Annotated in this window: 46 protein-coding genes and 1 rRNA gene (1 of these 47 running past the window's edge); 13 read left to right on the top strand and 34 right to left on the bottom strand. The window is 50.5% G+C overall.

Going from position 1 to position 57671, the window contains the following annotated elements:
* Both GJ688_RS13480 and GJ688_RS13475 read right to left on the bottom strand, forming a co-directional pair.
* Positions 1 to 917 carry the 5' portion of an electron transfer flavoprotein subunit alpha/FixB family protein gene (locus tag GJ688_RS13480; RefSeq protein ID WP_155477076.1) on the bottom strand. The gene continues 274 nt to the left of window position 1, outside the view, so 917 of the gene's 1191 nt are visible here — the first part of the coding sequence; the start codon lies at positions 915 to 917; its stop codon lies off the left edge, out of view.
* 19 nt (positions 918 to 936) lie between these two features.
* The gene (locus GJ688_RS13475) at positions 937 to 1722 is read right to left on the bottom strand and encodes an electron transfer flavoprotein subunit beta/FixA family protein (RefSeq protein ID WP_155477075.1); all 786 of its coding nucleotides are present in this window, start codon (positions 1720 to 1722) and stop codon (positions 937 to 939) included.
* A gap of 377 nt (positions 1723 to 2099) precedes the next feature.
* Here GJ688_RS13475 and GJ688_RS13470 point away from each other — a divergent pair, with 377 nt between their 5' ends.
* Positions 2100 to 4835 (top strand): leucine-rich repeat protein, encoded by a 2736-nt coding sequence (locus GJ688_RS13470; protein WP_155477074.1) that lies wholly within the window; start codon positions 2100 to 2102, stop codon positions 4833 to 4835.
* 367 nt (positions 4836 to 5202) lie between these two features.
* On the opposite strand, the gene GJ688_RS13465 is transcribed toward GJ688_RS13470, so the two are convergent.
* From GJ688_RS13465 to GJ688_RS13430, 8 genes are all read right to left on the bottom strand, one after another.
* Positions 5203 to 5709, bottom strand: coding sequence for a methylated-DNA--[protein]-cysteine S-methyltransferase (locus GJ688_RS13465; RefSeq protein ID WP_155477073.1), 507 nt, complete (start codon positions 5707 to 5709; stop codon positions 5203 to 5205).
* A gap of 65 nt (positions 5710 to 5774) precedes the next feature.
* The gene (locus tag GJ688_RS13460) at positions 5775 to 6545 is read right to left on the bottom strand and encodes a histidinol phosphate phosphatase (protein ID WP_155477072.1); all 771 of its coding nucleotides are present in this window, start codon (positions 6543 to 6545) and stop codon (positions 5775 to 5777) included.
* A 211-nt stretch (positions 6546 to 6756) separates the two neighbouring features.
* Entirely contained in the window at positions 6757 to 7023 is a 267-nt protein-coding gene (locus GJ688_RS13455) for an HPr family phosphocarrier protein (RefSeq protein WP_155477071.1), read from the bottom strand.
* A 19-nt stretch (positions 7024 to 7042) separates the two neighbouring features.
* A complete protein-coding gene (gene dhaM / locus GJ688_RS13450; RefSeq protein WP_170291979.1) occupies positions 7043 to 7438 on the bottom strand; it encodes a dihydroxyacetone kinase phosphoryl donor subunit DhaM in 396 nt (131 codons plus the stop codon).
* A 3-nt stretch (positions 7439 to 7441) separates the two neighbouring features.
* Positions 7442 to 8083, bottom strand: coding sequence for a dihydroxyacetone kinase subunit DhaL (gene dhaL, locus GJ688_RS13445; RefSeq protein WP_170291978.1), 642 nt, complete (start codon positions 8081 to 8083; stop codon positions 7442 to 7444).
* Between the two features lie 130 nt (positions 8084 to 8213).
* Entirely contained in the window at positions 8214 to 9212 is a 999-nt protein-coding gene (dhaK, locus tag GJ688_RS13440) for a dihydroxyacetone kinase subunit DhaK (protein ID WP_170291977.1), read from the bottom strand.
* 225 nt (positions 9213 to 9437) lie between these two features.
* Positions 9438 to 11534, bottom strand: coding sequence for a sigma 54-interacting transcriptional regulator (locus GJ688_RS13435; RefSeq protein WP_155477070.1), 2097 nt, complete (start codon positions 11532 to 11534; stop codon positions 9438 to 9440).
* Positions 11535 to 11634: 100 nt separating this feature from the next.
* A complete protein-coding gene (locus GJ688_RS13430; protein ID WP_407928957.1) occupies positions 11635 to 13059 on the bottom strand; it encodes an RsmB/NOP family class I SAM-dependent RNA methyltransferase in 1425 nt (474 codons plus the stop codon).
* Positions 13060 to 13164: 105 nt separating this feature from the next.
* Here GJ688_RS13430 and GJ688_RS13425 point away from each other — a divergent pair, with 105 nt between their 5' ends.
* Positions 13165 to 14568 carry a hypothetical protein gene (locus tag GJ688_RS13425; protein ID WP_170291976.1) on the top strand — a complete coding sequence of 468 codons (1404 nt, stop codon included), beginning with the start codon at positions 13165 to 13167 and terminating at the stop codon, positions 14566 to 14568.
* A gap of 124 nt (positions 14569 to 14692) precedes the next feature.
* Here GJ688_RS13425 and GJ688_RS13420 read toward each other — a convergent pair whose 3' ends face one another.
* From GJ688_RS13420 to GJ688_RS13390, 7 genes are all read right to left on the bottom strand, one after another.
* Entirely contained in the window at positions 14693 to 15658 is a 966-nt protein-coding gene (locus GJ688_RS13420; RefSeq protein WP_155477068.1) for a polysaccharide deacetylase family protein, read from the bottom strand.
* A gap of 3 nt (positions 15659 to 15661) precedes the next feature.
* On the bottom strand, positions 15662 to 16048 hold the full coding sequence (locus tag GJ688_RS13415) for a DUF2304 domain-containing protein (protein ID WP_155477067.1): 387 nt from the start codon (positions 16046 to 16048) through the stop codon (positions 15662 to 15664).
* 3 nt (positions 16049 to 16051) lie between these two features.
* Complete coding sequence (locus GJ688_RS13410) at positions 16052 to 16768, bottom strand: glycosyltransferase family 2 protein (protein WP_155477066.1); 717 nt, start codon at positions 16766 to 16768, stop codon at positions 16052 to 16054.
* 302 nt (positions 16769 to 17070) lie between these two features.
* Entirely contained in the window at positions 17071 to 18891 is a 1821-nt protein-coding gene (locus GJ688_RS13405) for an NADH-dependent [FeFe] hydrogenase, group A6 (protein WP_207708815.1), read from the bottom strand.
* Between the two features lie 56 nt (positions 18892 to 18947).
* Positions 18948 to 21470 carry an NADH-quinone oxidoreductase subunit NuoF gene (nuoF, locus tag GJ688_RS13400; RefSeq protein ID WP_207708814.1) on the bottom strand — a complete coding sequence of 841 codons (2523 nt, stop codon included), beginning with the start codon at positions 21468 to 21470 and terminating at the stop codon, positions 18948 to 18950.
* Between the two features lie 345 nt (positions 21471 to 21815).
* Positions 21816 to 22991 (bottom strand): DUF2087 domain-containing protein, encoded by a 1176-nt coding sequence (locus GJ688_RS13395; protein WP_155477064.1) that lies wholly within the window; start codon positions 22989 to 22991, stop codon positions 21816 to 21818.
* Between the two features lie 303 nt (positions 22992 to 23294).
* The gene (locus GJ688_RS13390; protein WP_155477063.1) at positions 23295 to 24458 is read right to left on the bottom strand and encodes an iron-containing alcohol dehydrogenase; all 1164 of its coding nucleotides are present in this window, start codon (positions 24456 to 24458) and stop codon (positions 23295 to 23297) included.
* 115 nt (positions 24459 to 24573) lie between these two features.
* Here GJ688_RS13390 and GJ688_RS13385 point away from each other — a divergent pair, with 115 nt between their 5' ends.
* On the top strand, positions 24574 to 24891 hold the full coding sequence (locus tag GJ688_RS13385; RefSeq protein WP_155477062.1) for a nitrous oxide-stimulated promoter family protein: 318 nt from the start codon (positions 24574 to 24576) through the stop codon (positions 24889 to 24891).
* On the opposite strand, the gene GJ688_RS13380 is transcribed toward GJ688_RS13385, so the two are convergent.
* Positions 24888 to 27821, bottom strand: a complete 2934-nt coding sequence (locus GJ688_RS13380; protein ID WP_155477061.1) for a diguanylate cyclase domain-containing protein — start codon at positions 27819 to 27821, stop codon at positions 24888 to 24890. The two genes, GJ688_RS13385 and GJ688_RS13380, sit on opposite strands and share 4 nt — an antisense overlap.
* Positions 27822 to 28133: 312 nt before the next feature.
* On the opposite strand from GJ688_RS13380, the gene GJ688_RS13375 reads away from it, so the two are divergent.
* The 6 genes from GJ688_RS13375 to GJ688_RS13350 all read left to right on the top strand — a co-directional run bounded on the left by GJ688_RS13375 (position 28134) and on the right by GJ688_RS13350 (position 35187).
* A complete protein-coding gene (locus GJ688_RS13375) occupies positions 28134 to 28865 on the top strand; it encodes a response regulator transcription factor (protein ID WP_207708813.1) in 732 nt (243 codons plus the stop codon).
* Positions 28862 to 30820, top strand: a complete 1959-nt coding sequence (locus GJ688_RS13370) for a sensor histidine kinase (protein ID WP_155477060.1) — start codon at positions 28862 to 28864, stop codon at positions 30818 to 30820. The genes GJ688_RS13375 and GJ688_RS13370 overlap by 4 nt, the downstream gene beginning before the upstream one ends.
* Positions 30820 to 31560 (top strand): hypothetical protein, encoded by a 741-nt coding sequence (locus GJ688_RS13365; RefSeq protein WP_155477059.1) that lies wholly within the window; start codon positions 30820 to 30822, stop codon positions 31558 to 31560. The genes GJ688_RS13370 and GJ688_RS13365 overlap by 1 nt, the downstream gene beginning before the upstream one ends.
* Before the next feature lie 273 nt (positions 31561 to 31833).
* Positions 31834 to 33189, top strand: a complete 1356-nt coding sequence (locus GJ688_RS13360; RefSeq protein WP_328597371.1) for an MATE family efflux transporter — start codon at positions 31834 to 31836, stop codon at positions 33187 to 33189.
* A gap of 81 nt (positions 33190 to 33270) precedes the next feature.
* Entirely contained in the window at positions 33271 to 33714 is a 444-nt protein-coding gene (locus GJ688_RS13355; protein ID WP_155477057.1) for a MarR family winged helix-turn-helix transcriptional regulator, read from the top strand.
* A 102-nt stretch (positions 33715 to 33816) separates the two neighbouring features.
* The gene (locus GJ688_RS13350) at positions 33817 to 35187 is read left to right on the top strand and encodes an MATE family efflux transporter (protein WP_155477056.1); all 1371 of its coding nucleotides are present in this window, start codon (positions 33817 to 33819) and stop codon (positions 35185 to 35187) included.
* Between the two features lie 161 nt (positions 35188 to 35348).
* On the opposite strand, the gene GJ688_RS13345 is transcribed toward GJ688_RS13350, so the two are convergent.
* The 4 genes from GJ688_RS13345 to GJ688_RS13330 all read right to left on the bottom strand — a co-directional run bounded on the left by GJ688_RS13345 (position 35349) and on the right by GJ688_RS13330 (position 41148).
* Positions 35349 to 37325 carry a methyl-accepting chemotaxis protein gene (locus GJ688_RS13345; protein ID WP_155477055.1) on the bottom strand — a complete coding sequence of 659 codons (1977 nt, stop codon included), beginning with the start codon at positions 37323 to 37325 and terminating at the stop codon, positions 35349 to 35351.
* A 329-nt stretch (positions 37326 to 37654) separates the two neighbouring features.
* Positions 37655 to 39313, bottom strand: a complete 1659-nt coding sequence (locus GJ688_RS13340; protein ID WP_155477054.1) for a glutamine--tRNA ligase/YqeY domain fusion protein — start codon at positions 39311 to 39313, stop codon at positions 37655 to 37657.
* Positions 39314 to 39741: 428 nt separating this feature from the next.
* Entirely contained in the window at positions 39742 to 40689 is a 948-nt protein-coding gene (msrB, locus tag GJ688_RS13335) for a peptide-methionine (R)-S-oxide reductase MsrB (RefSeq protein WP_268892077.1), read from the bottom strand.
* Positions 40690 to 40962: 273 nt separating this feature from the next.
* Positions 40963 to 41148 (bottom strand): H-type small acid-soluble spore protein, encoded by a 186-nt coding sequence (locus GJ688_RS13330; RefSeq protein ID WP_170291974.1) that lies wholly within the window; start codon positions 41146 to 41148, stop codon positions 40963 to 40965.
* 243 nt (positions 41149 to 41391) lie between these two features.
* On the opposite strand from GJ688_RS13330, the gene pdxK reads away from it, so the two are divergent.
* Entirely contained in the window at positions 41392 to 42198 is an 807-nt protein-coding gene (gene pdxK / locus GJ688_RS13325) for a pyridoxine/pyridoxal/pyridoxamine kinase (RefSeq protein ID WP_155477052.1), read from the top strand.
* A 111-nt stretch (positions 42199 to 42309) separates the two neighbouring features.
* Here the strand turns inward: pdxK and GJ688_RS13320 are convergent, their stop codons facing one another.
* From GJ688_RS13320 to GJ688_RS13310, 3 genes are all read right to left on the bottom strand, one after another.
* Positions 42310 to 43422, bottom strand: coding sequence for a glycosyl hydrolase family 18 protein (locus tag GJ688_RS13320; protein WP_155477051.1), 1113 nt, complete (start codon positions 43420 to 43422; stop codon positions 42310 to 42312).
* Positions 43308 to 44018 (bottom strand): S-layer homology domain-containing protein, encoded by a 711-nt coding sequence (locus GJ688_RS13315; protein WP_170291973.1) that lies wholly within the window; start codon positions 44016 to 44018, stop codon positions 43308 to 43310. The genes GJ688_RS13320 and GJ688_RS13315 overlap by 115 nt, the downstream gene beginning before the upstream one ends.
* A 110-nt stretch (positions 44019 to 44128) precedes the next feature.
* On the bottom strand, positions 44129 to 45568 hold the full coding sequence (locus GJ688_RS13310) for a hypothetical protein (protein ID WP_155477049.1): 1440 nt from the start codon (positions 45566 to 45568) through the stop codon (positions 44129 to 44131).
* A 126-nt stretch (positions 45569 to 45694) separates the two neighbouring features.
* Here GJ688_RS13310 and GJ688_RS13305 point away from each other — a divergent pair, with 126 nt between their 5' ends.
* Positions 45695 to 46171 (top strand): staygreen family protein, encoded by a 477-nt coding sequence (locus tag GJ688_RS13305; protein WP_170291972.1) that lies wholly within the window; start codon positions 45695 to 45697, stop codon positions 46169 to 46171.
* Positions 46172 to 46285: 114 nt separating this feature from the next.
* Here GJ688_RS13305 and GJ688_RS13300 read toward each other — a convergent pair whose 3' ends face one another.
* From GJ688_RS13300 to GJ688_RS13260, 8 genes are all read right to left on the bottom strand, one after another.
* Positions 46286 to 47467: an MFS transporter gene (locus GJ688_RS13300; RefSeq protein ID WP_155477047.1), complete on the bottom strand. Its 1182-nt coding sequence runs from the start codon at positions 47465 to 47467 to the stop codon at positions 46286 to 46288.
* A gap of 371 nt (positions 47468 to 47838) precedes the next feature.
* Complete coding sequence (locus tag GJ688_RS13295) at positions 47839 to 49365, bottom strand: adenosine deaminase family protein (protein WP_155477046.1); 1527 nt, start codon at positions 49363 to 49365, stop codon at positions 47839 to 47841.
* Between the two features lie 328 nt (positions 49366 to 49693).
* A complete protein-coding gene (locus tag GJ688_RS13290) occupies positions 49694 to 50455 on the bottom strand; it encodes an ABC transporter ATP-binding protein (protein ID WP_170291971.1) in 762 nt (253 codons plus the stop codon).
* A 72-nt stretch (positions 50456 to 50527) separates the two neighbouring features.
* On the bottom strand, positions 50528 to 51568 hold the full coding sequence (locus GJ688_RS13285) for a branched-chain amino acid ABC transporter permease (RefSeq protein ID WP_207708812.1): 1041 nt from the start codon (positions 51566 to 51568) through the stop codon (positions 50528 to 50530).
* 3 nt (positions 51569 to 51571) lie between these two features.
* Positions 51572 to 52444, bottom strand: coding sequence for a branched-chain amino acid ABC transporter permease (locus GJ688_RS13280; protein WP_155477043.1), 873 nt, complete (start codon positions 52442 to 52444; stop codon positions 51572 to 51574).
* 336 nt (positions 52445 to 52780) lie between these two features.
* Complete coding sequence (locus GJ688_RS13275; protein ID WP_155477042.1) at positions 52781 to 53962, bottom strand: ABC transporter substrate-binding protein; 1182 nt, start codon at positions 53960 to 53962, stop codon at positions 52781 to 52783.
* 136 nt (positions 53963 to 54098) lie between these two features.
* Positions 54099 to 54602 (bottom strand): L-2-amino-thiazoline-4-carboxylic acid hydrolase, encoded by a 504-nt coding sequence (locus tag GJ688_RS13270; RefSeq protein ID WP_155477041.1) that lies wholly within the window; start codon positions 54600 to 54602, stop codon positions 54099 to 54101.
* Positions 54603 to 55405: 803 nt separating this feature from the next.
* Positions 55406 to 55525: a phage holin family protein gene (locus tag GJ688_RS13260; protein ID WP_155477039.1), complete on the bottom strand. Its 120-nt coding sequence runs from the start codon at positions 55523 to 55525 to the stop codon at positions 55406 to 55408.
* A gap of 344 nt (positions 55526 to 55869) precedes the next feature.
* On the opposite strand from GJ688_RS13260, the gene GJ688_RS13255 reads away from it, so the two are divergent.
* Positions 55870 to 56550, top strand: a complete 681-nt coding sequence (locus tag GJ688_RS13255) for a hypothetical protein (protein ID WP_155477038.1) — start codon at positions 55870 to 55872, stop codon at positions 56548 to 56550.
* Between the two features lie 214 nt (positions 56551 to 56764).
* Positions 56765 to 57136, top strand: a complete 372-nt coding sequence (locus tag GJ688_RS13250) for a hypothetical protein (RefSeq protein ID WP_170291970.1) — start codon at positions 56765 to 56767, stop codon at positions 57134 to 57136.
* Between the two features lie 353 nt (positions 57137 to 57489).
* Here the strand turns inward: GJ688_RS13250 and GJ688_RS13245 are convergent.
* Positions 57490 to 57671, bottom strand: a 23S ribosomal RNA gene (locus tag GJ688_RS13245); the annotation flags it as partial.

The following is a 57671-nucleotide window of genomic DNA, read 5'->3' as shown; positions in this document are numbered from 1 at the left end:
GCACCCCCGAGCACCCGAGCTAGTTGTTCGATGACCTGGAAGTTTTCCGGCTTGCCCATGCCGCGGCCGCCCGAGACGATGATCTCCGCTTCTTCCAAGTTACAGGCCGCCGTGCAGGCGTTGACCACGTTCATGAGGGTGGTTCGCAAGTCAGCCAGCCTCACTTTGCTCGGCACTCTTATGATTTCACCAGTCCGGCTGTAATCTATGGCGGGCCGCTTAAAAACGTTCGGCCGTACGGTACCCATTTGGGGGCGGTGATTCGGGCATAAGATGGTCGCCATGATGTTGCCGCCAAAGGCAGGCCGTGTCCAAGCGACCAAACCCGTCTCTGCATCGACACCCAGTTCGGTACAGTCTGCCGTCAGTCCTGTTTCGACGCGGCAGGCGACGCGGGGACCAAGGTCTCGGCCGTTGATGGTCGCTCCAAGCAAGAGCACATTCGGTCGGTATGTGTTCACCAGATCGGTCAATGCCTTCGTATAGGCGTCAGAATCGTAATGGCTGTATTCCGATCCTTCGACGACGTAGACCTTATCCGCACCAGATGCGACGGCCTCCCGGATCAGTGCCTCCACTCGGTCGCCGATGACGACGGCAGCCAGTTCCTGCCCCATGGCATCGGCTAATTTACGGCCTTCCCCGAGCAGTTCAAAGGATACGCTGCGACTTTGGCCCTGGTCTTGTTCGATAAAGACCCAGAGTCCGCGATAATCCATGTTTTCATCGGTCTTTTTCGGTGATTCCTCTTCCCTGACGATGGCTTCGAAGGGACAAGCGCTGACACAGGCGCCACAATGGGTACAGCTCTCGGTGAAGCGAGCTTTGCTATCATCTATCACGATCGCGCCAAAGGGGCACTGGCTTTCGCAGGCCCCGCAGCCGGTGCATTTTTCGTCGATCAGGCGAATGGCCATATGGAAAGGTCCCCCTTGTTCAGATGATTTTCGATTCCATCAGTTTTTCGACCAGCTTAGCTGCCGCTTGCTGCGGGCTGTCGGCATGGATCATTTGCCCTTGAACTCGTTGTTTGGGGGCGAAAATGTGGCGTACCTGTGTGGGCGATCCCTTTAATCCCAGTTTCTGTTCATCTACGTCCAGATCGGCCATCGTATATATGGGGATTTCGGTCCGTTTCGCCCGCATGATTCCTTTCATATTCGGCAAACGCGGTTTATAGGCGGCTTTGGTAACGGTAACGACGAGGGGCAGCGCGGCGTTGATGACAGCATAACTCTCTTCTTGTTCCCGTTCGACGGTGACCTGCTCCCCCTCTAGGTCGATCTTCGCCACATGGCTGATCAGGGGGATCTCCAATTGCTCCGCCAATTCGGGGCCCACCTGGGCCGTGTCCCCATCGATGGCTTGTTTGCCACAAAGGATCAGATCAAAGCGCCCCAGTTTACGGATGCCGGCGGCCAGTGTATAGCTGGTGGCCAAGGTGTCGGCGCCGCCGAAGGACCGGTCACTGAGCAATACGGCCCGATCCGCACCCATGGCGATACATTCTTTTAATGCTTCTTGGGCTTGAGGCGGTCCCATGGAGATGACCGTCACCTGGCCGCCATGTTTAGCTTTGAGTTGCAGCGCCGCTTCCAAGGCGTATTTGTCATAAGGGTTGACGATGCTCGGGACGCCTTGGCGGATGAGGGTGTTCGTTGCTGGATCGATTTTCACTTCTGTCGTATCGGGGACCTGTTTGATACAGACGATGATCTCCATTCAGGTTGACCTCCCAACGAACCGGACGATCCCTTACGGGCAGGTCCGATGATTCTTTGCTATCATTCATTCAATCCATATGATGAAAAGTCCTCCTAACGTGTCATACATTCTCAAATAGATGCTGGGTTTGCTCTACTTTCCAAATTACTTTTTATTCTTTTCCTTTGTAAGCGCTTAATCTACCAGTGCATGGTCAGTTAGCCGAAACCACGAGAGAGCGAACCCCTGGTACGACAAGAATAAGTCATACCGGGGGTTCTTTTTGTAAATGCATTCTAAGATTAAATGTTTACAATGCACTACAAGAAAGGAAAAGGGTAATTTCTATAGAAATTGCCTATAGTAATAGAAGGCACGTTAAGGATGTGTAGCTGGTGTATAAACTTACAAGGTGGTCTGTTAGATTAGCACGTTTTGTATTCCTGATGATTCTTACCTTGCTTATCTTTCAGTCAGGTTCAAATATCTCATATGCGGATACATACGGTGACTACACCTTCAGACTTGATAATAATGCAGCCGTAATTACGGGTTATTCTGGTTTGGGTGGTTCTATTTCGATCCCAGATACGATGGATGGTCATAGGGTATCTGAAATTGATAACAATGCATTTCAGGGTTGTGACGGACTAACGAGCGTAGCTATCCCTGCCAGCGTAACCAGAATTGGTTATAGTGCTTTTTTAGACTGCACCGATTTAACGAGTGTGTCCATTCCAAGTGATAGTAGATTAACCAGTATTGATAGCGGTGCATTTATGAACACCAGCCTAACGAGTATAACCATTCCTGACAGCGTAATAAGCATTGGCGGTGGTGCCTTTGGAGGATGTAGCGACCTGCAATCTATATATGTAAGTAGCATGAATCCAGCTTATTCGAATGTTGACGGAATCCTGTACGACAAATTAGGGACTACTTTGATTTGGTATCCTCCCAATAAAACGGGTCCGCACATTATACCTAACGGAGTTACGAGAATTGGCTTCAGTGCTTTCTGGGGTTGTAACGGACTGACGAGTATAATCATTCCTGATGGCGTAACCAGTATTGGAGACTTTGCTTTTTGGGGTTGTAGCAGACTTGCTAGTGTGTATATTCCAGATAGTGTTACTAATATTGAAAGCCACACGTTTCAGGGTTGCAGTAGCCTTACAGTTATAAACATTCCTGATGGTGTAACCAGCATTATTGACTATACATTTATGGATTGTACTGGTTTAAGGAGTGTAACCATTCCCGCCAGTGTCACTCATCTTGGAAACAATGTTTTTAATGGTTGTAGTAGCCTATCGACGGTCAAGTTTCTAGGAGATCCACCTGTTTTCTCAATAGATACATTTCAAGGTTGCAGTTCGAACCTACAAATCTACTTTCCAGACGGTGTTACCGGATACGAAACCTTAACCTTGGTTTATACAACAATGCCCGTTACTTATTACTCAGTTAATTATGATGGCAACGGTAATACGGGCGGTAGCGTTCCCTCAGATAGCAACGGCTATATGCAGGGAGAAAGCGCCACCGTCCTGAGGAATACCAGACATCTAGTAAAGGCTGGTTTTACCTTAGACGGGTGGAACACCGCAGCGGATGGTAGAGGGACCGATTACGCCCCTAATGCTACGTTGACCATAGGTACGGCCAGCATTACGTTGTATGCTAAGTGGACGGCTACAGTAACTTTCGACAGCCAAGGTGGTACTTCGGTACCGAGTATTACCAACGTCATAAGTGGGAGTATGATTTCGGCGCCAACGCAACCGACACGAACAGGCCATACCTTTAGCGGTTGGTATAAGGAACCTGGTTGCACGAACCCATGGAATTTCACAAGCGATACCGTGATGGAGAATATTACCCTCTATGCGAAATGGGAACCAAATCCACCCAGCGGCGGATGGTCATGGTATCCTGGACAACTGCAGTTCAGTCAGCCTTCGTACTTAATTGTTGAGGATGCTGGTACGGCCACGATTACAGTTGAGCGCATTAATGGTAGTGACGGAACGGTCTCTGTACACTATGCTACCAACGATGGGACTGCAAAAGATGGTGAGGACTATACCGCAACAACCGGTGAGATTGCATTTGGTTATGGGGAAACGAGCAAAACCTTCACTATCCCTGTCATCGATGATGCTGAGTACAGGGGAGACCGAACGGCAATCCTAACATTAAGTAGTCCCACGGGCGGGGCAACGCTGGGCACGGTAACTACGGCGAATCTAACAATCTCAGATAACGAGTTGCCCCATGCTGGTAAACTTCAATTCAATACTGGAACGTATACGGTAAAAGAAAATGATGCAGGTATAAATATCATCGTTTCTCGCACCGACGGGAGCGATGGAACGGTCACCATACATTACGCAACCAGTGATGAAACCGCCAAAGCGGGAACGGACTATGTTACTATTTCAGGAGAACTTACTTTCTTCCAGGGAGAGATCGCCAAAACCATTCCGATTTCCCTTTTAGATGACAGTAGCTACACAGGAGACAGAGTTGCTGTAGTTTCATTAAGCAATCCCACGGGGGGAGCTACTTTAGGAGAAATGAGTCAGGCGAGGGTTTCGATTGTAGATAACGATTCCCCGATTAATGTTAAATCGGTTCAAATTAACAAAAGTAAGCTCTCGGCAAGGAGCGGCGGAAATTCAGTAAAGCTGGTCGCCAAGATAACCCCCGAAAATGCCTCAAACAAAAAGGTTCTGTGGAAAAGCAACAAACCTTCCGTTGCTGAAGTTGACGAAAACGGTGTAGTAACCCCTATCTCTCCCGGTACCGCAATTATCACGGTTACCACCCAGGATGGAAAGAAAAAGGCTCAATGCAAAGTAACGGTAACAGGCATTGCAGTTAAGTATGTGAAATTAAATAAAAATCGACTAAACTTATCCGTAAAAGATGCTCCAGTTACCCTTAGCGCCTCTATAAAGCCAAGATATGCTTCGAACCATAAAGTGAGTTGGTCAAGTAATAAACCATCTGTGGCGACTGTGGATCAAAATGGTGTAGTCACCCCAATAGGTTCGGGGTCAGCTACTATCATTGTAACCACTTTAGATGGCAGAAAAGTTGCACGATGTACTGTGAGAGTGAAATAATTTCGGTTTACATAGGACCACCAAACAGAACAATGAAGCGCATTACGAACCGCAGCAGTGGGCCGATGTGACATTGGTGAAAGAGGGCCTAGGTCGTCGTAAAATCCGGATTCAATGTCGAAAAACAAAATAACCAGTATGATTCGAACCCCTGGTACGACACGGATAAGTCATAACGGGGGGGTTTCTTTGTAAATGTACCCTAAGATTGAGCGCTTACTTTCCTTTGATAAAACAGGCTTTCGGACTCTAAAACGTTCATGACCCTTCGGGGACAAGCGATGATGCCAAAAGGCTTTCGATAAAAAAAGGTTTTCAATAAGAAAATACCCCTTCCGAATAATGGAAGGGGTATTCGCTAAGTACCTCACCGAGGACATTCTGCTGGGGATGTGAGCACCTTCTGTTCATGGGCCAGCAGCCACTCTTTTCGCCAGAGCCCGCCGGCATAGCCAGTCAGTTTGCCGTTGCTGCCGATGACACGGTGGCAGGGGACGATGATGCTGATAGGGTTTTGGCTGTTGGCTCCCCCGACGGCTCGGACCGCCTTGGAATTGCCCACAGCTTCGGCGATATCCTTATAGGATGCGGTCTGTCCGAAGGGAATATCCGGTAATTTACGCCAGACTTGTTTCTGAAACTGGGTGCCTTGGGGGTTGAGTTTTACGTTAAAATCTCTCCGGGTTCCCCGGAAATACTCATCCAGTTGCTGCCGACAAGCGATTAGGCAATCAGGAACCGTCGCTTCCTTTGCATTTTCGGTCGCTGTAGCTCCCTCTTCCAAAAACAGCACCGATAAGATCCCTTCATCAGTCCCTTGAATTTCCAACAGGCCGATGGCCGTAGGATAGCACACCCGATGTATCTCCGTCATCGGTTCTTCCTCCAATTCCACCACATCGATATCAACAGGTTCCCGCTCAGTGTAGAATCGGAACGTTACTTCATCAACTGTGGCTTGCGTTTATCAAACCAAACTGGTCGTAATCGGCACCGTTCAGCTAGTTCGATAGCTTTATCGAGGCGACGGCCGATGTCAACGGGATTGTGAGCGTCTGATCCAATCGTAACCCACTGGCCGCCCAGTTCCTGAAAGCGGCGATAGATCGGGAAGAGTGACTCGACAGCCCTAGGGTTATCGAGTCGGCGGGAGTTGATTTCGATGGCCTGCCCCCGCTCGGCAAGCAGCGTCAGGATGGGGTCGATGCGATCCCGGAATTCGGCATAGTCTATTTCCGGATCCTCTACGGCTGCATAACGGCAGATGTAGTCGATATGACCTAACGTATCGACAAAGTCGAACTGTTGGACACAGCCATACATGGTATCGAAGTACCGGTCATAAGCCTCTTTTTTGCACCGACCCTGGTAAAAGGCCTCTGGATATATCTCCTTCTTGTCGACCACATGGACGGAGCCAATGATGAAATCAAAGGGATAGTGAACTGCCATTTCCCGGTTCTTATCAGCCAGTTCATAGCGCATACCCATCTCGACGCCGAGTCGCAGACGGGGACTTCGGTAGCAGTCGTATTCCTGGAAGTAATCGTCAAGATTGAATTTGAAAAACTCCGGTTGGGGGTATTCCAAGTCCATATGTTCCGTAATGATAATGCCGATATCCAATCTCTCTGCTTTCGCTATAGCCTCTTCGATGTGCATCTGCGAATCCGTAGAAAAACGAGTATGGACGTGAGAGTCAAAAATCATGAGAAACCTCCTATTTTTACGGTGAGAAAAGGGTGCTGAATGCTCGAACCACTTGCTGCTTATATCTTCAACAGGCGAAAAAGCACCTATTCTCTTTCTTTATTGTACTGAAAAGCACCGGCTCGCGGGAAGGGAATCTTCCGCAAGCCGGTGCTTTTTTACGCAAACAGGTTTATTTCCGTAATCTCCGATTGGGATGTACAGGCAGCAGCTATTCTTCGCCGAATTTGCTTTCGACGAGCGACGCCAAGGCGGCCACACATTCTACTTCGTCCTCACCGTCGGCGGTCACCGTAAAGGCGGTCCCCGATCGAAGGCCCATGGTCATGACTCCCAAGATACTCTTCGCATCTACTTGCTTGCCGCCTGCGCTGATCTTCACTTTACTCTTAAATTTCGATGCTGTTTGAACGAACTGGGAGGCTGGACGGGCATGAAGGCCCGTCGGATTCGTAAGTACCAGTTGGATTTCGGTCATGTTTAAACACCTCCCAAGTTTACAGGCACTTACGCATTTCCCGGGCGCCTTCGGCGGTGGCCAGCACCTGTTCCAAGGGACTGCCTACGGAAGCCTCGACGACGGCGCCGATAGTTCCTTCTAAAATCGGTGCATCGGCGATCCGGACACGGGCACGAAGGTTTTCGTCAAGAATCTCCAAGGCGGTGTCGGTGCTGAGGACAGCACTGCCTAGATCAACCATGACAATAACGCCTGCGTCGGTCATAGCGTCCACGATAGCTTCACTCACACGCATAGCATCGGTGCCGATAGAGCCGTCGGCCATCCCTCCAGCAGCGATGATCTTTTGTTCCGGCTTAGCCATCTGCAGTGCTAGTTCACGGATGCCTTCCGCCACTTTTGCGCTGTGGGAAACAACTACAATTCCAACCACGACCTACGCCCCTAACTGCTGGCTGCGGCAGAATTCCGTCAGTGCGGCCAGCATGAGATAAGATGAGGTAGCTCCAGGATCTTGATGGCCTAAACTGCGCTCACCGAGGTAACTGGCTCGTCCCTTGGTGGCGATGATCGTCTTGGTGTACTCGATGCCCTCTTTGGCGGCCTCACAGGCCGCATCTAGGCTTTCGACGAGGCTCTTTTCAGCTTTTACCGCTTCGACAAAGGCTTCATAGGCCGGCTCCATCGCATCGAGCATCGTCTTTTCGCCCCGGCTGGCTTTCCCCCGGTCCTTGATTCCCTGAAGCGCAGCCGACCAGATCTGGGTGATCCCGTCTGGATCAAGGGTCGCTTTGCCCTGGGCCGCTGCCGCGGCCCGCATAAAAGCCGTACCGTAAAGGGGGCCGGAAGCTCCGCCGACTGTCGAGATGAGAGTCATGCCTGTCAGCTTCAACAATCCGCTGATGTCGGTCCCTGGAGCCGCCGCACGAATTTTTACCCGCACGGCTTCAAAACCCCGGGCCATATTGATACCATGGTCGGCATCCCCGATGGCCGCATCGAGCGAGGTCAATAATTCCTTGTTCTGCACAATCGTATCGGCGACGGCTTCCAGAGCCGCAACGGTAAATGAACTCACGAAGCCACCTCCTTCAAAAAGGCCTTATTTTCACACTTTTTTATGTCCAAAGCCATGTAATCAGATGGATAAATATTGGATAACCAATTTCAAGCGACGATCAGCACACGGCGTTGCTTATCCGGTGATTCTACACTTGAACGAATGCCGGCGTATCGGCGGCGGCAAAGAGCAGCTCCTTCGTTTCCCCATCCAGTTTTAGCAGGGAAATGGAGAATCCGGCCATCTCTAAGGACGTCATGTAGTTGCCGACCAAGGTCTTGGCAATCTTCATGCCGGCGTCACCGAGGATCTGGTGGACTTTACGGTTGACCACATAGAGTTCCATTAAAGGAGTTGCACCCAGACCGTTGACCAGAACAGCTACTTCGTCGCCGGCAGCGAGCTGGAGGTCGGCGAGAATTTTTTCCATCAGGTGGGCTGTCGTTTCATCGGCCGAACGCAGTTCTTCCCGGTGTGTGCCTGGTTCACCATGGATCCCGAGGCCGATTTCGACTTCATTTTCGGCCAGGGTAAACCCGGGCTTGCCGGCCGCCGGAACGGTGCACGGGGTCAGGGCCATCCCCATGGAGCGAACATTGGCGATGACTTTTTCGGCCACTTGTTGGACCGCTTCTAAGTCGGCACCGGTTTCCGCTTTGGCACCGGCGATTTTGTGCACAAAAACCGTACCGGCAATGCCGCGCCGTCCTGTCGTCCAGGTGCTGTTTTCGACGGCAACATCGTCATTGACGATAACTTTGGCCACTTTGATACCGTCGGCTTCGGCCATCTCTGCGGCCATATCGAAGTTCATCACGTCACCGGTGTAGTTTTTGATGACGAGCAATACCCCTTTGCCGCCGTCAACCGCTTTGATCGCTTCGTAGACCTGATCCGGGGTCGGCGAAGTAAAGACAGCACCAGCGACAGCACCGTCAAGCATGCCTTTACCGACAAAACCGCCATGGGAGGGTTCATGACCGCTGCCGCCGCCGCTGACTAAAGCTACTTTGCCAGCTACAGGCGCATTGGCACGAACGATTACATCGAATCCTTCGACACGGCGGACATACTGGGGATGGGCGAGAGCGATACCTTGCAGCATTTCTTCGACGACTTGCTCCGGTGCGTTAATGACCTTTTTCACAAACAATCGCCTCCGTCAATCTTGTTCGTTTTCTAATTTCTGTGCTTCATCCATGTTTCATGCACTTTTTGGGAGGTATCTTTTACCTCCGTGATTATGTAATTTTTCGAACTTACTCATGTAGAGATGCAAAAACCGTGCCAAGGATTTTACGGCATCAGACAAGGCTTCCTTTGGGAAAAAGTATCAACATCGCTGTAGTCACTTGATAGATTTCCCCAAGTTCTAACCATTCTCCCAAGCAATCGTTTTTTCTATCCCATACTTGCGCGCTTTCGCCGCGATCGTTTTATGGGTCAGTCCGAGCGCTTTTCCGGCAGCGTTGAAGGAGCCATGTTTTTTCAACGCCAAAGCGATGATCTCTTTTTCGTATTCCTCCCAGGTGAGCAGAGCCGGTAATGAATCGTCTACAACGTTTTTTATCGGCTCACTCTCCCTCTTGGAAACTACCGACGGTTCGCCGAGCAAGGAGGGCATCGACGATTTGCCAGCTTCGCGGAGATAAACGGGGAGATCGCTTAAGCCAATCTGTCCATGATCGGTCAAGGTGACCACCCGTTCGATGATGTTTTCCAACTCTCTCACGTTGCCCGGCCAAGGATACTCCATCAACATCGCTAAGGCTTCCCGGCTGATCCCTTCGATCTTCTTGTCCAAGTTCCGGGCTATCTTCCCGATAAAGTGCTCCACCAAGAGGGGAATGTCTTCTTGCCGCTCTCGCAACGGCGGCAGATGAATAGGTATCACGTTCAGCCGGTAGTATAAGTCTTCCCGAAACCGGCCTTCGGCGACCATTTGCTCGAGGTCCTGGTTTGTGGCCGCAATGATTTTGACATCGATGCGTCGGGTCTCCTCTCCGCCCACAGGTGTGATCTCTTTTTGCTGCAGCGCCCGGAGCAGTTTGACCTGCATGTTTTTATCCATTTCTCCGATTTCGTCGAGAAAGATCACGCCATTACGAGCCAGCTCAAACTTGCCCAGCTTTCGCTTGATGGCTCCGGTGAAGGCCCCTTTTTCATGGCCGAAGAGTTCGCTTTCGAGCAGGTTCTCTGGGATGGCGGCGCAGTTTACGCGAATGAAGGGTCCCCTTGCACGAGGTCCTGCGGCGTGAATGCCTTCGGCCACCAGTTCCTTGCCGGTGCCGCTCTCTCCCCGGATGATGACCGTCGACGGCCCTTCCGCCGCTTTGGCTGCAATCGCCAGGGCATCGAGCACTTTGCCGCTTTTTCCAATGTAGTGTTCGAACGCCTTGCCCGGTTTTTTGGTCCGCTGCAATTCCTGTTCCAGGTATTCGGCGCGGGCAGCGAGGCGGGTCAGTTTTTCCATCAAGATCTGCACTTCGGAGATATCTTTGACGATCGATACGACACCGGTGACCTCTCCATCGACGATGATCGGATAGGCATCGGCGATGACGGTGACAGCAGACTTGCGCCGGATTTCTCCGGAAACGGGTTTGCCCGTCGACAGTGCCCGGCTTCTCGCCCCGTCGGGAGATGTTTCTCTCACGTTCTGGCCGATGATCAGATCTTTTCCTTTGTTGAGCATGCGTTCGTAGGCCGGGTTCACATAGGTGACGTACCCCTCTCGGTTGACTACAGAGATGCCGTCCTGTACCGATTCTAGCAGGAGTTGAAGGCGCTCTTTGAGCTCTTTCACTTCCTGCAGTTCTCCCGTCACTTTGTCCAAGACGGAGATGTCCTCGAAAATCGCTACGGCGCCCTTCACCTTCCCGTCCACGATGATAGGGGAACGATTGGTGATGATGATCGAAGCGCCGAGGACTTGACGGCATCCTAGTTCCGCTTCCTGCGTCTCTGTGACGACATGCATCCGCGAACCGGGAATGACTTGGTCCGCCTTTCTGCCGATGACCTCCGCCGCCGATAAATCCATGATTCGTTCGGCGGCAGGATTAAAGATGGTGATGATGTCATTTTCGTCGGTGACGATGAGCCCATTGGCCACGCTACTGAAGACATGTTCCGCCGTCAAAGCGTTATCCTGCAGGAGCCGATCGACCTGGTTGAGCATCCGTCCATTCGACATGGGAAAATCGCTTTCCAGAAGTTGTACCAGTTCCCAGACAGCGGGTCGAATTTGGTCGCCTTGGGCCGATACCGAGACGATTTCCCCTTTTTTGACGGTAGCCGTCACGATCTGCATCAGGTTGGTCGCCGGGATTCGCTCCCGGTCCCGGCAGCGCAGAAATAATGATACTTGGTATCTGGATTGAAGCTCACTCGATTTTTGGACGATCATGGCCGCTACCCGCGTGTGCAGACCCTTGTCATGCCGGATGAGGACCTTTTGTTCGTACATCCGATCAATCCGCCTTTTTTCGTTCTCTGCAAAATAAACCTTTTACTGTCGAAGCGGTACTGCCAGGGGAATAGACATCATTAACTATCGACGTCATTTTTCATGTCCAGCGGAGCCCTTTCGGGTAATGATTTTTCAACTGTCCTTCGGCGACTTTTCCCCACCCGATGGGATAACCGCTTACCGTGACGATCGTCCATCCCCCATCCCGGTTGGGCACAGACAGGCTTTCTCCTCGCAAGTACCGGTATACCTCGTCACTGTCCGGCGATAGATCGACGCTCTTTTTCCATTCCCCCGGAGAAAGAGCAAGGGCCAGTGCATGGGCCGGTTCAAAACGTCCTTTTTTAATCGTTCCTAAATGCAAACCTGTTCGGGTGACTTTCAACCGTTCCAAAGAGGGAAGTTCTTCGGAGACCGCATAGAGTTGATCGCCAAAAAGCAGATAAGGGCCTTGCGGGACTGTATTCAGGCTTTCTTGACAAAACCTTTCGTACCAGCGGTACACATCGGCGGGCAGGGATGGAAGGCTGGCAGACAGGTTTTGCTCCTTACGCCCTCGATCGGGGCCTTTTTTTGCCTTAGCGCTCTCTCTGCTCGCTCGGTTTACCGATGGCCCTATCGCACTATCAAGGGAGTTTCTTTTTCGCAGCCGGGCGATAAAGTGCCCTTCCCCTCGGAGTTTGTGAGGCCAGAGCCGGACCGTGTGAGGAAGCGTAGCCGCTTGAAAAAATTCGGCGCAAAGTACCGGTTCCAGGGTAAACTCCGGGTACATCTCCAAGAACGTTTCGATCTGTTTTTCGTTTTCCTCCGCTGAAAAGGTACAGGTCGAGTAGACCATGACCCCGCCCGGTTTGAGCATTTTCACGGCTTCCGGGAGGATCTCTTGTTGCAGCGCGGCACAGTGAGCTACTTTTTCTTCCGACCAGTCCTCGATCGCTTCGGGCAGCTTTCGGAACATTCCTTCGCCAGAACAGGGCGCATCGACGACGATGCGGTCGAAATATTCCGGGAACCAGCGGGAGAGTTTGTCCGGCGGTTCGTTCGTCACGAGGATATTGCGGGCACCCCAGCGTTCTAAGTTTTCCGATAGGGCCTTGTTGCGCTTCGGGTGGATTTCGTTCGCCACAAGCAGCCCCTCGTGGCGAAGATATCCAGCAATCTGGGTGGCCTTTCCACCGGGAGCGGCACATAAATCCAAAATGCGTTCTCCCGGTTCCGGTTGAAGTGCTTCTACCACCGCCATGGCGCTCGGTTCTTGGATATAGTACAACCCGGCGGCGTGGAAGGGATGTTTTCCCGGGCGCTGTCCTTCCTCGTAATAATAGCCAAAGTCACACCAGGGAACAGGCGTGGGGGTGACGGGGATGGAAGGGAGAATCTCCGGATTTACCCCTTTTAGCGGATTCAGTCGAAGTCCCTGTGCCGGATTCTCCTGATAGCTCTGCATAAAACGATTAAATTCATCTTCCGGCAATATTTGCTTTATTCTAGATTGAAACTCTTCCGGAACGTTTATCATCATACACCTTACTTCTGCTTTTATTTGCTTGCATTGACTTCAACGTGAGACTTTAGTACGCTCTTTATGTGTTTCCGCAATAGCCGGAGCGTACTTAAGGAGAAGGACATGATTAAGGGAAATAGGCTTATGAGCCGGCGCTCCTTTCTTGCCGCTGGCGTCGGCGCTGCCGCCGTCGGTGCCTTGGCTTTGTGGGAAAGCAAGCGTCACCATCTATTTTATCAAAAACCGGTAAATCAGTGGACGCCCCGTTCTTTACCGGAAGCACCGGATATCGAGCTGCGCAGGCATCCTTATCCTTATCGGGCGAGTATGAGCATCACCTCGGACATCGATGGCTCATCGCCCAAAGAGTTCGGCATGATCCACCAGTTTTTAAATACCGACCGGGAAACCGAAACCGGAAAAGGCCTCGGCCTGGATGTGGGCAACTCCTGTTGGATGGTCGTCGATTCGGACTGGCCCGGTACCATCGACCGCGAGGGCAAGACCATACGCCAGCAGATGAGTTACTGGAGCAGTATCGCTATGAAGGAAGAGTATGCGGCGCTGTTGATCCGTAAATATACCCGTTGCGGTTGGATCGACTCGGTCCACAGCTACGGTGATTTTAACCGGAACGACCCCGGCCCGACTTCTTTCACCCGCGCTATCGCCGAACGAAGCATCACTGAATGGAAACGCCGGGGATTACAGTATACCGTCTGGATCGATCACGGAAACAGTTCCAACGTGCAGAATCTGGGGCACAAAGGGTCTCCACGGACTTATCAAGGCGGTGATGATCCTTCATCTCCCTATTACCATACAGACTTGTTGATTCCCTACGGGATCCGTTTTGTCTGGCATTCCGCTAGTTCTGCCGATGAGGTTGATTTTAGCCGTTCCGATCTCATTTATCCGATTGTGCTCGGTGACGGTCAAAAGGTCTGGGGTTTTCATCGTTACTCTTGTGCGAAACATTGGTTTCCCAAAAACCCCGATTTTCTCTGGAGCCCCTACCTGCTGCAGCGGCAAGTAACCGAAGATAATCTGTCTCGGTTGATCGAACATGGCGGTTTTTGTTCCCTTGCGCAGCATTTAGGCGGCCCTATCGATCTGTATCTCGCTTTTCCTGAAGAAGCACTGGGGCCATTGCGCCGGATTTCGGAACTGTTCCATCAAGGGACTTTGTTGGTCGCACGAACCTCCCGGTTACTGCGTTACAATCAGGTCAACAACTTTTTGCGGTTTCAAGTCCAGGCCGATAGCGAAGGTCAGTCTATTATTCTAGGTACCGTTGATGATCCCCATTTGGGCAGCTTCAAACCATCCTTCGACGATTTACGCGGGACGACCTTCTATTGCAACGATCCTTCAACGGTTCGACTCTTTTATGGCGATCGGCAGATTCCTGACCAGTTCATCACTCGAAATCCTGCCGATCATACAGGACGGCCGAGCATCTCCCTGCGCTGGTATGAACCGGATTACTCCGATTACTATGAGTACGGACAAGGATTGGCCTATTAGGATCGTCGAGGTAATCGGACGATCGACGACGATAAAGGGACATAAGTGTGTTATCCATCCATGGTCTTTTCTAGCGAATTATGAGAGATGTAGAAAATGGCTAGGCGTACGCCTAGCCATTTTCTTATTGTGCTTGTTTTGATTTTAACCGTTGAATAAACCCGTTCAGACCGTCACTCTGTGCGACCGGGATCCGGGCGATCGCTTTAAGGTTGTTCTTATGTTTGATTTTACTCATGCATAGACCCATGCCGTAGCCTAATTCATCCATCGTCTGCATGACTTTTTCATCATATTCTCCGTAAGGGTAAGCCAGTGCATAGACATCCCAGCCATAACGTTGCTCGATAAAGGTTTTCGCTTGCCGCAAGTCTTCTTTTACGCGGCTGTTGGCTTCTTCTGTCGTCTCCAGTTGGCCGTTCGCCTTCTTTATTTTTGTGATCAGTACTGAAATTCCGTTCACCTTATCGTGAGAATCAAAGGTGTGCGATTGTACATCACAAAGTCCGCTAGCGACCATCTCATCCATCTGCGGCCAGGAAAGGTAGTCTGACTTATCGGGAGCGTAGGGTTTGTTGGACTTCTCAAATTGTAACCAATTCACCACTGGGAAAATGGTAAAGGGATAGTTATGTTTCTTTAAGACGGGATAGGCCAGTTGATAACTCGATTCATACCCGTCATCGAGCGTGATGACAACCGGTTTTTGAGGCAACGGCGTTCCGTTTTTATAATGATCCCAAACTTGACGCAGCGCCACCACGTGATAGCCTTCCTGTTGCAAATAGTCCATCTGCTCCGAAAAATCGTCCACATAGACAGCGACTGCCTGCTTGGGCCAGTAGCCTCGCGGGGCAAAATGGTGATACATGAGCATATAGATGGGTTCTCCCTTTTTTAGAAAAGGCCCTTGGTCCTGCGGCTGTTTTGACTCTGTCTGTGTCGATGCTTGGGGTACCGTGGATTCGGTAGATGATGGCGACGGCGGTGCCGTTTTCGAACATCCCACGATCAGTAAGAACAGAAAAAGAAACAGTCCAGTATAAAGAAAGTATTGTCGGTATCGATACCCGCCCGACTTTGTAAGCATTATTTACGCCCCTTTTCGCGGATTCGGTTGAGTGTCTGCCATGCGTTCCTCCAACTCCCGGATGCGTTGGTTGAGCAACGCCACTTCTTGCACGACCCGGGTGTGCTTGGAGTCTAATTTGGAAATGATCACAGAAAAATGCAGGATCAAAGAAAAGCAAAAGATCAGGCCGAAAAAGAACAATGCCGCCGGTGCATAGTAGATGCCCAGGGCTTGGGCAATCCATTCTAGGAGTTCATGTTTCAACGACAGCAGCAGCATGAGAGCGGCCACCAAGAGCCAGAGGATGGAGTACTGCTCTTTTAAGGAATAGCGGCGCACCATTTCCAGGACAAAGCCGAGGAAAATGACGCTGATAACGGTGGCATAGTTGTAAACAGTCAACTCCATCGGTTAGGCCCCCTTGAGCTTTGGCCGTACCACATTGATCAAGATCGCCAAGAGCACTTTGATCATATAGTAAATCGATTTGAGCGGTGTAATCGAAGAGGTGCCCGCTTGTCGAGCATCCATGCCTACGGAGACCTCGGCGATGCGAAAACCGGCTCGTTTCAGCAAAACGAGTGCTTCCACTTCCGGGTAGTCCGTCGGATAGTTACGCCCATAGAAAGCGATGATCTCCCGATCGACGGCGCGGTAGCCGGAGGTTGTATCGGTGAACTTTTGACCCGTAATCAAGCTGACGACCAACGAAAAAATGACCATGCCCAGACGGCGCATGATCGTGGAACGATAGGCTGTTTTTTCTACGTACCGGGATCCGACGGTCATGTTGACATCCCCACGAATCAGCGGGGCGAGGAGTCTAGGCAGATCATCGGGATTATGCTGTCCGTCGGCGTCAACTTGGACGGCGATGTCATAACCGCGGCGATGAGCGAAGATATAACCGGTCTGCATGGCGCCACCGATACCTAAGTTGTGGGGCAAGTCGATCACGGTGACGCCGTTGACGCTCCGGGCTGCCAGGGAAGTGTTATCCTTAGATCCGTCGTTGATGACGACAATATCGTATTGTTCCGGCAAAGCCTGGATTTTGCGTAAGACTGTAGGTATGCTGTTTTGTTCGTTATAGGCCGGTATGATGATGAGCACTTTTTTCTTTTCCATCGGGCCTCCTCATACTCCTGCGGCCTTGGACAGGTTGCAGCCATTATCTGTATAAGCGCAGGACAAGGATAGCATAGTGGCCGGTAATTTTCAATGTGTGGACTCTCTTGCTCACCTTCTCAGGAATTAGGCGGACGTGCACTAACTCATGAAAAGGAAAAGATCCTAACCTTCACCTGCAGTTAGGATCTTTTCCGTTAAATAAAGGGTTCAACCAAAAGCTCACTTTACTGGTTCAAGCAGAGCTCACCCTTTAGAATCCGTTACGGTTATATATAGATGGTTCCATGAAACAAGTTCCTTTACCGCTTGAAATCATCCTTTACACGATCTTGGTATCCCTCGGTATGCAGGAGCCGGTGGGCCAGTTCACTGCCCGGATGACCAAGAATCTCCCGGTAAAGCAGTTGGACGACGGGGTTCTCGTGGCTGTAGCGCAAATTTTTGTGGCTGTCGATGTCATAGAGAGCGTCGGCACGGTCATGACGATAATCGAGGGAGACTTTCTTATGATCGCGGCCGCCGAGGATCGGTTGACCGCCGCCGCCGACACAGCCGCCGGGACAAGCCATCACTTCGACAAAATCGATCCTCTCCCCGGCCTGAATCGCCTCAAGGACGCGACGGGCGTTTCCTGTCCCGTGGGCGACAGCCACACGGATGTCATATTCGCCGAGATTGACATGGAGCAGTTTTAAGCCTTTTTCCCCGCGAACCTCCCGGAACTCGATCGGCGCCGGTTTTTCCTTGTCGCTCTGCCCAGTTCCATTGCCTAAAAGGACCCAGCTCGTCGTCCGTAATGTGGCTTCCATGACACCGCCCGTGGCCCCAAAGATCGTTCCCGCACCGGTTACTTCCCTGAAGGCCGAATCAAAAGGTTCATCGGGCAGCTCAGAAAACTCGATGCCAGCCTCTCGAATCATGCGCACCAGTTCCCGGGTGGTTAAGACATAATCCACATCGGAACGTCCATCATGACCATGCTCAGGGCGGGCAGCTTCATACTTTTTCGCCGTACAGGGCATGACAGCAACGGAAACGACCTTCTCCTTGGGAAGGTTTCGTTCTTGATGGTATGTGTACCGCGTCAAAGCACCGAACATAGACATGGGCGATTTGCAGGTCGAGAGGTTCGGGATGAACTGGGGATAGTGATGTTCGACCAGCTTGATCCAGGCTGGGCAGCAGGACGTGAAGAAAGGCAACTGACCGGCTTGAAAACGGTGCAAAAACTCATAAGCCTCTTCGACGATCGTCAGGTCCGCCGCAAAATCTGTCGCCAAGACCTGGTTGAATCCGAGGCGGCGCAGCGCCGCTACCATCTTGCCGGTCACTTTTGTACCCACAGGCAGCCCGAAGGCTTCTCCTAATGTGACCTGGATGGAAGGAGCTGTCTGGACAACCACATGAACTCCCGGGTCGGCGAGGGCTTTCCAAACATCGTCGATGCATTCTTTTTCCGTGAGGGCACCGACGGGACAAGAGAGGACACATTGACCGCACATGATGCAGTCCACATCGCCCATATCCCGGGAAAAGGCCGGGGCGATGATCGTATCAAAGCCGCGATTTTGGGCGGCGATGACACAGTTTTCCTGAACCTTGGCGCAGATGTTTTCGCAGCGACGGCAATGGATGCACTTGTTGGGATCATGGCGAATGGAAGGGTTATTCTCCTGTATAAGGAGTTGGTGGGCTTCTCCATGTACCTCAACGCGACGGATCCCTAGATTATCGGCGATGTTTTGCAACTCACAGTTGAGGTTGCGGATACAGGAGGTGCATTCGCGCGAGTGGTCCGATAAAATCAGTTCGACCACGCGCTTGCGGGCTTTGCGGACTCGCGGCGTGTTCGTGTACACTTTGAGTCCCTCTGCCACCGGGTAGACACAGGAGGCTTGTAAAGATCGCTGCCCCTCGATTTCCACCAGGCAAACCCGGCAGGCGCCGATCGCGTTGATTTCCCGGAGGTAGCAGAGACTGGGAATCGTAATGCCCACTTCCCGGGCCGCATCTAGCACCGTTTTGCCCGCCTCGATTTCGACAGGGCGTCCGTCGATTTCGAGGCGTACTTTTTGAGGACCGAAAAAATTCGAGGGATGGGTATGTTCTTTAGGATGCATTTCGTTAGGGTCAAATCCCAGCATCCCCGGGAAAAAGGACCGTTCCAGATCGAGCTTCATCGTTCTCCCTCCTGTGCGATCACATGGACCGGACATTTTTGGGCGCAAGCGCCGCAAGCAATGCACAGCTTCGCATCGATAGCAAAGGGCGTCTTGCGAATCTCGCCGGAGATGGCCTTTACCGGGCACACTTTCACACAGAGCCCGCAGCGACGGCATTTCTCCCCGTCGATCCTATACTTGCCTTTCGGCTTTAAGGCTGGGCAGACACCGGCAGGACAGCGTTTTTCTTTGATGTGGGCTTCGTATTCATGGCGGAAATGACGCAGGGTGCTCAACACTGGATTCGGTGCCGTCTGTCCTAAACCGCAGAGGGAGGCTTCCTTGATGTCGTGGCCGAGTTCTTCCAAGAGCTCAAGGTCTTTCATGGTTCCCTTGCCCTCGGTGATACGGGTGATAATCTCTAACAGACGGCGGGTGCCGATACGGCAAGGAGTACACTTTCCACAAGACTCATCTTGGGTGAATTCAAGATAAAAACGGGCGATATCAACCATACAGTCCGTCTCATCCATGACGATGAGCCCGCCGGAGCCCATCATGGAGCCGATTTTCATCAAGCTGTCGTAGTCGATGGGAATATCGAGATACTCAGCCGGTAAGCAACCGCCAGAAGGACCGCCGGTCTGAACAGCCTTAAACGCTTTGCCTTTGGGAATACCACCACCGATGCCATAGATGATGGTACGCAGTGACGTCCCCATCGGCACTTCGATGAGTCCCGTATTGTTGATTTTCCCGGCCAAGGAGAAAATCTTTGTTCCCTTGCTGCCGCTCGTACCCATCGCAGCGTACCAATCGGCACCCTTACAGATGATTTGAGGGATGTTGGCATAGGTCTCCACATTGTTGAGCAGCGTCGGTTTGCCCCAGAGGCCGCTGACAGCGGGATAGGGCGGACGGGTTCGCGGTTCGCCTCGTTTGCCGCTTACCGAATTCAGCAAGGCCGTCTCTTCACCGCAGACAAAAGCACCCGCACCTAGGCGAATCTCGATATCAAAGGAGAATCCTGTTCCCAAGATGTTTTGACCGAGCAGCCCGGCCTGGTGTGCTTGATCGATGGCGACTTCAAGGCGGTGAACAGCGATGGGATACTCGGCCCGAACATAGACAAAACCCTGCTGGGCACCGATGGCATATCCGGCGATCGTCATCGCTTCAAGGACGGCATGGGGGTCGCCCTCGAGTATGCTCCGATCCATGAAGGCCCCCGGGTCGCCTTCATCGGCGTTACATACCACGTATTTTACGGTTTCTTTTACGGCAGCCGTATAGGCCCATTTTCGACCTGTTAAAAAGCCGGCACCTCCCCGGCCTCGAAGACCGGAACAGGTGATCGTCTCGATCACTTCTGTAGGCTTCATAGCGGTGAGCGCTTTCGCCAGGCCGAAATAACCGCCGCTGGCAATATACTCATTGATGTTTTCCGGATCGATGATGCCGCAGTTGCGCAGAGCGACCCGGATCTGAGGATGGAAGAACTCGTTTTCATCGATGGTCTTTCGAGATGCTCCTTCGGGCGGGTGTTTATAGAGAAGGCGTTCTACCGTCTGTCCCTGAACGATGTGGCGTTCTACAATTTCCGGCACATCGTTGGGAGTCACTTGGCAGTAAAAGACGCGCTCCGGATGAACGACCAGGATCGGTCCCAGTTCACAAAAGCCGAAACAACCTGTATGTACAACAGCAATTTCCCCATCTAAGCTCTGCGCCTGTAGTTCCCGCCGCAGGGTGGACTGGATTTCCGCGCTACGGGACGACGTACAGCCCGTACCTGCACAGACGAGGATCTGGTGCCGGTATGACTTCGCCGCTGGCACTGCTGCCAAGGTATGATCAGCTTTTTGGAATACCCAATCTGGTACTTGATCAGGGTGCATCCGCTGGATGTATCGCACAGCATAGCTGTGGCGGATCTGTTCTAACCGTTGCAGCGACAGCACGGGTCCTATGATCGGTTCTGCTTGGCTTGGCGGTAGGTGATTTTTCAAACTGTCCGTTTTATCGGTTACAGTATTGGTACCCGTATCGGCTTCCGTTGTTGTGCCACCCTCCTGATCACGCTGTCGATATTGCCGAATCAGTTCAGGCACGTCAGAGGCTTTGACCCTGCCGTGGACTTCCCCATCGATAAGCACCGCCGGCGCCAATCCGCAAGCACCGACACAGCGTGTATTTGTCAACGTAAATAGGCCATCGGCCGTCGTCTGATCCATGTCGACGGCCAGTTCCTTTTTGATCGCTTCGAGCACATTGGGAGCGCCCTTGACATAGCAGGCTGTACCCAGGCAGACGCTGATTGTATGTTTACCCTTCGGTTTCGTCGTAAAGAGGCTGTAAAAGGTGACTACACCGGCCACTTCACTGAGAGGCAAGCCAACCTTATCGGCGATATAGCCGAGGATATCTTCGGGGAGGTAGCCATACAGTTCCTGTGCTTTCTGCAAAATGCGAATCAATTGGCCCGGGCTATCCTTGTACTGGCTGATGATTTTATTCAGATCATCGAGTCGTTCCATAGAAGCGCTCCTTTCCATTGGCTGCAGACAATAATCGGAAAATTTCAGTATACCGAATAATTTTACGTATAAGTGAATTATATCACTATTCAGATATTTATGTTCGTACAATTACAAGTTCTTTTGTTGCTTTTTCATTCAAATTACTTATATCATATCGAACACCTATGTCGAAGCGTTTTTGGGGAATCTCTGTAATTTTTTTAAAAATATATACATGCAACCGAATGAAAACATAAGGAGAGCGACCTAATGCTTTAAGTCGCTCTCCTTATTGCTGCTATGAAACAATCGTCGAAACAATCGTCGTTGATGTTCCTCGATCGCTTACTTGTCTTTCGGTGCTTACCTCTCTTTCGGGATCTTATGATACCCTTTTTCCCCGTACGGTTGCAGTTTGTCCATCCAGATTTCCTCGAGCATCTTCAACTCTTCTGTGCAATCGCGGTTGACTTCTTCTGTCGGTTTGATCTGCTCAAGCACTTCAAAGGTAAACTGATCCGCTCCATAGGTGTTCCAATCTTGTTGCAACTCTTTGTTCCGGTGAGCCCCATGCATCAAGGTAAACCGGTTTTTGTTGAAGGCCGCCGAAAGATTTTTGCTGGTCTCGATAAAGACCTTCCCCGTTTGCTGATTCTTGATCTGAATGATCCCCATATCTCGAAAGGACTCTTTATATTCCCGTTTAATCTGAGAACGTCGTTCTTTATCCATGCTGTCTCCCTTCTCTGCTTGAACTTGCTCCAAACTATCATCCGAATTCCCATCGGCCTTGACCCAATAGGCGCTGCCGTCGTCGGCTCGTTCCATGAAACCATAGTCGATGAAACAACGGCGGATAATGGCATAGTCGGGGTAAACTTCTTTAATGATCTCGTTGACCTCTTTTTCGTTGTATTTTCGGTTTTGTGCAAACTTCCTGATCAGGTGGTTCAGAATGATGATTCTTCGCTTTTCCTTGTCCGGGAAACGGGTCAGCGGTCCCTCTAGCCCCTCTTTGAAACAACTGCGCAACACCTTCTCGGCCTCTGCCTCCGTAATCACCGGAGATGCAGTGCCGCCTTTCGGGTTCCCCTTGGTGTCTTCGGACTTGTCTCTCTTATCGAGGGTGTCTTTCAATAACTCCATCATGGCTAGGAAGGCTTTGGCCTGCCGTTCCTTTTCCTTTAAGTTAAACCGGTGGTTTCGTATTGTTGAGGCACTGCCGCCCAGTTCGTCACAGATCTCTTTATCGCTGTAGCCCTTATAGAAGAACGTCAGCAGTTTTTTCTGGTGATCCGTGATTCCAGTGTACTTTTTATCTAACCCGAGCAGGACTTGAAACATCGATCCATGTTCCTGGGCCACATGCAGCTTCGCCGACTTTTCCGCATCAAAAAAACGGTCCTCTATCGGAAAAACCTGTCCTTGCAAAAAGGCGGCGCCACAGACGATACAAACGAAGCTTTCCATTTTTTCATCCCAGCGATATCCGCGTTTTATCTCGTCCAAGTTAGCCTCCCAAAAAGAATCGTTATTCATAGATGTTATCTCCTTTAGTCCGTTAATACATAGACATAATACGAAAACGTTTGCTTTTTGTCAACACCCCGGCGCCTGGGTTTCTTTACAAAAGCCTTTGTGCCTTTTCTTTGCCCGGTCAATATAAAAAGCAAGCTGGCCCGGAAGAGTCATCGGGCCAGCTTGCTTATACCCAAAAAACGGCTTTTCTGTTTCAACATCTGTCTTCCAAACAAGTGGAGCCGCCCTATTTTTCAAGCGGAAGTTAGGTGCTTAGTGGTACACTGGGTTCAATAGGCACTACCGATGCTGAATAAGGGCTGCCTACTGAGGGATCGCTTGAATGGCCTCAACATCCCCCTGGAAGACTCCTTGTAAAAAGGAGGCCATCTGGTCCGCCCTCACCGGCACCGGATTGGCACGGGTCGATCCCTTCATGGCGTTTTCCTGGAGGTTCGAAAAGTCTTTTTCAAAATTTTCTCGAGAAATTCCTGCTTCCCGGAAGGAGGAGGGAATTTGCAGCGTCCGGTTCAATTGCTCGACCGAATCGACGAAGTCATCACTGCCGATGCTATGGGCTAATCGCTGCAATTTCAAGGTCACTTCCCTATCGCGTCGATTGAACCGCAGCACATAGGGCAATAAAATGGCATTGAGCAACCCGTGACCGAGACCGAACCTGCCGCCGACTGCGTGAGCGATACCGTGGGCCATTCCCAATCCGGCATGATTGAAAGCCAACCCGGCCATGCACTGGTACAAATGCATCTTATCGCGGCTTTCCGGGTCTTTTTCCAGGTAAGAAGCCGGTAGATTGGCAAAGATCCCCTCTACAGCGCCCCGGGCTAAGGGCTCCATAAATGCGCCCATGTTCCGGTTGATGTAGCTTTCGACGGCATGAGTCAGCGCATCCATGCCTGTCTCGGCAACCACATGGGGCGGCATAGACATCGTAATCTCTCCGTCCAGGATCGCAATGTCCGGGATCATGGCCGTTGTTTTCAGTCCGATTTTCAAGTTCTGTTCTTTGAAAGTGATGACCGACGCTTTGGTTACCTCACTTCCCGTGCCGGAAGTGGACGGGATGGCCACAAGGGTCAGCTTCTGCCGCCGCTCAGGAAGCGGGACGGTGAGGACATTTTCAAAAGTAATCTGAGGGTATTCATAAAAAAGGCTCATCACTTTGGCCGCATCGAGCGCAGATCCGCCCCCGATGGCGATGAGCACGTCCGGCTCAAAGGCTCTCATCTGTTCGAGTCCCTGTAACACGATGCTGGTGTCTGGATTGGGACCGATGCCCGAAAAGACCGATGTGGCACATCCCTTTTGCTGAAATATCTCTTCAATACGGCCGATGGCACCGTTGGCAAACATCGATTGCCCACCAGTGACGATCATGGCTCGTTTGGCTTCCAGCGTTTTTACGTGTTCTATGGAGCCTCGCCCCGCGACGATAGCCTGGCCTCCGAGTACGATTTTTTCAACCATTGAAACTTCATCCTTTTTCTAAAAAAGTTCCATCTAATTCCCACGTTCATCATACCCGTCCAATTCTACTGACAACAGCCACAGTCCTCCTATCATTAAAGAAAGGAACTTTACTATGCAGAACAACGGAAGGAGCACCCGGGAAAAGAAAACAGTTCACGCGATGATTCAGATCTATTGTGACGCCCACCATGGCCATGACGGCGGCCTCTGCCCCGATTGCCAAGAGTTGATCAACTATGCCTTCGCTCGCTTGGAGCGATGCAAATTTGGTGAACAAAAATCGACTTGTGGTAGATGCCCGGTTCACTGCTACAAAAAAGATATGCGGGAGAAAATCACCGCGGTCATGCGTTTCTCTGGACCTAAAATGCTGACGAAACATCCCATCTTGGCCTTTTGGCATCTCGTCGATGGAATCGGAAAACCTTAGTTCTTCCCTTCCTCTGTCGATGCAATCATCGATTCAATCAGACCGACAAAAATACCGACCAGCTGCGGATCAAACTGTGTGCCCGAAAAACGCCGCAGTTCCGCCACCGCCTCCTGAGGCGTCAAGCTATGTCGATAGGGCTGGTTATGGGTCATCACATCGTAGGCATCGACGATCGCTAAAATTCGGGATTCAAAGGGGATTCCCTCACGGGCTAATTGTTGCGGGTAGCCGCTGCCATCCCAACGCTCATGGTGAAATAAAATCCATTCCGCCACATGGGCAATTTCCGTCTTCAACTGGGCGATCCGGTAGCCGACTTCACTATGGCGCTGAACCTCCAAATACTCCTCCGGGGCCAACATACCCTTTTTACCTAAGATATCCCGGGAAACGGCCACTTTACCAACATCGTGATATTCACCGGCCAAGCGCAAATTATCCACCTGGTCTGCCCGTAATCCGGCCGCCGCACCGAGACGGGCGGCTAAATCGCCGACGCGCTGCATATGTCCCATCAAATCTCGTTCTTTCGTGTCCAATTTCATGGTCAACGCTCGAAGGATGATTTTGCGGACCCGGCTCTTATGGCGCATCTTCTCACGGTACATGTTATCGTCAGCGTCTCGAAACACTTCTATCATGCTTTTTTCCGCGCCAACTTTTACGGCATACCCTAACGACACGTAATGGGGCAGTTCGGGATGGACGACGTTCAGTGCATCAACGGCGAGGCGAATTCGTTGGCTGATGCGTTGCGCCGCCTTCCCGTCCCCCTCCGGCAAAAGGATGGCGAACTCATCCCCTCCGATGCGTGCCACCACATCGCTCGCACGGACACAGCGCGTAAGCGCTTGGCCGATACCCGTCAACAGCATATCCCCCACGGGATGTCCTAAGGTATCGTTTACACTTTTCAGCCCATCGACATCGCAAATAATGACTCCGACCGGCGATGTAGATCCGGCCAAACGGCTCATTTCCTCTTGAAAATGGGCTCGATTGTACAAACCGGTCAACGGATCGTGGGAGCAATAATAGCGAAGTTGTTCCTCCATCTGTCGCCGTTCTGTCATGTCCCGCCCGATTCCGACCATACCGATCACATCACCGGCTGTCGTCCCGATGGGAGACAGGGATATGTGGTAGAAGCGCGTGCCTTCGGGAAGGTGCATAGTCCACTCGACGAAGATGGAATCCCCCCGCTGTGCCCACAACTGGGGTTGTTCACCGTCCCAAAAAGGCTCGGTGTCAGCAATTACCTGACCGATATGCTTTCCGATGATTTGAGTCGGGCTGTTGTCAGCCGCCTCCGGCCATTTCCCGTAAGTTGCAGTAATTCGTCCTTCCATGTCTAAGGTAAAGACTAGATCACGGATAGACTCGACAAGGGTGCGGAAACGCGCCTCCTTCTCCCGTACCGCTTCATCAGCCAATTTTCGCCGGGTAATATCAACCACCGTCCCCAAAATGGCCGGCTTCCCTTCGTAGCTAACTGGTGCACCCAACACTTCCAGGTAGATCGAGGTGCCATCCTTTTTAATGCCTCGAATCTCGTAAGGGGTCGGTTCCTCCTGGCTCGTCAATCGACGGCGAGCATCTTCTTGAACCTGCTCTCGGCTTTCCGGATGGATCAGTTGCAGGTAGTTGGACATAGCTAAAACTTCTTCTTCGGTATAGTCAAAAAACTCAGCGAACCGTGGGTTTACGAATTGGAACCGGTCATTTTGCAGGACGTAAACGCCGAAAATCGCGTTTTGAACGAGACTTCGGTATTTCGTTTCCGATTCCATCAAGGTCCGGTTCGATTGGTTAAGGAGTTCCATGTCCCCCACGATCGTCGTCGCCATCTGCTGAATCGTGTGACAGAGCAAACTCAACTCTCGCGGCTCCGACTTGCAGCTATCGTCACATTTCAGTTGTTCATACTTTCCCGCCTGTATCATTCGGGAGACTAACATCATTCGTTGGATCGGCATCTCAATCCGTTCGGATACACGGCGTATGGACGGCAGCACTACCAGCAGAAGGATGACATAGGTGCCAAAGAACAAGGCGATCTTCCGATAAAAGGGACTCAACAGTTCCTGTTCATCCATTTCACTGATGACGGCCCAGCCGAGTTTCGGTATAAATTGAGAGACACCGATGACTCGCTGACCCCGGTAGTCCCGGTAGGCAGAGCCCTCTATCTCACCACGCAACACCTTTTGAAACCCTTCTGTATTGACCATGTTCAATTCAGGCAAGGGATTTTGGCTGCTGTCACTATAGGAAAAACCGGAACGGGTGATCATCTTTCCTTCCCTGTCGACGAGATAGGTTTCTTCCTCTTCGCCAAAACGGTAATTCTCCATCAGTAAAGCGATCGTCGAAAGGTTTACTGTTCCGATCACCAAGCCTTTAAATTCTCCGGTTTCGTTGAATAGAGGCCAAGATAAGGTGACAACAGGCTCCCCGGTAGCTCGGCTGATCAGCACATCGGAAATATGTTCTTGCCCTCGTAAGGACCTATGAAAGTAATTGCGGTCCCGTACGTCGACTGGTTTTTCCAGGGGATATTCGATTTCCGTCAAGCCTTCTGTATTCACAAAAGCGACCCAACTGAAATCGCTATGGTTGCTCAAAAAGACTTGAAAGTTATGTTTTATCATGGGTTTATCCAAGTGTTGGACAAATTCCATTTGAGCTAAACCACGCAACTCGGCCGCCTTTTGGGTAAACCAGTTATCGATGATCTCCGTTTGCATGGAGACAGTATGGTTGATATGACGGAACGCCTCGTGCTTTTGATCGTCATATTCGTAATAGGCAATCAATACCGTCAAAAGTGCCGGAATAGCTAATAAAAAGAGTGTGAAAAAACGTAAAAGTCCACGCAGTGATCGAATATCGAATAGCTCTTTCCCTTTCGAAAACCACCGTTTCACGCCTATCGTCTCCCGTGCCGCCTTATTTCTTTACATAAGCCTGTTCATACGAAGGAACATTCATCACTAGGAATCTCATTCTTAACGAAAAACGAGGTAGTTCTCACAATCATATTTCGCTTTAACCGGGGAAAGTCCTTTACCAAATTGGTTGCGACACTTTTTTTATTGAAAGGATTCTTTATGTTCATTTAAGCTATTTTTAAGATATCCCTAAGTGAGGGATAAGACCGATGAGTTACACTAGACAAGAATAGACGGACCTTCACCGTATAGCTATCCAATTGAATTTGCAGAAAGGAGGGCTTCCCTTTGGATAAGACCTTTTGCGCTGAGGCGGCTTCCCTGCGTATCCTCGTCGCTGATGACGACCCGGAGTTGAGGGAGTTGGTGGCAGGCTATCTGGAACACGATGGCTATCAGGTGCTGCTTGCGGCCGATGGAAATCAAGCCCTGCAGTTGGCCCGTTCCGAAAAACCCGATCTGATCATCCTCGACGTGATGATGCCTCACGTCAACGGCTTAGATGTCTGCCGGATTTTGCGCGACGAAGTGGATTGTCCCATGTTCATCCTCTCTGCTCGAGGTGACGAGCCCGATCGGGTCTTAGGGTTGAATCTCGGCGCCATCGACTATGTATCGAAGCCCTTTAGCCCTCGGGAACTCGTCGCTCGCATCAACGCCCACCTGCGTCGACGTCCACGCCGAAGTATTCCGGAGCCCTTGGTACAGGTTGGCCCTTTGCAAATCGACCGTGTTCGCGTCGAAGCTCACCTCAACAAGATCCCTCTTGATCTACGAGGGAAGGAATGGGACCTGCTGTTGTTGTTTGCCCAAACACCGGGACGGGTCTATACAAAACAGCAAATCTACGAACGGGTCTGGCAGGAACCTTATTACGACAACGATAACACCATCATGGTCCATATTCGCAACCTTCGCCGGAAGCTAGACGACGCTTTACCTGGTGCCGGCGATTGGTTGGAAAACATCCGCGGCCTCGGCTACCGGTTGAAAGCGCTTCCTGAGGAGGCCCGCTCATGAAGATCCGCAACCAAGCCTTTCTCTTCTTTCTGGTCGTTTCCGCAGTGGCTGCAGCCATCACTGCCGTCGGTGGTCTCATCATCTACCAAGAACTACTACAGCCTCATGATAACGACTATGAGCGCCGCCGCGTCGCCGAGCAGATCGGCCGGTGGCAAACCCAGTTTAAGGCCCAGCCTATCCAGCCGGTCGATCCGGGTTTGAATCCGAGTTCTGCTACATATTCTTCAAGCCACGAGCAGAATCGCTCTGAAAAAACGGTCGTTGATACTGCATCCTCTTCCCGTACCCCTGTGAAGACAGAAACCGAACAAACGGACAAGCTCTCCAGTGTCGACAAACATCATTCCACTGAAAACGGTCCCGTCATGGACCGCCTGCGTGAGCAGTTACGGTTCGATAGAAACTTCTACCTCTCCCCTGCTTCGGTGCAGGTGCTTGACAGCACCGGACGGGTTCTGGTGACGAAAACCACCTGGAACCCCGATGAGGATCCAGCCATCGCAGCAGCCGACCAATTTCCCAACAGCTACAACATGGCTCAACTGCTAGATGCTGCCTATAAACCTCCACAAGAAGACCCGCCAGGACTAAATTCCCTTTTTAAGACAACAGCCGTTCCCATCCACCAGAGCAAGATCCACTGCGAAGTGGCTCCCTTATATTTTGGTGATGAAACCTATTTTCTGCTGGTACGGTACGAAACCGAACCCTCGTCCACTCCAAGTATTCAGGAAAAGACCTTTTTACTCGCCGGCATTCCCTTGACCGCAGGCACCGCTGTGCTGGTTATCGATCTGATCGCCGCCCTCGCCTTTGCCTGGCTGCTCCGGTCCCCTCTGAAGAAGCTGGGAGCCGCCCTCGAGAATATGAAGCGCGGCGATACTCAGTTTCGCATCAAGTCCTGGCGAAAAGACGAGTTCGGCGATCTTTTCTCTATTTTTAATCAATTGAACGCCGCTTGGGGTATCTTGCAACAGCGGGAGCAAGAAATCGCCGGTAAGCAACGAGACTTGTTAGCGGGACTCTCCCATGATTTGCGCACTCCCCTCGCTTCCATCGAAGGATACGCGGAAGCACTCAGCGATATCGCCTATCGGGAGCCGGACAAAGCCCAAAAATACGGCCACATCATTCATTCCAAATCCCTGATCATGGGGCGCATCGTCGATGATCTCTTCTTGACGGCGAAATTGATCCACCCCGATTTTCACTTGGAACAGCGACCGGCTGACTTGTCCGAGTTGATCCGTCGTTGGCTGGCCGACATGCTCGCCGATATTGAACTGGCTGGTGACAGCCTTGAAGCAGACATCCCCGAAGGTCCTCTTTGGTCATCGGTCGATGCCCTCCACCTGGAACGAGCTATCAAAAACGTCATCAAAAACGCGGCGGAACATAATGGTCCGGGAATTCGCATCACCGTCAGCCTCAGTTCTGATGGGCGTAGTCATATCCTGCACATCGCTGATAACGGCAAAGGCGTACCCGCCCATGTACGCGATCGCCTTTTCGAACGGTTTGCCCGTGCCGATACGGCTCGGCGAGGCAAAAATGGCAGCACCGGCTTAGGGTTGGCCATCAGCCGGGAAATCATCGCCGCCCATGGCGGCAGTATCCTCTTAGATTCCGATTCGCCGGAAGGAGGCGCCGCTTTTCTCATTCGCCTGCCCCTCTGTGCTGCCCCGCAAACTCCCTCCCCCCGCAAAGGCTACGACGATAAGTCCATGGATACTCCTCAGTTGGTTACGTCCCAAACCAATTCAATAGATACAATAGATTCATCAGATTCCCGTTCTGCTCCCATTAAATCTGACACCTATTTGAGCAAGCCAAGCATGGATTCTGTCGATGATAAAATTGACTTGAATCAAGAGAAAGCAGAAGCAGTTGATTCGAAACCAGGTATAATTGCAACCACCGTGCACGAATCACCTGTCCAGGAGGAAAAATAATGACGACAAACAACGATATCCCGGTAAATGATCGAACTGCTGCCTGTACCCTCTGCGGCTTTCGCAACGGCCCTTTGACAGCCCTGCAACAAGGTTGGATATGCCCGCAGTGTGCTGCCGAAGTAGCTCGCAGTTCTGAAACCGGATCCAGAGATGGTTATAGCGGGGCTTTCCCTAGTTCAGGCTCCTCGAGTATGCCCCGTGGGACCATCACAGCGCCGAATTCCGAACCGGCTAGGCCGCGGCGATTTCTGCGTCGACAGCGAATCGCACTTTTCTTTTCACTGATACCCGGTTTGGGGCAAATGTACTTAGGTCAGATGCGGCGGGGATTGCAACTGCTCCTTCTCTTCTGGGGAAATCTGGCCCTGGAGCGTTGGAACTTCATCTTCGATTCGGAATTGCTCATCCCTGTTCTCGTCGGATACAGCTTTTTCGAAACGTATCATACGGAACGAAAGCTCCAGTCCGGTCAGGCTGTCGCCGATGAAAACCTGGGTATCTTTGACTGGTGGTCAGGAAACTGGCGGCAACATCGTACCTTCCTCGGGATCGCACTGCTCATTGGCGCTGTACTCACCTTGGTGAATGCACCGCTGCCATCGCTCGGTATTCTTCGCTATTTTGATGATTATCGCTACCTCCTCCGTACCGTGATCATGAGTGCCCTGCTGGCTATCGGCGGTTTGGCCTTGCTGATCAAACGGACAGCCAAAGAAGACAGCGATAGCCTGCAATAATCCATGGGCGCAAGTAGGCCCCGCATATGCCACCGCATGGGTGCATATCCGGGGCCTACTTTTTAGGTATTACATAAGAAGTGGGTATGGGTATCGGTTATTGGTTTTGGGTTACAGGTTACAGATTATCGGTTATCGGTTATCGGTTATCGGTTATCGGTTATCGGTTATCGGTTATCGGTTATCGGTTATCGGTTATCGGTTATCGTCATTGTACGCCTTTTCATTCTATGCTATGATAAACTTTATTTTTTAAGCAAGGATGAGGGCCTGTTGCATACCCTGTCGATCACGCAAAAATTCCGCCGCTTTCTCGCCGTACTACTGCCGATCCTAGTATCGCAGTGTGCCCTGTTCGCTATGACCTTCTTGGATACGGTCATGTCCGGCAATGCAGGTGCTTATGATCTCGCCGGGGTGGCCATCGGATCGAGCATCTGGCTTCCGGTCTTTACCGGGTTGACAGGTATCTTATCATCCGTAACGCCTATCGTCGCTCAGTTTGCCGGTGCAAAACGGCCCGAGCGGATTCCCGCTACAGTGGTGCAGGGGGTCTATGTAGCCTTATTGCTGTCGGTCTTCGTGCTGATCGGCGGCGCTTTCGCCTTGCATCCTCTATTGCAGTCGATGAATCTGGAATCTCCCGTCCGAGACATCGCCGGTCGCTATCTGATAGCCCTCTCGCTAGGCATCGTCCCGCTCTTCGTCTATACCGTGTTTCGTTGTTTCATCGACGCCCTGGGGTACACGGGTGTTACCATGAGGATCACCTTGCTGTCGCTCCCCATCAACGCTCTCCTAAACTACCTCTTGATTTTTGGCGCCTTCGGTTTTCCTCGCCTGGGCGGCGTGGGAGCCGGTTATGCTTCGGCGATCACCTACTGGTGTATCGCCTTGATCGCTTTTACCGTCATTCGCCGTGACAAACGGTTTCAGACCTACCATGTCCTAGACCGGCTTTTCCCGGTCTCCTTCTCTGCCTGGAAGGAACAACTCCACATTGGTCTGCCCATCGGTTTTGCCATTTTCTTTGAGACGAGCATCTTTGCTGCGGTCACCTTGCTGATGAGTACCTTTGATACCATCACCATCGCAGCCCATCAGGTCGCCCTGAACCTGGCGTCGATGCTGTACATGATCCCCTTGAGCATCTCCATGGCGCTGACGATTGTCATCGGTTTTGAAGCCGGTGCGGGCCGGTTCGCCCAGGCACGCCAGTATATCCAGGTCGGCATCGGCCTCGCCTTGATCGTGGCGGTTTTAAATTCCCTTTTGATCTATTTCTTTAACGACCAGGTAGCCGCTTTGTACACGACAGACACGGCCGTACACCAGCTAGCCCGGGAATTTCTTGTATATGCCATCTTCTTTCAGTTATCCGACGCGATCGCCACGCCCATTCAAGGGGCGCTGCGAGGGTATAAGGATGTCAATGTGACCCTGCTGGCCACCTTTATTTCCTATTGGTTAGCTGGCCTTCCGATCGGTTACCTATTGGCTACCTATACTTCCTGGGGCCCCTTCGGATACTGGGTCGGCTTGATCGCGGGGTTAGCCGTCGGTGCAGTCCTGTTGTCGGTCCGGCTCATCTTGCTTCAGCGGAAATATGGAGCCGTCGCTGGTGGGTAAAGGATTCTATTTGACAGGTCTTTTATTTCTGCCTATAATTAGTTAGAGTTCTAAGTTTATTGCAAGAGGGGGTTCGTGCAGGTGGCCGGAGACAAAGAGGACTTTGTTTATCATTTTTATCTTCGGAACATCGTTCATAACCTAAAGCTAATTCTCGACGAACACCTTATTCCTCATGGTATTACGAATCAACAGGCAAGGATCGTCGGTCATATCGGGGACTGTGAGGAAAAGGGATGTAGCATCTGCCAGAAAGATATTGAGCTCGCCATGGGGTTAAAAGGGTCATCGATTACAAGCTTATTACAAGGCCTCGAAAAAAACGGTTTTGTAAAACGAAGCACCAGTGTGTCTGACGGACGTGCAAAAGTACTTTCCCTTACAACGAAAGGCGAAGACTTAATTGATGAATTTAACGATGTCTTTCGTGACATGGAACATCGAATCGTTCTTGGTATGACGGCAGAACAAAAACGTTTATTTTTAGAATTGCTCCAGTTGGTCTCGAAAAATCTTGAGCGATAGTAATGCTTTTTTAGACAAATACTTAGAATTCTAATTATTGTAATTCTAAGTATTTTGGGGTTAGAAAGATACATAAAAATTTTTTTAAGGAGGTTAATACCTATGGAAGAAGCAAATATGTACTATCTAGCAAAAGCACCTGTACCTAAAGCGGTTGCGAACATGGCGATACCGATGATACTGGGCATGTTCGTCGGTGTCATACAAAACCTAACGGATACTTTTTTTATTGGTCAGTTGAATGATGCAAACCTTGTCGCCGCCGCAATGCTTGCCTTACCCGTCTTCACCATATTTATGGCCGTATCCAATATCTTCGGGATAGGCTGTGGAACATATATCTCTCGCTTGCTCGGTGAGAAAGATTATGAAAATGTAAAGTCCACATCGTCCTTTTCCTTTTACACCTGTTTATTGTCAGGTATCGCATTAACGATCCTATGCCTTATTTTCATGGAGCCGATTTTACGCTTCATCGGAACAAGTGCCGAAACGCTTGATGCGACTAGAAAATTCGTCACTATCATCGCCGGCGGCGGTTCCTTGATCATGCTCAGTTTTTCGATGGGGCAGATTGTCCGCGCAGAAGGTGCGGCAAAAGAATCCATGGTCGGCATGTTGATCGGAACCATCAGCAATATTGTCCTTGACCCGATGATGATTTTTGGTATGCATCTTGGCGTGGCCGGAGCCGCCTATGCAACGGTAATTTCCAACGGCTTGGCTGTAACTTATTATGGTTGGTATTTGATAAAGAAAAGTCAATGGCTCTCGATTTCAGTCAAATATTTTCGATGTAATCTCAATATTGTCAAGAATTCCTTTTCCATCGGTATCCCCGTTCTGATCAATTTTCTTTTATTGCTCGCATCATCGGTCGCCTTGAACAATTATGCAGCCGGCTATGGGGATGCACTCGTCGCGGTTTTCGGTATTGCCATACAGATGAATATGATGCCAGAGTTTATCATCAGTGGTCTTTGTGAAGGGGTTCAACCCCTCGTCGGTTATAACTATACCGCTGACCGAAACCGGATGAGCGAGATTATTCAGTTTACGGGAATCATTGCTGTGTTGTTGAGTGTTTTTATCACGCTGGCTCTCTATAGCTCCAGCAGTTTTGTCCTAAGTATGTTTATTAGCAATGACGAGATCGTCAAAATTGGCACACCCTTATTCCGTATTTCCATGATTGCCCCCCTATTTCTTGGAATCATATTTTTATTTACGAATGTGTTCCAAGCGACGGGCAAATCCATTCCCGCTTTGGTCATGTCCCTTTCACAAGGAGCCATATTTCTTCCCGCTCTGGTCATCGGAAACGCACTGTACGGCCTAGAGGGAGTGGCTTATGCGTTACCGATTTCAGACTTTGGAACGGCTGTGCTCGCGATTATTTTATATCTGATCAACAGATCTGATCTGCAGGCAAGGAATCTTCAAGCAACGCAGCCTGATATGAACCAGATGTGAACCAGATATGAAAAGGAAAATAAATCGCTCATCTATGCTTCTTTATCTATGGCTATCAAGGGAAAAAGGAGTGCCCATCGATACGTCGATAGGCACTCCTTTTCGTCTGTTACGACCTATTTAGCACAGTAATAGTGAACCCTTAGATTGCGGCTAATTTTCTAGCAAACACGAAAATGGGCGACCGATTCTTTCAACTCCACGGCAGTGGCGCTGTTTTCTGCCGCTCCGGCAGCGATCGTCTCCATCGCGGCCGTCGTTTCCTGCGTGGAAGCTGCGATCTGTTGAGCGTTTTGAGCTGTATTCTCAACAACCGATGCCAAGCTGTGAATCAAGCCGACGATCTTTTCGGAACTGGCTACCTCGTCATTGGTCACCTGGACGATCCCCATCACCTTCTCCACAGTCTCATCGACGGCGGCTAGAATGTTTTCCAGAGAACGCCGGGCCTGGTCGGCCACTTGAACGCCCAGGTCGACTTCGTCCCGGCTCTGGCGAGTAGCGGCCATGGCTTGTCCGGTGCTTTCGGCCACTTTTTTGACCAGTTCGGCTACTTCCTCGGCACCCCGGTTCGATTCTTCGGCTAATTTGCGCACTTCATCGGCGACAACGGCAAATCCAAGACCGGCCTCGCCCGCTCGGGCTGCCTCGATAGCGGCGTTCAAAGCAAGTAAGTTCGTCTGCCCGGCAATATTGGTAATCGTATCGGTGATGAGTTCAATCTGCTGGGAATAGCGGCTCAATGTTTCCATAAAACGCTCCGCATCGACAGTGCGATTGCGTATGTTGTTCATGCGCTGCACCGCTTCTCCGACCGTCTCTTTTCCCCGCTTCGCCGCCATCTGGGTCACCTCTGACGAGTGTGCCGCCTCTTCTCCGTTACACTTGGCAATCTGGATGAGCGAAGATAGTTCAACCAGCACCTGGGAGACTTCAGCCACGGAGGTATTCCCGGTTTCGGCATCACTCGCCATTTTATCGACATTCTGGGCTACATCGGTCGCCGTCGCCGTCACTTCTTCGCTGGAAGCCGCCATCTCTTCCGAGGAGACGGCCAAACGCTCTGCCTTTTCGCTCACTTGGCGAATCAGTGCCCGCAACTGTTCTGTCATCCCGTTAAAGGCATTGGCTAACTGGCCCAGTTCGTCGAGTGCGTCCACTTGAATCGTCTGCGTCAGATCCCCGCTGGCGACAGCGGCAGTACCCTCCATAATTTTATGGACAGGCCGAACCAAGCTGGCCGCTAGCAGGTAGGCGACTCCGAGAGCGATCGCGATAGCGATAGCAGTTACTGCGATACTGATCGTAATTTGCTTTTTGGCGGCTGCCAAGGCTTCCCCTTCCGGGACCTGGGTCACGACGACCCAACCGGTCTGAGAAACAACGCCATAACCGGCGAGTTTGCGGACCCCTTCCCAGTCGTAACTTACGGAGCCCGATTCACCTTTCATTCCTTTTTGCACCGGCGGCAGCATGCTGATATCGGTTTGCTGGCGGATCATGTCATGATTGGGATGGATTAAGATTTTACCGGCATGATCCGTGACGAAAGCATATCCCGTTTGGCCTACCGCAACAGCGTCGACCATATCACCCGTTTTCTCCAGGTTTAGCACTCCTAGGAGAGCCCCGATAAAACGACCTTGTTCATCCTTCATCGGTACACCGATGATCACGGAAGGTTGGCCGGTCCCTTTCGAGATCAAGACGTCACTGACAACCAAGTCGGCCCCTTTTTGCAGCTCTTGAAAGTACTTCCGATCGGCGATGTTTTGCAGTTGACCTTCCGTACGCAACGTCTGTTGGCCATTGGGCAAAGCTACAATCATCCCCATGTCTACAAACTGACTGCCTGCGGCTTTCATCGCGGGTAACTGCTGACTTGGCTCCATCGTCGTCATTTCCGGCATCTGGCTCATAATTTTCAAGGCGCTGATCCGTGCGTTCAGCACATTCTCGATGTTCACCGCTAGGTTCGTGGCGATGACACGGTTCGTCTCATAGGCATTTTTGGACAGTTCCTGTTGACTCAAATACGAGGTAATGGCGGTGACCGTGAGCAGCGGTATAATCCCAATGAGAGCGAATGCTAACAGCAGCTTACTGCGTAGGCGCAACTTTTTAAACCACATTGCCATCGTAATCCTTCCTTCATTATTTCGTTCTTTGATTATCCATCTCGATTATGTATAAATCTTCGATTCTTTTTGGGATTGTAATTATTTAGACAAAACTAGAGAAAATCCTCTTTCCCTGAATAATTAAATAACAAAACATGGATGGTTTCAACAACTCGGTCCTGATACTGTAAAAATCAGAGCATTCTACCTGCGGTAAATCCAACTAAAAAAAACGGGTCGTGACTCTTCAGTCGCGACCCGTTTTTGAGTATCTAATGATTTTTGTACAAAAACCTGTTGGTCACATGTTCTGACCCAACGGAACATGAACGTTTTACTTTGATAGTTTATTTTGGTAGTTGAAATGAGCTTTTCAGCGACACGATATGGTTGAAGATCAACATTCCTTCTGAGGTCAACTTCGGATCGACATTAAAGTAACCGTGCCGGAAGAACTGGAATTTCTCCTGAGGCTGTGCTTCTTTCATGTTGGGTTCTACGAAACCAAACAATACCTCAAGGGAATTCGGATTGATGTATTCCAAGAAAGACTTGCCTTCTTCCTGTTGCTCATCGAGGATCAGCGGTTCATAGAGGCGGAATTCCGCGGGTATTCCTTGGCTGGCATCGACCCAGTGAATCGTTCCTTTTACCTTTCGGGCGTTGAAACCGGAACCGCTCTTCGTCTCCGGATCGTAGGTGCAGTGGATCTCCACCACGTTGCCCTGTTCATCCTTGACGACATCGTGGCACTTGATAAAGTAGGCGTTTTTCAAACGGACTTCGTTGCCCGGGAAGAGCCGGAAGTATTTGCTCGGTGGATTTTCCATAAAGTCGTCTTGCTCGATATAGATCTCCCGGGAGAAGGGAATTTGGCGGATACCCATCTCGGGGTTTTCCGGGTTGATTTCAGCGTCGAGCATTTCGACCTGATCTTCAGGATAGTTGGTGATGACCACTTTCAGAGGACGCAGAACCGCCATGGTACGGGGAGCTTTCAGCTTCAGATCTTCCCGGATGAAATGCTCCAGCATCTTGGAATCGACCACACTGTAGGCTTTCGCTACACCGATTTCACGAGCGAAGTTCCGAATCGCCTCGGGCGTATAGCCGCGGCGGCGAAGACCCGAGATGGTCGGCATGCGGGGATCGTCCCATCCGTCGACAATCTTTTCATCGACTAGTTGTTTTAAGAAGCGTTTGCTCATGACCGTGTTGGTCAAGTTCAATCGTGCGAACTCATACTGCCGGGATACATGTTCCATCTCGCATTCCCGGATAGCCCAGTCGTAGAGGGGACGATGATCTTCAAACTCCAGGGTACAGATGGAGTGAGTGACCCCCTCGATAGCGTCGCTCAGCGGGTGAGCGTAGTCATACATGGGATAGATGCACCACTTGTCCCCGGTGTTGTGGTGAGTGGCGTGAGATATCCGGTAAAGAACGGGATCTCGCATGTTGATGTTGGGAGAAGCCATGTCAATTTTGGCGCGAAGGACTTTCTCGCCGTCTTTGAACTCGCCCTTGCGCATTCGCTCGAAGAGATCCAAATTTTCCTCGACGCTGCGATTCCGGTAGGGGCTTTCTTTGCCGGGTTCAGTCAGAGTCCCCCGGGATTCCCGGATTTCCTCGGCTGACAGGTCGCAGACGTAGGCTTGACCTTTTTTGATCAACAAAACGGCCCGGTTGTACATTTCTTCAAAATAGTCGGAAGCATAAAAAAGGCCGTCCCAATCATAGCCCAGCCAGCGTACGTCTTCCTTAATCGATTCTACATACTCCGTATCCTCTTTGACAGGGTTCGTATCGTCAAAACGCAGGTTCGTCTTGCCGCCAAAGTCGTCGGCCAGATCGAAGTTGAGGCAAATCGATTTGGCATGTCCGATATGCAGATAGCCGTTCGGTTCCGGTGGAAAACGGGTAATCACCGTATCGACCCGACCGGCTTTTTTATCTTCAATCACGACGTTTTTAATGAAGTTAGATGGGGCTGATTTGGTTTCCATGACGATCCCCTTTTCTCAATAAATCATTTCTCACGGCACAATTGCAGGGCACTTGTTATAAATTTTAGTTTATCATAACCTGTCCACTACGCCAAACAATACCTGCCTATTTTGACACAGTACGGTGGGACTCCTTCTGCGGGATATGAATTTTTTATATAATCCCCCTGGAATTTATTACCCATCATTGTGGCGTCCTTACACTTGGTATGTACCTATCGAGGTGTCTCTCGTCGTTGAAAGTTAATTACATGACTCACTTTGTCGGCCAAGGAAAAAGAGTACTGCCATATTGAAAAGTTGGCCGATCTCCGCAGCCTGCCCAAGCCTTACGGTTTACGGTTAACAGTCGCTGCCTTTCCCATCGAAATCAAAGGGGCTAAGTGCCGGGTGGACCCGGCCTGCAGCGATATTCGAAACCTAGACGCTTACGAATTTTTCTTTTCGAAAAGGCTCTTGTACTGTCCGTAGCCTTCCTTTTCCAAATCTTCCTTCGGAATAAATCGCAAGGCGGCTGAATTGATGCAATAGCGAAGTCCCCCCGGTGCCGGGCCATCGTCAAAGACGTGTCCGAGGTGAGAATCGGCACCTTGGCTGCGCACCTCTGTCCGGGTCATCCCGTGGCTGAGGTCCATCTTCTCTTTGACTTTTTCCTCATGAAGGGGGCGGGAAAAACTGGGCCAGCCGCAGCCGGAATCGAACTTGTCTATAGAACTAAACAGCGGCTCTCCCGAGACGATATCGACATAGATCCCTTCACGATGATTATCCCAGTATTCGTTGCGAAAAGGCGGTTCCGTGCCGTTGTTCTGGGTTACTTCGTACTGAACTGGCGAGAGCTTTTGTTTCAGTTGTGCCTTCTCCGGCTTTCTCCAATATTGTTCAAGGAAAGCGTCCCGTCCCGAACCCATGCGGTAGAGACCGTAACGAAAGGGACTCTTCTTGTGATAGTCCTGATGGTATGCTTCGGCGGGATAAAAAGTGGAGGCCGGTAGGATTTGTGTGACGATGGGCTTGTCAAAGCGCCTGCTTTCTTCTAATTCCTTTTTGGAAGCCTCCGCTTTTTCCCGTTGCCCCTCGTCATGATAGAAAATCGCCGTGCGGTAGGATGAGCCCCGGTCGTGAAACTGCCCGCCCGGATCTGTCGGGTCGATTTGCCGCCAGAACCTGTCTAGCAGCGTTTCATAGGCAACGGCAGCTGGATCATAGGTGATTTGGATCGCTTCAAAATGGCCGGTCTCGTCCGAACAGACTTCATGGTACGTCGGATTTTCCTTATGCCCCCCGGTATAACCGGAAAGGATCTGATGTATCCCATCCAGTTCTTCAAAAGGTCCCACCATACACCAAAAGCAACCGCCGGCAAAGGTGGCCAACGCCGTTTGACCATTGCCGCCATCATTACGATTCGTGACCTCTTTGTTCTCTTTTGCTTCGTTCACTCTTCGTCACCTTCCGATTCAACTATGTAGTGTTTACTGAACTGTTTTCCAAACCTTTTTTCCAAGACTAAACTTATACTTTAAACGGTAATTTAAGCTCGTTAAAAATGATTCTTTCCTATCTCTATCATTAAGATAAAAAGGGGCCTAAAGCTGTTAGTACGCAGGGCTTAGGCCCCTTTTCGCCATCAAGACGTCAGAACCCTGCTATTGAACCACACCTGTTTCGCGCAGGTCGTTCAGGGAGACCTCCATCGTCTTTCCATCGTCGTCTCGAACCATGACTGTGTTTTTGTTCTTATCAACCTGTTTCAGCCATACGGGACTTTCTTGATAAAGCACCTCAATCATACCGGAAGCCTTGATGATTTCCTCGGCACGTTCGGCTTGCATTCGAACCACTCCCTTCATCGCTTAATGTCTAGTCTTTCACAAAAAATATCCCCGGAAAACTATCCCTTTCATACTCACTTTTTAACCTCACCCATCCTGTCAGGTTTCGCTTACCTTCGAAATATGACTTTTATTTGTATTCTTTACCCTAGTTGATATAATTGAAACAGTCCGACCGCTGATCGGTATTTACCAGGGAGGATCTCCGAAACATAATAACAGACAGTATCGAGGAGGATTATGATGACACTTCCAAAAGCATTAACCATCGCCGGTTCTGACAGCAGCGGTGGCGCCGGTATTCAAGCTGATTTGAAAACCTTTCAAGAGCGGGGCGTCTATGGCATGACTGCCTTGACGACCATCGTGGCCATGGAACCGGAAACATGGGGCCACTTGGTGTTCCCCGTCGACGTGAAGACTGTAGAAGCCCAGTTGGCGACGATCTTGTCCATCGGTGTGGACGCCTTAAAGACAGGCATGCTCGGTTCGGAAATTATCGAACTGGCCGCTCACACGATTGACAAGCATGATCTGAAAAATGTGGTCGTCGACCCTGTCATGGTCTGCAAAGGGACCGAAGAAGTGCTCCAGCCGGACAACCTGCCAGGCCTGCGGGACCTGCTGATCCCAAAGGCAACCGTCGTCACACCGAACCTCTTTGAAGCGGAATTGCTTGCCGGCCGGTCGATCAAGACCGTCGACGATATGAAGGAAGCGGCTGCCAAGATCCACGAGTTGGGCGTCGCCTACGTCCTGATCAAGGGCGGTGCGAAGCTGCAACATGAAAAGGCTGTCGACATGCTCTATGACGGTAAGGACTTTACCCTCCTTGAGTCGGAAAAGTTCAGCCCCGCTTACACTCACGGCGCCGGCTGCACCTATTCGGCAGCCATCACTGCTGAATTGGCTAAAGGTAAGTCTGTGCGGGAAGCCATCGATACGGCGAAGCAATTCATAACCGCCGCCATCCGCCACTCTTTCCCGCTGAACCAGTATGTCGGACCGACCAACCATGGCGCATTCCGGAATACCTGCGGCCTTTGCTAATTGGATCGTACGCATAAGTCAACTTTGCAGAAGACAGAATTTGTCAAAAATTTGAGGAGGGGTTATCCCCTCCTCTTTCCGTTTCCTTATGGACGTTTTTACACTTCGGTTTTATTGTCCCGGATAGACATTCCTTAAAGCCGTCCAAAGCGAACCGGTCTCCCAGCCCAAGGGGAACAGCCCGTATCCTCCGAGCCCGTATTTTTTCACGAGTTCGAACTCTGTTTGATAAGTTTGCTGATCCTGGTAGTATACCTTGGCAGTACCGCCGGAGGCACTTTTGTAGGTGGCATAGGAGGCGTTATAGGCCGGATCTTTATATCCCGTGGCCTGCTGGGTGGCGACCATTTGATCTGCTTTCCATGCCGGCATCTGTGTTCTTTCGCTGTCGTTCCAGATCCATGAGTGGCTTCCCACGCCTAAGAGCAGTTTTTGCGGCGGCACCGACATGACAGCGAATTTTAAGGTTTTTTCTACAAAGGGGATGCTGTAGTTGGGCCCCGGTAGTTGCGGCGTTCCCCGGGGATTATAGATGTCATAGCTCATGACAAAGATATAGTCGGCATTTTTCGCGAGGTTTTCGTAATCATAGTACCGGTAGTCATAGGTGTCATTGGTTTTACACATGACCGATACCACTGTTGTCCAACCGTGCTTTTTCATCTCGCCGTTGACTTTGGCCACAAACTGCGTGAGCAAGTCGCGGTCTGCCGGGTAGAGATCTTCAAAGTCAATGTTTACCCCGGAGTCCCCGTTTTGTTCGATCTCCTCCACCAGCCATTGGATGACTTTCTCCTGCTTTTCCGAACTTGTCAGCACGCTATGGGCGTATTGAGCATCAAAACAGTTGCGCCAAATATCATAGTTGTTCAGCACGACCAATGTTTTCAAGCCCTTTTCGTGAGCCAGCTTCTCTACATCGTCAAAGAAGCTGTCCCCAAAGGTCTTGTCTCCGTTAAAGACGTCACCGTCAGACTTCATCCCGTAACTCATCATGTTCAGATACTGAACATATGTATGTTGATTTTTTAGAGCTTCGATCACTCGGCCATTGATCTCTGAGGCGTCTTGTCCCTGCCCTCTCTGGAAGAAGGCCATGCGGACTGGATTTAACGTTTCTTTCGGAGGTGCGGCGGGATAGACGCTGCGGAGACTGGTCGATGTCTCTGCCAGTTTCTTGGCATTTTCCAGGATGACCGCGTATTGAGCACGTGTGATGGGCACGTTCGGCTCGAACTTGTTATCCCCATACCTGAAGCCAGCCCTAAATCAGCGGCCGTATTCACCATCATGCGCAAGTCTACAGGGATACTTTCCATGTCGGTGAAAGGAATTCGGTTGTTCAAGTCCCACTGCCATTGGTCGTAGCCTAAGGTCATGGCTAAAAATGCGGCCACCCAAGCCCTGTTGGCCGGTTGGGTGTAATCATTTGGAGCCGGTATGGGAGAGTTGTTGTTCGGCGACTTCATGATGTCTCGCTGCTTCGCCAATTGCACATACCCTTGAGCCCAAGGAGACACGTTAGGCAAGGCCGCCATGCTCTGGCTCAAGCCGGCCGCTTGGTCCTGCAGCCATAAAACATTGAAGATGCCCGTGATGACCTGTTCATATGTAACCAGGTCGGACGGCGCAAAGCGGCCGTCGGCATAGCCGCTTAGCATTTTCGAATCGACTAAGTCCTGGACCGACGGAGAAGCCCAACTGGGAATTTCGTCGGCGTCGACAAAACGAGTTTGGGCAAAAGCGGTCAGCGGAAGCATGGCTACAAGCAATAGCACGATTAGGCCAGATGCTAACCACTTCGTTCTGAGTAACTTCATTGCCTCATCTCCTAGACCTTTTGTGAAAATATCCCATGCCCCCATTAGTATTAATGCATGATAGCCCGTGAGTCAACGGGGCATGAACGTATAATTTTAAAAGGATGCTGCTACCATCTCGATACGGGCATCAGCAAAACCCGGTAGGGGGCATAATTGTTCGGCGGTAAGATCAACGAAAGCGTATGCTGATGGTGCCCTCTTTGATCGACCGCGAAAAACACCCTGCCCGTTCCCAGTGGACCCAGCTTTGAAAAGTCGCTGAAGTAACTCCAGTAATTCGGGTCCCGAAAGGTGAGGGTACGTACCTCATCGTCTAGTTTGGCCGTCATCCACTGATTGTACAGGTCCACTTTCGGCTTGCCGAACTGCTCATAGCCGGCTCCGGCGGCCTGAATCGCTATGGCAAAGGGACCTTCGGCGTCGATCTCGATTTGATATTCGATCCCATAAGAGCCATTATTCTCGACGGGCAATTCCTTGACTTGCTGTCCAGCGATGTGCCCGTATTTGTCTATTCCGCCTACCTTGTCGTTGAGGAACATTTCCGGTTTATACCGGGCTGTCCCCGCCACTGAGCTGTCTGTTCCGTCCTTTAAACCGGGTCCGAGGAAAAGACTTCGCAGCCCCTCTTTCCGGGCGTCGTATTTTACGGAATAAGTCCGGTTGATACCGGCAGAAATAAGCCCACGCATGTGGATATGTTCATAGTCGCTCTGATTTAAGATGGTCTCTGGTCCGCTGGCCCAACGAGAAAATTCTTTGAGCTCTGTACTCAACTCACAGATAAAGCTGCGCATCTGAATCCCTTGCGAAGCCGGGAGATCTCCCTGCTTGAGGATTTTCCCGCTGGTGCTGTCCCGGAAGACAAACTCCGCCATGCCGATCGCCCAGGCACGTGTGCCTGCTTTTTCGTACCAATAATAATCTTCGCCCGGCCGGAGCGAGGCTACTTTTGTTTCCCCTTGGCTCACGGAACGGAAGAATTCATGAACGACTTTATTTCCCAGTTGGCTTCCATAATAGATGTCTTCGTTCGTGGCGGGGTTACGCGGTGCCAGGTCATCCTGGAGCAACCGAACATCCTTTTCGTCTACATTCACACCCTTTGCGTTTCGGCGCATATAAACATCAATCGGTATGCCCGTGTTGTTCGTAACGATCAGACCGACTTTGGCACGGTAGTTAGATAGTGGGTTGGTCGTAAAGTTGACCAGCATATTGAAATGGGAAAAGAGTGCTTTGGTCACACCCGTTGGGGCCAGCACATCATCCACTCTCGTCAGCACACCCGTATAGATAGGAAGTTCTGGAACGTTGCTGAAAAAGAGGTCATCCGCCGGTCCTTCTTCTAACCGCTGACCCTGACTGAGCGATTGGGCCTGATCGAAGATTTCCTTAGGAACCTTTTCACCAATAGTCCAGCGCAGAGGGTTGGCGAATACCTTGTTACCATCTTCCAACTCCTCACAGGTATAACCGTAAATCAGGTAAGCGGCCATTCCGGCGACAACCAACAGAGCGCCGACGAAAGGAGCGACTTTTTTCATTCTCGTGGTTCACCTTTTTCTATGATCATCATGAGATCGATAAAGTTGTACTTATCGTATCTCTTGTCTCAAGCCGCCTTCCGCTCAAATAGAATAATAGCAATGAATAAACAGGGGGGCTGGACAGTGGCAGGATTGAACCCGGAGAAGCTGTTTGTGGATTACCGGTCCGGCGTCACGGCAACATCGCCTGTGATACCCCGGCGTTACACTTTGACCCACTCCGATGAAACGGGCGACCTCTTTTTAACGATCGCACCGGAATATGCCTATGATAAAATCACAGCCTTGCGGGACGAGGCTCTCGCAGAGTGGCGTATCATGGATGACAGGTTCATCCTGTACGTCTATCTTTATGTAAACGGTGGGCTGGACAAGGGCACATCGGCTCGGCGCAACTATATATTCCGCCGTGAGTTGCCGCTGGTGCTGCAATCGATCCGTTACGGCGACCGGCCGTTTTTCGCCATGCATCCCGAACTGGATCAGGCGCCGGTTATCGTCTATTTCGATTCGACCCATCCCGAGTACCGGCGGTTGGAGAATTGGGGGACACCTGCTAATTATAGCCTTTTCCGAAAGACCTCGAAGATCACTTCCTAAAAGTCTCGTGCATCAGCAAACAGCCCCTCATAAGGGGGAATCACTGTGGTGTTTCTTGATTAATTACTCAAGAGACTCGGGCGACTCAGGTGACTCAGGTAACTCGATGAATACTTATGATTGTTCTTCCAAAAGCCTGCCATATCCCTGCAGCCGTTTCCAAGACACAAGTAACGTCACAGCTACCGACAGCGCTCCGGCCAAATAAGGCAGACCAAACCATAGATGATATAAGGCTCCCCCGACGATGGGCCCCATGATCCGGCCTAGACTGTCAAAGGACTGCATGATCCCCAGGGATATCCCCTGCCCTTCCGGGGCTGTTTGGGATACCAGTGTTGAAACGTTGGGGCGCAAGATGGAACTGCCCATGCTGTATAGGGCCGTAAACAAAAAAAGCCATAGAACTGCTGGAGCAAACAGCGTCAAGGTCAGGCCGCATGCAGACAGGATCAATCCGCCCATAATCAACCTCACGTTGCCAAAGCGTTTTACCAGTTTGCCCATCAGCCCTGCCTGGATGAGGACAGCCAAAAAACCAAGGGCAGCAAATAAGAATCCCATCTCCCGAGTGCCGAATTGAAACCGCTCGTAGGAGAACAAGGCAAAGGTCCCTTCAAAGAGGGCCATGGTGAAACTGATGATGAAGGTGAGCCCAAAGAGCCACCGTTGGGGATGGCGGAAGGCACGCAACAGGGGCCACGGGTTTGAATCCGTTGAGGCTTCCGTTCTTCGATTTTCCTCTTTGAGTGATTCCGGCAGCAGAGCAAAGGCAAAAGGCATCGTCATTAATGCCATCGCTCCAGCGACAAAAAAGGGGATTGAAAAACCATAATGGCCGAGCCAGCCGCCTAGAGCTGGTCCGACGATCATACCCAAACCCATGGCTGCACCCATCATCCCCATGCCGCTGGCACGCTTTTCGGCAGGAGTGATATCGGCCATGTAGGCCATCGCTGTCGGTAAGGTGGCTGAAGAGATCATCCCGGAAAGCAGCCGGATGGCAAACAGCATCCACAACTGCGAGGCCAACCCGAACAAAATAAAGGTCACGCCATATCCGCTCAATCCGATAAGCAGCACAGGGCGGCGACCGATGCGATCAGACCATCGTCCCCAAAGAGGCGCAAAAAAGAACTGCAACAATGAATAGGACGCTGTGAGAAAACCAAGAGAAATGGAATTTCCGCCCATGTGGATCACAAGATAGGGCAGTGTGGGTAGGATGACTCCGAAGCCGGCCATGACGAGAAAGAGTGTGATAAACAGGATGATGGTAGCTCTGCCTTCCTTCATGGGTCCCTCCCGCAATCTTTACTTATCCTACATCCATAAAATACATTGTTCGTGCTTGTGATTTTTTTCAATTGCCCTCTAGCCACGATAGGACGTTCATGGTATATTTGTTATCGAAAGATCAATCTTTCCCCCATATCTGCAACTCACTCTTGCACTACTTTCGGTTTCCACATAGGGTAATCGACGCAGCTTATCGGTACTCCTTATTCGCAGCTTATTCACAGCAGTATTTGCAGCTCATTCTTCACAGCAATCATACTTTTCTACGCAGCACTATGATGCATATGGGGAATTAATGACTGGGCCGAAACAATCGTTTCAAGCCCAGTCATTTTTTGCTGTAGAAAATCTCTACAGGGCGAACTCCCCTAATGATATCGTTGTTCAAATTCCACGAAGGATCGTTCTAACCGAACTTGCTCGGCCAGTTTCTGTGATTCGTCCATCATCTTTTTCGCCTGCCCATCAGGTTGCCAATTCGGCTCTCTGACACGGGCGAATTCTCCTTGCAACTTCTTGTAATCTCGATTTATGTACAAACTTCCTCCCGGCAGAAACGAGTATTCCAAGCTATTGCGGGCGATATCTTTGAGTTCTTCATAGGATAACTTAAATTCACTGGCGGCCTTGACATATTCGGTGGTGAGATTGCTCCGGCTGATCCCTTCGTCATCCGTATTCAAGGTGATCGGAACACCGGCTTCTCGATATAAGGGAAGGGGATGTTGATCGCCAGCGACGCCGAGAATCCCCTCGTTACTGGTCAAACAAATTTCTACGGCCACTCCCTTTTGCCGCATCTCCTCCAACAATTGCGGTAACCGGTCCTCCCAGGCGATAGACACACCGTGTCCAATCCGCTCGGCATGACCCACTTCAATGCTCTTCCGGATCCGTGAGCGCATCACTTCGACGGGAGAGTATTCCAAGGTGAGTTCCCCGGCGTGAAGGGTCACATGGGGCTTTCCGAATTTGCGCCATAGAAAATCTATAATTCGCATTTGGCTCTCGAAATCCTTCCGGGAGACGTAATAGTCTTCCGGTGACACCATATTCACAGCGACGACGCGAGGATCGCTTTGGACAATCGCCATCCCGCAGGCCATAGCTGCAAAAAAATCAGGTAACTGTTTATTGCGATCAACACTATATACGTAGCGCATGTTCGTCGGACCTGCCGTACCAGGGATCGGTGCCGGAACTTGCAGCAGTTTGGCTACCTTTTGATCCCGTTCATCTAGATACTGTTTCGATGCGGCTAGCAGATCGGGGAATCGCTGCTCCATCACTTTCCAAGCTTCTTCCCAGTTGTCTAAGGCGGGCGGATTGCTTAAGGCGCTGTTCAACGCATTTTGCGGCGCCACCGACGTCATCAACTCTAAGTATTGCACATTCTGAGCCTGCGCCCGACCGACCACTTCTGCCAGGACTTGATCGGGATCCATACCGTTGCTCACCGGGCGAAAGGCGTCGAAGGCATCGAAGAAGTGATCATGTCCGTTGGTTCCCGGCAAGTTCCCTCGCATCGTGGCGGCGTCGTAAAATTTCCTCCCCAGCGTTCTGCTTGTCTTTAACTGACTCGCCGGTACGGTCGTCGGGCCTGGGTTTTGCACAAAATATCCCGTGCTTGTGTCGTAGTACAGGTTGTCCGTGTTTACCGCTTTGTCGTACATCGATTCGGCGAAGATGGCACCGGTGACGTGATTGTGAAGGTCGGCTCCTTTCGGCATCTCCTTCAAGAAAGCGGTCAGTTCAGCTTCGTTGCTTTTCGCCTCTTCAAAGTGTCTTACTGTGGCGGCCTCGTCAGCGAAGACCGCTTGGGCCGGAAGGCCTAACATGGCAGTGACGGCTACAACTTGCAATACTCGCCTCCAGTGATTGGACCGATAACCCATTTCCTATCCCTCCTCGACTTTTTTATCTACCCTATAAAAAAGCCCTCTTCTCAGTTATGAATAAACAGAGGAGAGGGCTTTTTTGTCATGTACACCTTTTGATACTTCCATTGTACGATTTCTATTTTTTATCTGTCAATCTACATATTTACAATATCCTCAAGCTTGGTGATTTTCTTTTCAAGAAAAAAACGTAATGCTTCGGACGCTTTTGACTTTCCTATGGTTCGATGGTTTCCGAAGTACGCCAAAATGTTCGCACCGTCATTAGGCCCAGTTTTTCTCCACCGGTAAAATACCCATACTGAGAGATGGTTTTCCTCTATCATTACGCCCCTTTGCCCAGGTAGGCCTCTACGACGGCCCGGTTCGTTCGGATCTCTTCGGGAGGACCTTCAGCGATCTTTTGTCCATGATCCATGACGATAACCCTTTGGCAGAGGCTCATCACCAGCTTCATATCGTGTTCGATGAGCAAGATCGTCAATCCCCGGTCATGGAGACGCCGGACAAAGGCCATCAATTCCTCTGTCTCCCGAGGATTCATGCCGGCCGCCGGCTCGTCAAGGATCAACAATCTCGGCTCTCCGGCGAGGGCTCGGACGATCTCCAACTTGCGCTGCAGGCCGTAACTGAGGTTTCCTGCCAGTTCACTGCTATACTCGGCCAATCCCGCCTCTTGCAGCAGTTGAATGGCCTTGGCATGGATGGTGGCCTCCTCTCTCCGAGCCGCTCTGTTACGGAAGATCGCACCGAAAATACCGGCCCTTCCTCGGCTGTGGGCGCCGATACGAACATTATCGAGAACGGAAAGCTCTTTGAACAAGCGGATGTTTTGAAAGGTGCGGGCAACACCGGCGGTGGCGATCCGGTGGGGCGCTTGGTTGGTGATGGCCTGGTTGCCCAGGAAGATATCCCCCTCATCAACGGGATAAATGCCTGTCAGCAGGTTGAAAACGGTCGTCTTTCCGGCACCGTTAGGGCCGATAAGACCGGTGATGGTTCCTTCGTCGATGCGGGCCGAGAAGTTGTCTACCGCGATGAGCCCGCCAAATCGTTTCGTCACTCTGTCAATGTTGAGCAGGGACACAGACAACCCTCCCGGCTTTTTTACATCAGTCCTATTATTGGTGATTGGTGGTCGCTTTTTCAGCCTGTTTTTTCAGCCCGCTTTTTCTGGCAACCGGTTTTGATATAGAGGTTGCTTCCCCTGACCGACGGCCTCAGGAGTCAGAGACACCTTTTTCCTCTGCACTCCCCCAAATATGCCTTGCGGCCGCAGTAGCATGGTCAGCATGAGAATTCCACCGAAGACAATCATGCGATACTCTGCGGCTTCCCGGAGCACCTCTGGCAATAAGGTCAGTACGACAGCGCCAAAGACGACACCGGGAAGACTGCGCATGCCTCCCAAGATGACCATCGATAATACAGCGATGGATTCGCCAAAGGCGAAGTTATGGGGATCGATGTAGGCCGAGTAATGAGCGAAAAAACTGCCGGCGATACCTGCGAAAAATGCGCCGATGGCAAAAGCGACGATTTTGTAACGGGTTGTGTCGATGCCCATGCTTTTGGCGGCCAGTTCGTCTTCTCGAATCGCTTGCAGTGCCCGTCCGAGCCGAGAGTCCACGAGCCGGGCCATCGTGACCAAGGTCACGATCACAAGCACAACGATGAAATAGTAATAAAAAAGCTTCCCGTCCAAGTCGATGCCGAAAAAGGACGGTGACGGAATCCCCGGCAATCCCATCGAACCGCGGGTCAAGTCAGTCCAGTTGAGCAAGATGAGACGGACGATTTCACCGAATCCCAAGGTCGTGATCGCCAGGTAGGTGTTTTTCAAGCGCATCGTCGGGATGCCCAAGAGCAGGCCGAAGAAGGCGGCCATGAGACCCGCCGCAGGCAACGCCAGCCAAAAGCTGGCATGCAGGCGCATGACGAGTAGTGCCGACGTGTAGGCGCCGATGCCGTAAAAAGCAGCCCAGCCGAGACACATCTGACCGGCGTAACCGGTGACCAGGTTCAATCCTAAGGCGAGGACGATATATATTCCACAAAGAGTGGCGATGCGAAGGACATAGTCACTTTGCGATGCCAGTGGAAGAATAGCGACGGCGATCAGCAATAACAAGTATAGGCTTTTTTCTTTTTCGTCGATCCTTCGCAGGATGGATGTTAACAGGGATTTTGACATGTTCATCACCTAGACCTTTTCCTGGATGCCCCGTCCAAAGATACCTGAAGGCCGGATGAATAAGACCAGAATCAGAATGACGAAGGCGACGAGATCGCGAAATCCTGAAGAAATATAGGCGGCGGTGATGTTCTCGACGACTCCCAAGATGATGCCGCCGAGAACAGCCCCCGGCACACTGGTGAGACCGCCGAGAACGGTAGCCGTAAAGGCTTTCAATCCAGCCATGAAACCCATCGTCGGGTAAAAGGCGTTGTAGTAGAGGCCCACCAGGACTCCCGCTGCTCCGCCGAGACCGGAACCGATGGCAAAGGTGGCGGCGATGACCTGATTGATATTCACGCCCATGAGGGCAGCCGCTTCCCGGTTCTGGGCGATGGCCCGAATGGCCTTGCCCAGCTTAGAGCAGTAAAGGATGTACTGCAGTCCAACCATGAGTCCAAGGGAGACAGTGAAGATGAGGATCTGTTCCATCGACAGCTTGGCACCGAAAAAGGAGAAAGCCACATTTTCGGAGGACAAGGGTAGTGATTTTGTATCGCTTCCCCAGATCAGCATAGCAGCGTTTTGCAAAACCACGGACAATCCGAGTGTACAGATCATGGAGGCGTACTCCGGTGCTTTTCGCAAAGGCCGGAAGTTGAGCAATTCGACGAGGAAGCCGACGAAAGCCGCACCGGCGATGGCCAGTAAAAGGGCGGCCCAGACAGGCAGGTGAAAGGCCGTGATCATCAGAAAGCCGATAAATGCGCCGATCATGTAGACCTCGCCATGGGCAAAATGGACGAGCCCGAGGACACCAAAGATGAGGGCGAAGCCGATGCCGATCAGTGCGTAAATGCTGCCCTGGGCCAAACCGTTGAGGATTTGTTCCAAAAACATGGGGCTCGGTCACCGCCTTTCCGGCAAGAGTAATTCCTACTAGACTTCATTTGTTGACGTAATCACTCTGAAAACCGCAACATCAATGTGTTGAATAACATTAGTTTTTAGGGCAGATTCCATGGAATCCGCCCTGGCAAGAGGTCTCACGAAAAAAACCCAATGTTTTGGATACGAATATTAGTTATCTTGGGACTCGGTAATCTTGACTAGGTTTTAACGTTATCAAGGAGTTTGAGATGAACCTTACAGTTAAGCGAACATTTACACCCATATGCTCAGAGATAAACTTTCCGTCGAATATGTCTATCCTTCAAACTACTTTCGTAATAGAGTTTAGTGTTTGTAAAGGACGTACTTACCTTGATGAACGACCAGTTTCGTTGGTTTCTTATCCACATTTCGATTGGCGTCAAAGGTCGTTTTTCCGGTGACACCAGGAAAGTCTTTTATCGCAGCTAGTTTATCGCGCAAGCTCTGGCGATCTGTAGCGCCTGATTCGAGAGCGGCTACGATCATATTGATGGCATCATACGCTTGTGCAGCAAACTGAGTCGGAGCGATACCGTATTTCGCCGTATACGCTTTGACGAATTCTTGCACTTCCCGACGGGGGTCTTCCGGGTGGAACGAGCAGGTCAGATAGAGGCCTTCGACGGCCGGTCCGCCGATACGCAGCAGTTCACCGGAGTACAAGGAACCTGTGCCCATAAGGTCAACGTTAAAACCAGTCTTCCGGGCTTGTTGAGCGACAAGAGCCGCATCGGTGTACATATTGGCCAGGAACAACAGATCGGGGTTCTTTTCCCGGATCTTCGTGAGGATGGCACTAAAGTCTTTCCCCTGCTCGGGCAGGTATTCCTCGACGTCGATGATGTTGCCACCTTGGTCTTGGACACCTTTGACAAAATAATCTTTGGTCACAATGCCCCAGTCGTTTTTGATATAGATAACGGCGATGTTCTTCTTCTTCAAATCTTTGACGGCATATTCAGCCAACAAGGGCGCTTCTACCTCTTGCGTGGCGATGTTCCGGAATATGTAATCGCCTTGTTTGGTGAAGTCAGGATGGGATGACGTCGGCGAAAATTGAACTAATCCGCCTTTTTGGTAAATCGGTGAACCAGCCATGGCAGCGGTGCTCGTGAAGTCACCGACAACGGCGAGGACCTTTTTATCCGAAACGAATTTCTGGGCGATGTTTGCCGCTTCTTTCGGGTCGGCTTTGCTGTCGGCAGGGATCAATTTCAGGGTTTTGCCGTTGATGCCTCCCTTGGCGTTAACCTTCTCGATAGCCAGGTCAAGGGAGTTTTTGAAGACGGTGCCGTATTCAGCATAGTCGCCGCTTAATGGAGCTGTAAGTCCGATGGCGATTTCATTGCCCGCTCCCGCCGCATCGCTGCCGGAGGAACCGGTCGTACTGCTGTTGCTGCAGCCGGCAAGGACAGGGAGCAACATAGCTGATACCAGTCCTGCGCCGATTAGCTTTTTGTATTTATGGAGAAATGAAAGTTTCATGAGAACTCTCCTTTGTCAAATCTTGAAGTTGTGGGTAACGATCATCGTTTTCCAGGTGTTAATGTCGAGATCACAGCCAATGCTGTTGAAGACAAACGTTGTTGTAAACAAACAATGTTGAAGACATACGACGCAATTACTCAGCCGCCTTTTTACGAAAGACCATTCGGCAATAGGTCTCGCCGGCACCAATGCGTTTTTCCGGAGTGAATTCAATTCCGGGGAAGTTAGCCATCAGCCCATGGTCACCTTGAACGGCCCAATCGCAGAGCTTGTCTGTCTCTTCTACAGTACAGCCATGGCGCTCTTTCCAGGCGTCCACTAAGGGGCAACGGTGAAACTCGACAACTAACTGGCTATCGGTCAGTTCTGCTACGCGCATGTCGAATACGGACCGGACGACAGGGTTGGCGAACTGCTCCAGGAAACGGTTGAGGTCATCCGTAGATTCCATCTTTTTACCTTTGTCCACGCCAAAGGCGTAGATGGCACTTTTCGCGATAGCTTCGGCGTCATACCCCCGAGCAGCGGCTTCTTTTAAGAGCAAATAATACCAAGTGGCCCGGTCCTGGAAGGCTTGGCGAAGGGTGTCGATGGAGACAGATTCGAGCGGTTGCGGCTGTGTGGTTTGTTGAGACATGTGCAGCACTCCTTTTTAAGTATGAATGTTTTGGGTTGAATGTCGTGAATCGAGCATGTTTTGTAAATCCAAGTATGGTTCGGTTCCGGGATGCAAAAAGGAGGCCAGGAATTACTGCCAGGCCATGCATAAGCATGGGGCAGATATTTTCCTAGCCTCCAGTTTTTCTGGTCGGCGGTATATACACGTATCTTAGTCGGTTTACTAGGATAAGTGTAATCGCAAATTATGCATGTGTCAACAATACAATTTTTGAAATTTGTCCGTTTGTCACGTAAAAGAAAAAGGTCTGTCGCAATTCACTGCGATAGACCTTTTCTTGTTCCTTAAAAACCACACAAGTTCTTAAAAACATGGAAAAACCAAAGATATCTGTTTGGTATCAGGAAAAGTAGACACCCTGACGGAGATCCCGCCTGGGTTACAGTTGGAAGTTCGAGAAATGGCCGGAGAAATATTAGGTTGGGCTGTTGAACAACCGATGAAGTTGCTAATAGCGAAACATGATGCCGGGGCCAGCCCTTGGTGCCGGTGAGAAGGAGAAGCTCTCTTGCCCTTCTCAGACGTATATATGGGATTAACGTAGTAGGTGCAAAAAAGAAATTTTTTTGATAAAATAAAAATGCAACTACTACCAATAAATGTATAAGATAGTAAAGATTATGAGTTATTTCTTATCGGTGCTTAAATAGGTTGAAATTCCTGGTGCATAGGCAACTGCATCGGATTGGGAACCACTATGCAGAATCGAATAAAGCTAAACGAGAAAGGTTGATGACGGGAAAAAAGAAATAAAGAGAAAATTACGCATCAGAGCTAGGTTTATTTTGTAGAAGGGCCTTCAGCTTCTGTGGAAATGGGACCCCCATTTTTGCTGCTTTCTCCAGCAAAATGATTCCTTCACTAGATAGATACTTTGACAATCAGGTTCTTAGTCGTCAGGCATAATACCAACCCTTCGAATGCAAAGAGAAGGAATGCCTGATTTTTGTTCTTATGACATTTTTTCATTTTTCCTGGCACAATAACTCACATTAACTAACGGTTCATTTGACAAATCACTTTTTCTAGTTGATCGGGGAACAGTTGCTGGCGGGCAGTGACTTGGCAGGCTAGAAAAAATACAAGGCCGCCGAGATGACAGCCCTGCGGAATCAAGCTTCCTAGGACAATTGTGATGAAAATAATATATTTACCATGGGATATTTTAGTTATGTTCAAATCTTATTACGATTCTATCTGAGCGAAGCAAAGGAGTGTAGTTATTATGAAAAAATCAATCTGTATAATTCTGTTATTGCTTATTGTGACATCACTGTCTGCTTGTGCGGATATAAAAAAATTAAACACAACGCCCAAAATATCTTCGCAAGAGAGACCACAAGTATCTGTCGATAATCAAACTGAACGGATAGATAACCAGACGCCTGTTTTTATGAAGAGTATCAAAAACTTGACTGACAAGGAACTATTGTATAACTACATCAACGGACTAGAGATTGCATTGGTAGAAAAAAACGAACTAAACTTTAAAAATTCAGATGAAATTCCTTCTGAGGCCCTCTCTATGTTTTTTTTGTATTCGCTGGATCATTCCAAATATGAGGAATATGAAAGGCTTTGGTATAGTCAAAAGGATAATATGTTCCATATACCCATCAAAGATATAAGGGCTCAACTAGATCGATACTTTGAGCATTATTTGTTAGAGTCAACAAAAATTATTGGCTATTCTGCAACGGAAAATGCGGTTGTTCTTCGGACAATAACAGGATTTGGAGGAGATGTTTGGACTAAAATCAAGGATAAAAAGTTCGACCAAGATAAATTAACCTTACTCGTCGATTTCTATGAAGATGACAGTTTTAAAAAAGTTATATATACTAAAGAATATGTTATCCGATTTTACGAAACAGGTTACTTCCTATTGTCAGTCACTAAAAAATAAGTCTGCAAATACAAGTGTGCTAAATCTATAGGCTCTTATTTTGGTTGAAAACACATAATTGCACAAAAGCAGGGGTTTTATACCCCTGCTTTTGTTTCCGCAAATCCTTCTGATTATAATACTTTGTAGCCGCACGCTGTTCTGCCGTCGGGGAAGTTCGACTTGGTCGTTTCTTGACAACGCCATCCGTTCCACCTACGTGCGCTTCCGTGTAGTGAACATCGTTTCCGTCGAAAAGTTCGACGGAAATTACGTGACCGGCAGTGGTGGAGAAGTACCCGAAACGGCATACTACAAGCCTTTATCCCCAGGCAGACAGTGTAGCCCAGAACGAAAGAGTAACCGCATCTGGAATGAAGGCTCTTGGACGTACATCGAGTACACGGTTACCGGTTCAAACACTAAGAAAAGAGGTTACGTTCCCACCACCACTGTTAATGTCACCGAGTCGATATCGACGATCACGAACCAGAACATCATCCGATATGTGAATACCAGCGGCACAACGTACACTGGGCCTGCATCGTCCGGATACGCGACAGCCGGTTCCCTTACGCGCGGAGAGAAAGTGACCTATATCGGCTAAAAGTTCAACAACTATGCATTCATTACCCCTACCCTATTTATCAAACCGGAGAAATTTGACAAAAGGGCATTTACCAAGGGGGCTGCATCTGTCCGAGAATCCTTCTGAGGTTCGTCTAGACAGTGAGGGCCTCAGAAATCTACTTGGGCTATATTCGCTAAACTTCTATACTTTTTATTGAACTCCAATTGTACTCCGATACGATGATTCACCCTTTTTGTGTGCCCCGTCTATTTTTTTGCACTATACCCTTGGACTAAAAACAACAAGAAAGGGGACTACCGCCCTTTTAGCGATAATCCCCTTTTGTTATTCCAAGAAAACCACACAGAAGTTGTTTAGTAAAGCGATGTAAGGTCAAGTCCTCGACCGATTCGTACCCGTCTACTGAACGCCTCACAGCGTGTACATCTCGGGCCGATCGACCAGGTCATCTTCCTGGGGTCTTACCTACTTATCGTAGTGGGAAGTCTCATCTTTGGGTCGGTTTCGCGCTTAGATGCTTTCAGCGCTTATCCGCTCCCGACATAGCTAC

It is taken from the genome of Heliobacterium mobile, assembly GCF_009720735.1.
GTDB classification, from domain to species: domain Bacteria; phylum Bacillota; class Desulfitobacteriia; order Heliobacteriales; family Heliobacteriaceae; genus Heliobacterium; species Heliobacterium mobile.
The sequence above is the reverse complement of the archived record's forward strand: the minus strand, read 5'-3'. Positions and strand labels throughout refer to the sequence as shown.

What these genes read in the sequence shown, in the direction of transcription:
- GJ688_RS13475 (WP_155477075.1), bottom strand. Translation starts at nt 1,722, where the DNA reads ATGGAGATCATCGTCTGTATCAAACAGGTCCCCGATACGACAGAAGTG.
- GJ688_RS13465 (WP_155477073.1), bottom strand. Translation starts at nt 5,709, where the DNA reads ATGACGGAGATACATCGGGTGTGCTATCCTACGGCCATCGGCCTGTTG.
- GJ688_RS13460 (WP_155477072.1), bottom strand. Translation starts at nt 6,545, where the DNA reads ATGATTTTTGACTCTCACGTCCATACTCGTTTTTCTACGGATTCGCAG.
- GJ688_RS13455 (WP_155477071.1), bottom strand. Translation starts at nt 7,023, where the DNA reads ATGACCGAAATCCAACTGGTACTTACGAATCCGACGGGCCTTCATGCC.
- GJ688_RS13435 (WP_155477070.1), bottom strand. Translation starts at nt 11,534, where the DNA reads ATGTACGAACAAAAGGTCCTCATCCGGCATGACAAGGGTCTGCACACG.
- GJ688_RS13430 (WP_407928957.1), bottom strand. Translation starts at nt 13,059, where the DNA reads ATGATGATAAACGTTCCGGAAGAGTTTCAATCTAGAATAAAGCAAATA.
- GJ688_RS13425 (WP_170291976.1), top strand. Translation starts at nt 13,165, where the DNA reads ATGATTAAGGGAAATAGGCTTATGAGCCGGCGCTCCTTTCTTGCCGCT.
- GJ688_RS13420 (WP_155477068.1), bottom strand. Translation starts at nt 15,658, where the DNA reads ATGCTTACAAAGTCGGGCGGGTATCGATACCGACAATACTTTCTTTAT.
- GJ688_RS13415 (WP_155477067.1), bottom strand. Translation starts at nt 16,048, where the DNA reads ATGGAGTTGACTGTTTACAACTATGCCACCGTTATCAGCGTCATTTTC.
- GJ688_RS13410 (WP_155477066.1), bottom strand. Translation starts at nt 16,768, where the DNA reads ATGGAAAAGAAAAAAGTGCTCATCATCATACCGGCCTATAACGAACAA.
- GJ688_RS13405 (WP_207708815.1), bottom strand. Translation starts at nt 18,891, where the DNA reads ATGCATCCTAAAGAACATACCCATCCCTCGAATTTTTTCGGTCCTCAA.
- nuoF (WP_207708814.1), bottom strand. Translation starts at nt 21,470, where the DNA reads ATGGAACGACTCGATGATCTGAATAAAATCATCAGCCAGTACAAGGAT.
- GJ688_RS13395 (WP_155477064.1), bottom strand. Translation starts at nt 22,991, where the DNA reads ATGAATAACGATTCTTTTTGGGAGGCTAACTTGGACGAGATAAAACGC.
- GJ688_RS13390 (WP_155477063.1), bottom strand. Translation starts at nt 24,458, where the DNA reads ATGGTTGAAAAAATCGTACTCGGAGGCCAGGCTATCGTCGCGGGGCGA.
- GJ688_RS13385 (WP_155477062.1), top strand. Translation starts at nt 24,574, where the DNA reads ATGCAGAACAACGGAAGGAGCACCCGGGAAAAGAAAACAGTTCACGCG.
- GJ688_RS13370 (WP_155477060.1), top strand. Translation starts at nt 28,862, where the DNA reads ATGAAGATCCGCAACCAAGCCTTTCTCTTCTTTCTGGTCGTTTCCGCA.
- GJ688_RS13365 (WP_155477059.1), top strand. Translation starts at nt 30,820, where the DNA reads ATGACGACAAACAACGATATCCCGGTAAATGATCGAACTGCTGCCTGT.
- GJ688_RS13350 (WP_155477056.1), top strand. Translation starts at nt 33,817, where the DNA reads ATGGAAGAAGCAAATATGTACTATCTAGCAAAAGCACCTGTACCTAAA.
- GJ688_RS13345 (WP_155477055.1), bottom strand. Translation starts at nt 37,325, where the DNA reads ATGGCAATGTGGTTTAAAAAGTTGCGCCTACGCAGTAAGCTGCTGTTA.
- GJ688_RS13340 (WP_155477054.1), bottom strand. Translation starts at nt 39,313, where the DNA reads ATGGAAACCAAATCAGCCCCATCTAACTTCATTAAAAACGTCGTGATT.
- GJ688_RS13330 (WP_170291974.1), bottom strand. Translation starts at nt 41,148, where the DNA reads ATGCAAGCCGAACGTGCCGAGGAAATCATCAAGGCTTCCGGTATGATT.
- pdxK (WP_155477052.1), top strand. Translation starts at nt 41,392, where the DNA reads ATGACACTTCCAAAAGCATTAACCATCGCCGGTTCTGACAGCAGCGGT.
- GJ688_RS13315 (WP_170291973.1), bottom strand. Translation starts at nt 44,018, where the DNA reads ATGAAGTTACTCAGAACGAAGTGGTTAGCATCTGGCCTAATCGTGCTA.
- GJ688_RS13310 (WP_155477049.1), bottom strand. Translation starts at nt 45,568, where the DNA reads ATGAAAAAAGTCGCTCCTTTCGTCGGCGCTCTGTTGGTTGTCGCCGGA.
- GJ688_RS13300 (WP_155477047.1), bottom strand. Translation starts at nt 47,467, where the DNA reads ATGAAGGAAGGCAGAGCTACCATCATCCTGTTTATCACACTCTTTCTC.
- GJ688_RS13295 (WP_155477046.1), bottom strand. Translation starts at nt 49,365, where the DNA reads ATGGGTTATCGGTCCAATCACTGGAGGCGAGTATTGCAAGTTGTAGCC.
- GJ688_RS13285 (WP_207708812.1), bottom strand. Translation starts at nt 51,568, where the DNA reads ATGAACATGTCAAAATCCCTGTTAACATCCATCCTGCGAAGGATCGAC.
- GJ688_RS13280 (WP_155477043.1), bottom strand. Translation starts at nt 52,444, where the DNA reads ATGTTTTTGGAACAAATCCTCAACGGTTTGGCCCAGGGCAGCATTTAC.
- GJ688_RS13275 (WP_155477042.1), bottom strand. Translation starts at nt 53,962, where the DNA reads ATGAAACTTTCATTTCTCCATAAATACAAAAAGCTAATCGGCGCAGGA.
- GJ688_RS13270 (WP_155477041.1), bottom strand. Translation starts at nt 54,602, where the DNA reads ATGTCTCAACAAACCACACAGCCGCAACCGCTCGAATCTGTCTCCATC.
- GJ688_RS13255 (WP_155477038.1), top strand. Translation starts at nt 55,870, where the DNA reads ATGAAAAAATCAATCTGTATAATTCTGTTATTGCTTATTGTGACATCA.